We start from the raw sequence: 55,560 nt of genomic DNA, 5'->3' as shown, positions 1-55,560 counted from the left end.
GCAAGCAGGCTGGTGTCGATCTCGTCGGAGCCGTTGTTGTCCTTTGGGATAGCAAACAACCCCCGCTCCTGAGTGCTCTCGCCCTGGATCCAGAACCGTGACTCGGAGTAATACCCTGGCGTTGCTGGGGGCTGGTCATCCTCTTCCTGGATCGGCGTCTCCGGAATCGGGCTGCTATCAGGCAGGGTGACCTGATCGCCGATGCCGGAACCACCACTGCTGCCCCCGGAGCAGCCCGTGAGGATGAAGGACAGAAGACAGAGCGAAAGTACTCCCGGTACCAGGCGTCGTGATGGCATCGTCTGCCCTCCTGAATTGTGCGACTCCGTTCACATTGAGTATACGCCTGAAATTTCAGATATGACCACCGAGCCAGGCCCAGGCAATGCCGAGGTACTCGTGGATCGCGCGTTCGCTCATCTCCAGGGCACCTGCCGAGGGTAACCAGAAAGCGGGATCGGACTTGAGGGCGGTGCCTGCCGCGCGCCGGGCGGTGGGTGCGGGGATGGGGTTCAGGCCCACCTTACGGTTGAGCATCATGGCCCGGGGCATGTGCGAGGCTGAAGTGACCAGCAGGAACGGGGCCTCTCCGACCGCCTCGCGCATGAACTCAGCCTCCTGGCGGGTGTTCAGAGGGTTGGGGTGGATGCGCAGGCGGTCCGGGTCCGCGCCCATCGCGATGGCTGCCCGACTCATGACCGTAGCGCTGGGAGCGTCCCCGAAGACACTGCCACCGGACAGGATCAGGGTGCTTTCCGGCAGGGCATTCTGCAGGCGCAGCCCTTCCGCCAGACGGAGGCTGGCGACACCACTGAGGCGGGTCGTGGGGGGTGCATCCGCATCCTCCGAGGCGCTGGAGCCCAGCACCAGAATCCAGCGGACATTGCTGAAAGCCTGCGGCTGGGTGATGGGCTCGTAGCGGGATTCCAGCGGCAGGATCAGCCAGCGGGCCAGGGGTTCGACGGAGAACACCAGGAACAGTATGCCGGCCATGCAGGCCGCGGTGACGGCCAGCCGGGTCCGTTTGAGGAGTCGCAGGCCCCACGCCACCAGCAGGATGAGACCGACCAGGGGCAGGGGGCTGAGCAGGGCGGCGATGATTTTGGTCAGCAGCATGCAGGAAGGGTACCCGATACGGTCGTGGGCGGGAAATATTTGACAGTGGGTGCGGGCAGATCAGAATTGGGGGCATGTCGCAACGCCCGGAACGCCTGACCAGCCTCGATGTACTGCGTGGATTCGCCATACTGGGCATCCTCGTGATCAACGTCCGGGCCTTTGCTGAAGTATCGACCGCCCAGCTCAACCCCGGGGTCATGGGCAGCTTTGAGGGGGCGGAGTTCTGGGTCTGGTTCGTTTCCCACCTGCTGTTCGAGTACAGCTTCATGCCGCTGCTGGCCGCGCTGTTTGGCGCGGGGGTGGTGATCCAGGGGGAGCGGCTCGCCGCTGAAGGGTTTCAGGTGGACCGAATTCTGCGGCGGCGCATGGGGGCGCTGGCACTCATTGGGCTGGGGCACCTGGTCCTCATCTGGTACGGCGACATTCTGCTGCTTTACGCCGTGGTGGGGCTGGTTGCGGCGCGTTTCCGGAACCTGCCGCCGGCACGGCTTCTGGGCTGGGCGTTGGTGTTCTATCTGGTGCCTTTCGGCTTTGCCCTGCTGATGACCGGCATCCTCAACTGGATGCCTGCCGAAGAGTATGAGGCCTTCAGGCAGCAGTTCTGGAGTGCGGATTCCGCACTGGTCGAGCAGGAGATCGAGGCCTACCGGGGCGGCTGGCCAGCCCAGTTCGAGCATCGGCTCATGGTACTGTTCGAGAGCTGGCCGAGCATGCTGCTGACCGAATCGGGCTGGCGTGTGCTGGCGCTCATGCTGGTGGGGATGGCGCTTTACCGGGGTGGTTTCTTTTCCGGTCACTGGCCGGAGTCGCCCTACCGGCGGCTGGGGCTGCTTGGGTTCGGCATCGGCATTCCACTGTGCCAGTGGGGGGTACTCTACAACATGACCCATGAGTGGGGCATGGCGGAATCGCTCTATGCCGGCCGTCAGTTCAATATCTGGGGCGGTCCCCTGGTGGCGCTGGGTTGGGCCTCCGCAGTGATGCTGGCGCTCCAGCGGGGCCTGTTCAGGGGGCTTCTGGAACGCCTGAGGGCACTCGGCAGGCTGGCGCTCAGTGCCTATCTGCTCTGCTCGGTCCTGGGCACAGCGTTTTTCTACACGGGCGGACGCTTTGAGGCCACGCCGCGTCTGGTCCAGTTGCAGTTCATCCTTGCGGTCTGGCTGATGCTGCTGGTGATCGCGCCATTGTGGCTGCGGCGCTGGCGTGCCGGGCCCGCTGAATGGCTGTGGCGGCGCTTTGCCTACCGCGAGGATCGGGGGTAACCGGCGTTACCCGTGGAAGCTCCAGATCTGTGGAATCAGGGTGATGACAGTGGTGGCTACCAGCAGACTCAGCGGAATGCCCATGCGCATGTAGTCCGTAAAGCGGTAGCGGCCCGGCCCGTAGACCATTAGGTTGGTCTGGTAACCCAGCGGCGTGATGAAGCTGGCGCTGGCGGCGAACATCACCGCGATGGCGAAGGGCAGGAAGTTGACCCCGAGCTGCTCGGAGATCGCCAGGGCGATGGGGAACATGAGCACAGCGGCGGCATTGTTGGTGATGACCTCGGTGAACAGGGCGGTCAGCAGGTAGATGATGGCCAGGGCCATCCAGGGGGACATCTCACTGTTGCCCAGAAGGCTGCCCGCCACCCACTGGGCCGCACCGGTCTGGTCCATGGCGTTGCCCAGGGCGAAGGATGAGGCGATGATCACCAGTACCGGCAGGTCCAGGCTGCGCCGCGCTCGCGAGGCACTGGTGCAGCCGAACAGGATCATGGCGCCGCCGGCCAGGAAAGCGGCCTCCATGATGCTGAGCAGGCCACTGGCACTGAGGGCCACCATGCCCGCAAGGATCCCCAGGGCGGCGGGGGCACGGCTGAAGTCTGGTGGCGTGGAGTCATTGAGAGCGCTCACCAGCAGGAAGTCGCGCCGGAAGCGGTACTGCTCCACGAATTCATGGCTGGCTTCGAGCAGCAGGGTGTCGCCCATGCGCAGGCGGATGTCGCCCAGCTTCCCGGAGACCCGCTTGCCCTCGCGCGAGACCGAGAGGATGGCGGCATTGAAGCGCGAGCGGAAACGGCTTTCGCGCACAGTCTGGCCCAGCCCGGCAAATTCCTGGCCGAGGACGACTTCCACCAGGCAGCGCTGATGGTTCGCCAGCTCCAGTTTCTGGACATTGGCGTTTGCCGGTATCAGCCCCTGTATGCGGCGCAGTTCGCTGGCGCACTCCGGGGCTCCCACGAAATAGAGCCGGTCCCCGCCCTGCAGATCCCGGTCCGGCTCCACCGGTGAGATCAGGTGGCCGTCGCGTTCGATCTCTGTGAGATAGCCGTAGTTCAGCGCGCGCAGGCCAGCCTCGGCTACCGTCCTGCCTGCCAGGGGGCCCTTTTCGTCCACTTCCACTTCCACGCCGTATTCGCGCACGGCGTCCAGGTCCTCGGTGACGCCGCCGCGGTCCGGCAGCATGTGGTTGGCGAAGAGGACCAGAAAGGTACCGCCGATCAGCAGCAGGGGCAGCCCTACCCAGGCGAGTTCAAACAGGCCCAGCTGGATGTCGAGGCGGGACTGGAGAAGGCCGTCCACCACCAGGTTGGTGCTGGTGCCGATCAGCGTGCAGGTGCCGCCCAGAATGGCGGCGTAGCTCAACGGCAGCAGCAGCCGGGAGGCGGGAATGCCCAGCCGTTGGGCCCAGTCCTGCACCGCAGGGATGAACATGGCCACCACAGCGGTGTTGTTCATAAAGGCACTCATCAGGCCGGTTGGCGCCACCAGCCGCGCCTGGGCCCGCCATGTGCCTTTCGGGTGGCCGAGCAGGTGGCGGGCCAGCCACTGGATGGCGCCCGTTTCCTTGAGCCCGGCAGCGACCACGTAGAGGGTGGCAATGGTGATCACGCCCGGGTTGGAGAAGCCGGCCAGCGCTTCTGCCGGGGACAGGATGCCCAGGATCAGCATGACGGCCATCGCCGTCATCAGCACCAGGTCCGCGGAGAGCCGGGTGAAGATCAGGGTCCCCAGAACCGTGACCAGGGTGGCCAGGGTGAACGCCGCTTCCCAGTCCATGGCCGTCAGGCGTCACCCCCGGGTTTGAGCAGGTCGCGCTCCTTCAGGTAGCAGAGCAGATTCTCCACGCAGGCGTCGACGCTCAGGTTGGAGGTGTCCAGCGTGATCTCCGGATGCGCCGGCGCTTCATAGGGGGAGTCGATCCCGGTGAAGTCATGGATCTCGCCACTGCGTGCCTTGCGATAAAGGCCCTTGGGGTCACGTTCTTCGCAGGTGGCCAGCGGGGTATCCATGAAGACCTCGATGAACTCACCCGCCGGGAACATGTTGCGCACCAGCCGCCGGTCGCTGGCGAAGGGCGAGATGAACGCGCTGAGCACGATAAGCCCGGCATCCGCGAACAGTTTGCTGACCTCACCGATGCGGCGGATGTTCTCCACCCGGTCCTCATTGGAGAAACCCAGATCCCGGTTCAGGCCATGGCGGACGTTGTCACCGTCCAGCAGGAAGGTGTGGTAGCCCTCATGGTAGAGCGCTACGTCCAGCGCGTTGGCGATGGTGGACTTGCCGGAACCGGAAAGGCCGGTGAACCACAGCAGGCAGGGGTGCTGGTGCTTGATGCTGGCGCGCTCGGTGCGCGAGATCTTGTGGTCGTGCCAGACAATGTGGTCGCTCACGTTGGATCCTTCCTCAAAAGCTGCCGGAAATCGAAAAGTGTTTATTGTCATCCAGCCTCCATGACCGGTGCAATGCCGCATCAGGGTCGAATCGGCCCGCCATCTGGTAGACTGGCTTCCAAAACAGGCAAACAGGAGCATACAACCATGCGTGATGTTGTCATCGCCGCTGCCCGGCGTACCGCCGTGGGCACTTTCGGGGGCGGCCTCGCCGGCCAGAGCGCGGCCCAGCTCGGCGCCACCGTTATCCGCCAGCTGCTGAGTGAGACCGGTATTTCATCGGAGCAGGTGGATGAGGTGATCCTTGGCCAGGTGCTGACCGCCGGTGTCGGCCAGAACCCGGCGCGCCAGGCGGCGATTGGGGGTGGCCTCACCGAGGCCGTGCCGGCCATGACCATCAACAAGGTCTGTGGTTCCGGCCTCAAGTCCCTGCACCTGGCGACCCAGGCGATCCGCTGCGGCGACGCCGACCTGATCATTGCCGGCGGCCAGGAGAGCATGAGCCAGGCACCGCACGTGCTGCCCAACAGCCGTAATGGCCAGAAGATGGGCCACTGGCAGCTGATCGACTCCATGATCCAGGACGGGCTCTGGGATGCCTTCAACGACTACCACATGGGCGTGACCGCCGAGAACATTGCCCGCGAGTACAGTATTACCCGCCAGGCGCAGGACGAGTTCGCCGCCGCCTCCCAGCAGAAGGCGGAGGCTGCCATCAACGCCGGGCGCTTCAGTGATGAGATCGTCCCCGTGAGCATTCCCCAGCGCAAGGGCGATCCCAAGGTGGTGGACACCGACGAGAACCCGCGCCCGGGCGTGACCGCCGAGGGGCTGTCCGGACTCAAGCCGGCCTTCCAGAAGGACGGCGGCGTTACCCCGGGCAATGCCTCGGCGTTGAACGATGGGGCTGCCGCTGTGGTGGTCTGTTCCGCTGAAAAGGCTCAGGAACTGGGCCTGGAGCCACTGGCCACCATCCGTGGTTACGCCAACGCCGGCGTGGCGCCGGAGGTCATGGGGACCGGGCCCATCCCGGCGACCCGCCGCGCGCTGGACAGCGCGGGCTGGGGCATCGACCAGCTGGAACTGGTGGAGGCCAATGAGGCGTTCGCCGCCCAGGCCATTGCCGTGAACCGGGATCTTGGCTGGGATACAGACAGGGTGAACGTCAACGGCGGCGCCATTGCGCTGGGCCACCCGATCGGAGCCTCCGGCTGCCGGATTCTGGTGACCCTGCTGCACGAGATGCGCCGGCGTGAGGCCCAGCGTGGCCTGGCGACACTGTGCATCGGTGGCGGCATGGGCGTGGCACTGGCCGTTGAGCGCTGAATGCTCAATATTGCGCTCTATGAGCCGGAGATACCGCCCAATACGGGCAACATCATGCGGCTGGCGGCCAGTACCGGCTGCCGTCTCCACCTGATCCAGCCGCTGGGCTTCCAGCTGGATGATCGGCGCATGAAGCGGGCTGGGCTCGATTACCGGGAGTACGCCAGTGTGTCCGTGCACGAGGACTACAGGGCTTTCCTTGAGGCAGAGCCCATCCGGTCGGGCCGGCTTTTCGGGATCTCCACGAAAGGCACCAATGGTCACCATCAGGCAGCCTACCAGCCTGGGGATACCCTGATGTTCGGTCCAGAGACGCGCGGTCTGCCGGAGGACGTTCTGGCCGGGCTGCCTAAGGGGCAGGTGCTGCGCCTGCCGATGGTGCCGGAACGGCGCAGCCTGAACCTCTCCAACGCGGCGGCCGTAGTGGTCTATGAAGCCTGGCGTCAGCTCGGCTTTGAGGGGGGTGCCTGATGGATGTCTACGAGGTGGGCGGCGCGGTGCGCGACTGGCTTCTGGGCCAGCCGGTGAAGGACCGGGACTGGGTGGTGGTCGGCGCCACGCCCGAGCAGATGCTGGCGGCTGGTTACAAGCAGGTGGGGGCGGACTTTCCCGTCTTCCTCCATCCCGAGACCCGGGAGGAATACGCGCTGGCCCGCACCGAGCGCAAAAGCGGCCACGGCTACCATGGCTTCGAGGTGCACAGTGCCCCGGATGTCACGCTTGAGGAAGACCTGAAGCGCCGGGATCTGACGGTCAACGCCATGGCCCGTGATGCGGAGGGGCATCTGGTGGATCCCTTCGGGGGTGAACAGGATCTTGCCGACCGGGTGCTGCGCCATGTCTCTCCGGCCTTTGCCGAGGACCCGCTGCGCATCCTGCGTACTGCCCGGTTCGCGGCGCGTCTCGCCCCCATGGGGTTCGAGGTGGCGGAGGAGACCATGACCCTGATGCGCTCCATGGTGGTCGAAGGTGAGGTCGACCACCTGGTCCCGGAACGGGTCTGGCAGGAAACACGGCGGGCTCTTCACGAAGCGCGCCCCCGGGTCTTCTTTGAGGTCCTGGAAGCCTGCGGCGCCCTGGCTGTGGTGATGCCGGAGATTGCGTCGCCGCTCGAGGTGCGCGAAGGGGGGCTGTCAGCTCTGGCGCGGGCGGTGGCTATCAGTGATGCCACCGAAGTACGTTTCGGCGCCCTTAGCTCGAAACTCGAGGCGGATACCGCCGATGCCTTCAGTGAACGGCTGCGGGTTCCCAACAGCTGCCGGGATATTGCCGTGAGTTCGGCGGCACTGCCGCGCTGGCCGAGACCGCTGAGTGCGGACTGGGTGGAGAAACTCATCGAAAAGGCGGATGCCTGGCGGCGCCCGGAGCGCTTCGAGCAGCTGCTGATGGTGATGGAAGCCTGTGGGCTGGATGCTCAGGCGGCGGCCCGGGTGCGTGAAGCCCGCTCCCGGGCCGCGGGCGTGGAGCCCCGCGCCCTGATGAAAGAGGGTTACCAGGGGAAGGCGCTGGGCGAGGCTATTGCGGCCCGCCGGCGACAGGCGATTGAACAGGTGGTCGAGGGAGAAGCGGACGATGCATGAGCACGGTGGCGTGGCTCTGGTGACCGGGGCGGCAAGACGGCTGGGCGCGGGCACCGCAAGGGCCCTGCATGCGAGGGGATACCGGGTGGTGGTGCATTACCGCAGCCGGAACCGTGATGCGGAAACGCTGGTGGCCGAGCTGAATGCTGCGCGTGCCGGCTCGGCCGTGGCATTGCAGGCGGATCTGCGGGACCCGGAGGCGGTCCAGACGCTGGCCCGTGAGACACGGGAATACTGGTCCCGGCTGGATGTGCTGGTGAATAATGCGTCCGAGTTTTTCCCCACGCCCGTGGGAGAGCTGAGCATGGAGCAGTGGGGCCGCCTGGTCGACACCAACCTGCGCGCCCCTGTGCTGCTGGTTGAGGCGCTCGCTGGGGAGCTGAAGCTGCAGCGTGGCTGCATCATCAACCTGATTGACGTCCATGCCGAGCGCCCGCTGGCGGATCATCCGGTTTACTGCGCCACGAAAGCCGCCCTGGCGTCGCTGACGCGCTCCTGGGCCAGGGATATGGCGCCGCAGGTGCGGGCCAACGGGGTGGCACCGGGGGCAATCCTGTGGCCGGAAGGCGAGGGCGGTGGCGCCATGCCGGAGGAGGAGCAGCAGGCGATCCTGCATCAGGTGCCGCTGCACCGCACCGGCGAGGTGGATGATATTGCCGGTGCCGTGGCCTGGCTGGCCTGCGATGCGCCCTATGTGACCGGGCAGGTGCTGAATGTGGATGGCGGGCGCAGCGTGACCGGCTAGATAACAGCGGTGTCTAGCCGGGGCGGACCTGATCCAGGTTCATGGACACCCGGTGCTGTTTCTGCAGGAAATCGATCAGCACCATCGCCCGGGTTTCCCCGTCGTATTCCTGGAAGACGGCGTTCAGGCCCCGGAAGGGCCCTTCCAGAATCTCGAGCTTGTCCCCTTTGTGGATGCCCCCGGCCTCGGCTGCGGATTCCAGACCCTCCCGGATCCCCTGGATGACCTCATCGGCAATGGGTGCCGGCCGGTTACCGAAGCTCACAACCCGCACCACGCCGCGGGTGGAGCGGAGCTTGTGCCAGACCGGATCGGTCAGCTCCAGGTTGATGAACAGGTACCCCCGGAACAGGGGCTCCCGCCGCATCCGGCGCTTACCCTGCTGGATGGTTTCCACGTCAATCTCTGGGAAGAAACACTCGATCCCCTGGTTCTCCAGGTTCGCCAGCGCGCGAGCCGCCTGGGCCGGTTTATGCTGTAGGGCGTACCATGCCATGCGCAGAAATCCTTTCCTTTACCACTGTGGGGCCATTCTAGTGCGCAATACCCGGCGAGGTTAAGCAGGACGTTGATAAAAGTCCTTTTACAGGTGCTGGGATGGGCTTATGGTGGTTCGTATCCACCGCAAGGGTGCGGTATACGGATAAAAGGAGGTGACCATCATGAGTGTTCTTCTGTTGCTGCTCGCAGGGCTGGTTCTGCTCTATCTCGGGGCGAACTGGTGGCTCGGTACCGCTGGGCTTGTTATTGCTACGGGCATCGGGTTCTGGCTGGACAGCTGGCACTGGCTGAGCGTGTTCATCGGAACTGTGCTGCTTCTGGGCACACTGGTGGTCATCATCCCATCACCACTGCGGCGCAGCCTCATCAGCAGCCCGCTTCTGGGCATGATCCGGGGTATGCTGCCCACGCTATCCGATACAGAACAGCAGGCTCTCAATGCCGGCAGCGTGGACTGGGACGGCCAGCTGTTCTCCGGCCGGCCGGACTGGAACCACCTTCTGGATCTGCCTCACCCCAAGCTCACCGAAGAAGAACGGGCCTTCATCGACGGCCCGGTGGATGAGCTCTGCGCCATGCTGGACGACTGGTCCATCACCAATGAGCGTTACGACCTGCCGGAGGAGGCCTGGAAGTTCATCCGGGAAAAGGGCTTCTTCGGCCTGGTGATCGACAAGGAGCACGGTGGGCTCGGGTTCTCGAATACCGCGCACTCCGAGGTGGTCATGAAGATCGCCTCCCGGGGCGTCTCGGCCGCGGTTACCGTCATGGTCCCCAACTCCCTGGGCCCGGGTGAGCTGATCACCTATTACGGCACGGACGAGCAGAAGCAGTACTACCTGCCGCGCCTGGCAAAGGGCGACGAGGTGCCCTGCTTTGCCCTGACATCACCAGTGGCCGGTTCGGATGCCGGTGCCATTCCGGACCGGGGCGTGATCTGCCGGGGCTACTGGAACGGCCAGGAAGTGCTCGGCATGAAGGTCACCTGGAACAAGCGTTACATTACCCTGGCGCCGGTGGCCACGCTGATCGGTCTGGCGATCAAGGTCTATGATCCGGACCACCTGCTGGGCGAGGAACACGATCTGGGCGTGACCACGGTGATGGTGCCGGCGGACACGGAGGGCGTGAACCACGGAGCCCGCCATCTGCCCATGAATACCGTCTTCATGAACGGGCCGACCTGGGGCGAGGATGTGTTCATCCCGCTGGATCAGGTCATCGGCGGGCGCGGGATGATCGGCCAGGGCTGGCGCATGCTGCTGGAGTGCCTGTCCATCGGGCGTTCCATCTCACTGCCGGCACTGGGCACCAGCGGCGGCAAGATGGCCTGCCTGACCACCGGCTCCTACGCCTCCGTGCGCGCGCAGTTTGGCCGCTCCATCAGCGACTTCGAGGGGGTTCAGGAAGCGCTGGAGCCCATGGCCGGTTACACCTGGATGATGGACAGCGCCAGGGTTTTCACCTCCGGCATGCTGGATCGCGGCGTGAAGCCCTCCGTGCCGTCCGCGCTGCTCAAGTACCGCAACACGGACCTGATGCGCAAGGTCGTGACCAACGCCATGGATGTCGTGGCCGGGCGTGGCGTCATCAAGGGGCCGCGTAACTTCCTGGCCCGGATCTATCAGGCGATTCCCATTGCCATAACCGTAGAGGGTGCCAACATCCTGACCCGCAGCCTGATGGTCTTCGGCCAGGGCGCCATCCGTTGCCACCCCTATATCGTCCAGGAGATCGAGGCAGCCGGCATGGAGGATGCCGGCAAGGCGGTCCAGACGTTCGACGGCGTCTTCTTCGCCCACATCGCCCATACCAGCCGGAACGTGCTGCGTTCCCTGGTTCTGGGACTGACCGGTGGCCTGGTGCAGCCGACGCCCGGCCAAGGGGGGTTGCGGCGTTACTATCAACAGCTGTCGCGGTTCGCATCCGCTTTCTCGGTGCTGACCGACGTGGGCCTGCTGACCCTCGGTGGCAGCCTCAAGGGGCGCCAGCGGTTTACCGGGCGTATGACGGACGCTCTGGTCGGGCTCTATTACGCTTCCGCCTCCATCAAGCAGTGGCATGAGGAAGGCTATAACGAGGAGATGCGTGATGTGGTTGAGTGGAGCCTGCAGCGCTCGCTCTACGATATCCAGACAGCACTCTATGCAGCCGTGACCAACTTCCCGGTCAAACCCCTGCGCTGGCCGCTGAAGGTGCTGGTGTTCCCGCTGGGTGTGCGCCTGCGCCAGCCGGACGATGAGCTGGGCCAGCGTGTGGCGCTGAGCATCGTGAAGGAAGGGGGCGCCAAGGAGCGGATTCCGCGTGGCGTCTATCACACCGAGAACCCGGAAGACCCGGTCGGTCGCATCCTGCATGCCCTGCGCCTGGCCCGTGAAACCGAGCCGGCCCGCAAGCGCATCAACGATGCCATCCGCAAGTCGGACCCGGACGAACTCCAGGACATTGAAATGCTGCTCGGTCACCAGCGAGAGGAACTGCTTGACTGGGCCCAGGAGCGGGATCTGCTGGACGACTCCGAGCGCCAGAAGGTCTCCGAGGCCATGGCCGCGATGTACGACACGATCCGTGTGGATGCGTTCTCCAAGGAGAGCATTGAGGCACTGGCACAGGACTCCATTGGGCGCCTGGAGCTGGTGGAGCGGCCTAAAGCGGAGGATGAACCGACCAACTGATGGTGTCCGGGGCGCCTGCGGGGAGCGTTCCCGCAGGGGCAGCCCCGCGGTGGTCCTGCAATGCGACCATCGTCTAATACTCTCCTGCGTGCGGGATCGTTAGTTTTCCGGCAACAGCTGTATCGCTCACCCGGAAACACCCGAGGAACGCACCATGACATCGATCTTTGATCAATCCCTGCCACAGACCGGAGCCAATCACAGCCCGCTTTCACCCGTCGATTTCATTGCACGCAGTGCGGATGTGTACCCTGACAGCACTGCGGTTATCCACGGCCCCATCCAGCGTGACTGGCAGGAGACCTACAGCCGCTGCCGACGCCTGGCCTCTGCTCTTCAGGGGCGTGGTATTGGTCGTGGTGAGACGGTGGCCGCGATGCTGCCGAATATTCCGGAGATGCTGGAAGCCCACTTCGGGGTGCCCATGATTGGGGCGGTTCTGAACACGCTCAACATCCGCCTCGATGCTGATGCGATTGCCTATATGCTGGAGCATGGTGAGGCGAAGGTGCTCCTGGTGGACAGGGAGTTCACGCCAGTGATCCGGGAGGCGGTTGCTAAGCTTGAAAAACCGCCCCTTCTGGTGGACGTGAATGACCCGGAACTCGGCGGAGGCGATCCGGTTACCGAGCTGAACTATGAGGCGTTGCTCGCCGAGGGCGATCCGGACTTTGAATGGTCACTGCCGGAGGATGAGTGGGATGCGATATCCCTGAACTACACCTCCGGGACCACAGGTAACCCCAAGGGGGTGGTCTACCATCACCGTGGTGCTTTCCAGAATGCGTTGGGTAATCAGGCTGTATGGTCCATGGGCGAGCGCCCGGTCTATCTGTGGACACTGCCGATGTTCCACTGCAACGGCTGGTGTTTTCCATGGACGGTGACCGCATTGGGCGGTACCCATGTGTGCCTGCGCCGTGTGGAGGCTGAAACGATACTGCAGTTGATCAGCGACCACGGGGTAACCCACATGTGCGGGGCGCCGATCATTCTGAACACGCTCCTCAACCTCCCGGAAGAAGCGCGCGAGAGTCTGAGTCACCGGGTTCAGGCCATGACCGCCGGCGCCGCACCCCCGGCCAGTGTGATTGGTGCTGTCGAGGCAATGGGCATCGACATCACGCATGTTTATGGCCTCACGGAAGTGTACGGCCCGGTCACAGTCTGTGCCTGGAACCCGGAGTGGGATGATCTGCCCCTGGAAAAGCGCGCCGCACTGAAAGCCCGGCAGGGGGTTCGTTACCCAACGCTTCAGGGGCTGATGGTTGCTGACACCGAGACCATGGAGCCGGTCGCCCGGGACGGTGAGACGGTGGGGGAGATCTGCCTGCGCGGTAACACCGTGATGAAGGGCTATCTGAAAAACCCGAGTGCAACGGAAGAGGCCTTCCGCGGGGGGTGGTATCACACCGGCGACCTTGCCGTATGGCACGAGGACGGCTATATCGAGATTAAGGACCGCCTCAAGGACATCATCATATCGGGAGGCGAGAACATCTCCACCATCGAAGTCGAGGGTGTCATCTACAGCCACCCGGATGTCCTGGAAGCAGCGGTTGTGGCCCGCCCGGACGAGAAGTGGGGCGAAACACCCTGCGCCTTTGTCACTCTCAAGCCGGAGGCCGGTGAGGTGAGCGAGGAGGCCATCATCAGCTACTGCCGCGAGCACCTGGCCCGATTCAAGGCCCCGAAGAAAGTGATCTTTGAGGAGCTTCCCAAGACCTCCACCGGAAAGGTGCAGAAGTTTGTGCTGCGCCAGCAGGCGAAAGAGGCCTGAAGCGGGTATTCGCGAGGATTCCTCTTCAGTCCTGGATAACGGCGGGGTGTGGTTTTTCCATGGCGATGTAGAGCCCGGAGCCGATAATGATCGCAGCGCCGACAAAGGTTAGCGCGTCGGGCCATTCCTGGAAAAGCCACCACCCGAAGAACACTGCCCCCAGTATCTCCAGGTACTGGACCGGCGCCAGGATACTGGCGCTGGCATGGGTGAATGCCAGGGCAATAAGCACATGGGCAAACGCGGCCAGCGCACCCAGCAGAATAAGCAGGCCCCATTCATGGGCTGTTGGCCACTGCACCCCGGTCAGGGCCGGGGTCAGCGTCTGCCCGATTCCCATCAGCATGAGCATTAGCACCGACGCAGTGAGGCTGATCATCAGCTGCAGCCGGACCGACTTCTGAAGACCGTTGGCGGCCTCTGCCCAGTGGCTGGGATCGGCACTCTCCCGCAGTGCGCGCGTTGATGTCAGGTAGGCCGCGTAGGCGGTGGCCGCGAGCAGTGGCAGAACCGTGGCCCAGCCGTAGGCCTCGATGTTGGGACGGATTACGACCAGTGCGCCGAGCAACCCGACAGTGACCGCAATCCAGCGCCGAGGAGAAACCCTCTCTTTCAGGAACCACTTTGAGAACAGGACCAGAATCAGTGGCTCGACAAAGAAAATGGCGATATTGTTCGCCAGCGGCAGATAGCTTAGCCCCCAGAACAGGAACAGAACAGCGGAAGCAACCAGGCCGCCAAGCCACCAGTCCCTGAGCTTGAGTCCCTGAAGCCGGACATTCCTGTGGCGCCACCACAGCCACAGAGGCAGGAGCAGCAGGCACTGGATCATGAAACGCGTCGTGGTGACCTGACCGATTGAGAGCGTCTGCCCAAGGACTTTGGCGATGGCATCAGAGGCGGGAATGGTCAGGACCGCGACGCTCATCCAGAACAGACCGCGCCATTGGGAAGTATCTGTCGGGTTCATGGATGCGTTCCTATAATCCGCAAGCTCCCTGCTTCATGGAACTAAAAGCGGCGATAGAGGTTCAGATTGGGTATGAATAAATGGTGGGCCTGGCTGGACTCGAACCAGCGACCAAAGAATTATGAGTTCTCTGCTCTGACCAACTGAGCTACAGGCCCGGAAAGGGGAGGTGAGGGCGCCATTCTAGCCGGAGCAGCTGGCGCCCGCCACCCGGGTCAGCCTTCGTCGATGAAGCTGCGCAGGTGATCGGAGCGGGAGGGGTGACGCAGCTTGCGCAGCGCCTTGGCTTCGATCTGGCGGATGCGCTCGCGGGTCACATCGAACTGCTTGCCGACTTCCTCGAGGGTGTGGTCGGTGTTCATCTCGATGCCGAAGCGCATGCGCAGCACCTTGGCCTCGCGCGCGGTCAGCCCGGAGAGCACACCCTTGGTCGCTTCGCTCAGGCCTTCAGCCGTGGCCGAGTCCACCGGCGACAGTGCCAGGATGTCCTCGATGAAGTCGCCCAGGTGTGAGTCCTCATCGTCGCCGATGGGGGTCTCCATGGAGATCGGTTCCTTGGCGATCTTGAGCACCTTGCGGATCTTGTCCTCGGGCATGTCCATGCGCTCACCAAGCTCTTCCGGGGTCGGTTCGCGGCCCATCTCCTGCAGCATCTGGCGGGAAACGCGGTTGAGCTTGTTGATGGTCTCGATCATGTGGACCGGGATACGGATGGTCCGCGCCTGGTCCGCGATGGAGCGGGTGATCGCCTGCCGGATCCACCAGGTGGCGTAAGTCGAGAACTTGTAGCCGCGGCGGTATTCGAACTTGTCCACCGCCTTCATCAGGCCGATGTTACCTTCCTGGATCAGGTCCAGGAACTGCAGGCCGCGGTTGGTGTACTTCTTCGCAATCGAGATCACCAGGCGCAGGTTGGCCTCCACCATTTCCTTCTTGGCACGGCGGGCCTTGGCCTCGCCGATGGAAACGCGGCGGTTGATCTCCTTGATGTCGCTGACATCCAGGCCCACGCCTTCCTCGACGTTGGCGATCTTCTTCTGCAGGCGCACGATGTCGTTGGCGCGCTCACCAATGGCCTTGGCGTACTTGCGATCGCTGCTGCCCAGCTCCTCGGCCCAGTTGAGGTTGGTCTCGTTACCCGGGAACTGCTTGATGAACTCACGGCGCGGCATGCCGCATTCCTGCACGCAGATGGCCATAACGCTGCGTTCGTGCTGGCGCACCATGTCGTTGGTGGAGCGTACGACGTTGACCATCTCGTCAAAATGGCGATTGCTCAGCTTGAAGGGCGCGAAGACCCTGCCGAGCTCTTCCAGTGCCTTCTGGGCTTCCTCGCTGGAGCGGCCGTGTTTGGTCACGGCGTCCATAGCGGTGTTCAGGCGGTCCCGCAGCATATCGAAACGCTGGCGGGTTTCCTCCGGATCCGGGCCGCCGTCGGAGCTTTCCTCGGCCTCGTCCTCTTCGTCTTCCTCTGCCTCTCCTTCGGCGCTTGCCGTGGCTTCCGAGGCGGGCTCCGGAGTCTCGGCCGCAGGGAACTGGGGTTCCTCGCCTTCGGGGTCGAGGTAGCCGGAGACCAGGTCGCTGATGCGGCCTTCGTTCTCGACAATATTGTCGTAGTTGTTGATGACGGCGGCGACGGTGCCCGGGAAGTGGGCAACGGCGGCCATCACATCGCGGATGCCTTCCTCGATGCGCTTGGCGATGACGATCTCGCCCTCACGGGTGAGCAGTTCCACGGAGCCCATCTCGCGCATGTACATGCGGACCGGGTCGGTGGTGCGCCCGGCGTCACTCTCCACGGCTGCCAGTGCGGCGGCGGCTTCGGCGGCGGCGGCTTCGTCCGCGGAGGAATCACCATCGGTGATCAGCAGGTCATCGGCGTCCGGGGCTTCTTCGGTCACCTGGATGCCCATGTCATTGATCATCTGGATGATGTCTTCCACCTGATCCGGATCAGCGATATCCTCCGGCAGGTGGTCATTGACTTCGGCGTAGGTCAGGTATCCCTGCTCCTTGCCACGAGCAATGAGATCCTTGAGTCGCGATTTCTGGGAGTTGGCTGACATAGTCACCCTTTGGGCTCGGTATTGTCTGGGGCAAGATGAATCGAGCATTATAGCCACGAGTCATCCATTCTGCCAGTCAGTGGATTCCGCTATCGGCTGTCACTTCGGCCACCAGCTGCCCGGCTAATCTGGGGACGACACCTCTGGATTTCAATGTTCGGTGTCAGTGTGTATCCCGCAGGCGGTTCTCGCGCAGGCGCTGGAGCTCCTGGCGTTCGTCTTCGGTGAGCTCACTGGGCTTGCGTCCGGCCAGTATCTCGCTGGCCTGTCGGGCCTGTTGGCGTGAGCGTGCCCGCCCGAGCATATGCCGGGCATCCGCAAGCAGTGGTTCGTGTTCCGGGAAATGCTCAATACGGTTGAACAGGCCCGCGAAGCGCTCCCGGGCCGGGGCGGAGAAAGCCATTTCCGCCAGCAGGGTACTGCGCGTCTCGATCCCGCTCTCGAGGATCCATTGCGCGAATGACTGGGCGCAAGGGTAGTGACTGGCTGCCTGCGGTACGGCCGTCACCTCGGTGGCCAGCGGTGGCTCGTAATAGAGCGCCAGAGCCAGGAGGGTATCACGGTCCAGCGCCATGGCCGGCTGGCTGGCGTGTTGCGGCTGGCCATGGTGGGGTTGGTCGGAACTGTTGCCGCGCCTGTCGCCGCGACCACCGGGTGGGCGGCGGGTGAGGCGCTGGAGTTCTTCCCAGAGCGCATCCCGGATGGCGGACCGGGGCATGCGCCGGAGCATGGGCTCCACGCGGCTGCGCAGCTCGCCCCGGTGTTCGGCCTGGCTCAGGTCCAGGCCTTCACCCTGGCGCTCGAACAGCATGCGCGACAGGGGCGTGGCGGCTTCCATGCGCCGCGTAAACGCCTCTCCCCCTTCAGTACGCACCAGTGAATCCGGGTCCTCGCCTTCCGGCAGCATCAGGAACTGGATGTGCATGCCGTCCTCAAGCATGCCCAGAAGGTTTTCCATGGCCCTGTCCGCAGCGCGATGGCCGGCGGTGTCGCCGTCAAAACAGAAGATCAGATGGTGTGAGGCGCGGAGCAGGGTCTGGAGGCTCTCTTCGTTGGTGGCGGTGCCGGAGGCGGCCACGGCATTGTTGATGCCCATCTGCGCCAGGGCGATGACGTCCATGTAGCCTTCCACAACCAGCAGTGAATCCAGCTGGCGCGAGGCCTGGCGGGCCTCGTAGAGCCCGTAGATCTCACGGCTCTTGTGGTAGACCTCGGATTCCGGCGAATTGATGTACTTGGCCTTGTCATCGCCCAGAGTGCGCCCGCCGAAGGCAACCGTGCGGCCCCTCGTGTTGCGGATGGGGAACATCAGCCGGTTGCGGAATAGATCCCGGACCTGGCCGTTACGCTCGTTCAGGGCCTTGACCGTGAGCAGGGCGCTGCGGGTTTCACCATTCACGCGTTTGGCGAGGGCGTCGCCTTCCGGTGGCGCGAACCCCAGGGCGAAGCGCTCAATCATGTCTTCGCTGACACCGCGATTGGCCAGGTAGTCCCGGGCCAGGCTGCTCCATGGATGCTCCCGGAGTGCATTGCGGTAGAAACGGGTGGCTTCCTCAAGGGCACCGGTCAGGCTCTGGCTGCGCTTCATGGTTTCACGGGTCGCCTGGTCATAGGGCACTTCAAGACCCAGGTGGGCGGCCAGTGCCTCGACGGCTTCAGTGAAACTCTGGTTCTCGTATTCCTGCAGGAACGCGATGGCGTCGCCATGGGCACCACAGCCGAAACAGTGGTAGAAACCCTTGTCCGGGCGGACGTTGAACGAGGGAGTGCGTTCGTCGTGGAACGGGCAACAGGCTTTGTAGTTGCCGCCGGATTTCTTCAGCGGGATGCGCTGGCCAATGATTTCAGCCAGATCGACCCGGTCGCGCAGGGTCTCAATGAAGGTCTGGGGGATCATGCCGGCCATGCTTCCGGGCCCCAAAGCAGGAACGCCCGCGCGAGGCGGGCGTCCGGGTGATCAGTAATAGCGTTCGAAACGCTTCTGTTCACGCTGCAGTTTCTTGAGATGACGCTTCACCGCTGCGGCTCGCTTGCGCTTGCGCACCTCGGTGGGCTTCTCATAGTGCTCACGACGACGCACTTCCGAAAGAACCCCCGCTTTTTCACAGGAGCGCTTGAAGCGGCGAAGCGCCACGTCAAACGGTTCGTTATCTCTCACTTTCACAGCGGGCATGCGAAATCACCTACCTTAAAATCCGTTGTCAGATTGATGCTCTAAAGGCACTGCCTTTTCAGGATCCGCAAGTCTACGCATTCGATCCGCTACTGTAAAGAGAGGGTGTGGCTTTCCGCTCTGGTACACTATGCCCCGTTCTTCAGGAAGCGGTGATCATGCGCGTACTCGGTATAGAAACCTCCTGCGACGAAACCGGCATTGCCCTCTACGACGGCGACGATGGCCTGATTGCCCACGCCCTGCACAGCCAGGTGGCGGCGCATGCCGCCTACGGTGGCGTGGTGCCGGAATTGGCGTCCCGCGATCACATCCGTCGGTTGCTGCCGCTGTGTGAGCGCGTCCTTGATGAGGCCGGCTGTGGCCGGGAGGGCATTGATGCCATTGCCTACACGGCGGGCCCGGGGCTGATCGGTGCGCTGCTGGTGGGCAGCACTTTTGCGCATGGCCTGGCTCGCGGGCTGGATGTGCCGGTGCTTGGCGTCCATCACATGGAGGGGCACCTGCTGGCCCCCATGCTGGAGGAGCGGGCGCCGGCGTTCCCCTTTATAGCCCTGCTGGTCTCCGGTGGGCATACCCAGCTTGTGAAGGTCGAGGCGCTCGGGCGTTACGAGCTTCTGGGCGAGTCAGTGGACGATGCAGCCGGCGAGGCGTTCGACAAGGCGGCGCGCATGCTGGGGCTGGGCTACCCGGGTGGGCCGGCAGTGGCAAAGATGGCGCTTTCGGGGACGCCGGGGCGCTTCCGCTTTCCGCGGCCGATGACCAGCAAGCCCGGCCTGGATTTCAGTTTCAGTGGCCTCAAGACCTACACCCGCAACACGCTGCGTGACGAAGCGGGCCCGGACGGTGCGGATGAGACCCTGCGTGCGGATATAGCCCTGGCTTTCGAGCAGGCCGTGGTGGATACGCTGGCGATCAAATGTCGCCGGGCTATGGAGCAGACTGGAGTGCGGCGTCTGGTGGTGGCGGGTGGTGTCGGTGCCAACCGGGCGCTGCGGGAGCGGCTGACAGCGCTTGAGAAAAGCCATCAGGCGGAACTGTTCTTCCCGCGCCTGGACTTCTGCACGGACAACGGTGCGATGATCGCCTACGCCGGCCATGAGCGGCTGGTTGCGGGGCAGCGGGATGGCACTGAGATGCTGGCCGTTCCGCGTTGGCCCCTGACCGAACTGCCCGGGCTGGAGGAAGTCCGCCTCGAGGGGCTGCGCCAGACGGCATGATCCTCAGAGGTGGTGTTCGCTGCCCTGTGCCAGGCGGACCAGGTTGTCCCGGTGACGGACGAACAACACCAGGGCAATGATGAGGAAGAGCCCGGTATGGGGAGGGTTGAGCAGGAACGCGATAATCGGACCGCTGCCGGCGGCGATGATGGACGCCAGTGAGGCGATGCGCCACTGCCGGAAGACAAGCAGCCAGATGAGCGCCATGGCGAGAATGGTGCCGGCGGCCAGCGCCAGCCCTGTCCCAAGGGTGGTGGCAACGCCCTTGCCGCCCCGGAAGCGCGAAAACGCCGGCAGCATGTGCCCGGCTATAGCGGCCAGGGCAACCGCCGCCTGGGTAGCGGGGCTGACGTCCAGGTACTGGGCCAGGGTAACCGGGGCCCAGCCCTTGAGGGCGTCGCCCAGCAGCGTGAGCCCGGCCGGCCCCGGGCCGGCAATCCGGTACACATTGGTGGCGCCGGGATTTCGGGAGCCATAGAGGTGGGGCGGCGGTGCATTGAGCAGCTGGCAGACCAGGGGCGCGAACAGGATCGAGCCACTGAGGTAGCCCAGTGCACAAAGCAAGAGTGCGAACAGCAGTTCCATCGAAGGCCCTGAACCGTAATCGGGCCTTCAGGATAATGGATCAACCCGGGAGTTGGAATGGATAGCGTTTTCATTGAGCGGCTGGCCGTTGACGCTGTGATCGGCGTCCTGGACTGGGAGCGGGCGGTGACCCAGCGTCTGCTTGTGGATCTGGAGCTCCGCTGGGATAATCGCGCGCCGGCCGCCGGGGACGACCTGACACTGGCACTGGACTACGCAGCGGTGTCTGAAGCCGTGGCGCAGTGCCTCAGGGAAGGGCGGTTCCGCCTGCTCGAAACGGCGGCGGAGCGGCTCGCGGCCATGCTTGCGGATGATTTCGGCGTCGGCTATCGGCGTATTGTGCTGCGCAAGCCCGGCGCCGTTCCCGGGGCTGAGGCCGTGGGCGTGGTGGTGGAACGGGGAGAAGGTGAATGAATCGGGTCTACATCAGTATCGGCTCCAACCAGAACACCGTGGTGAACGTCCGCGCCGCGCTGGATGCCCTTTCAGCCCGCTTCGGCGAGCTGGCCATCTCCTCTGTCTATGAGAGCGAGGCAGTGGGCTTTGAGGGTGAGAACTTCCTGAACCTCGTGGTTGCCCTGAACACCGACGAACCCGTGGGGCCGCTGGCGGAATGGCTCAAGCAGGTCGAGGATGACAATGGCCGGGAGCGCAACCGGCCCCGCTTCAGCTCCCGGACCCTGGATCTGGATGTGCTTACCTATGGCGCTCTGGTGGGTACCATTGATGGCGTGGAGCTTCCCCGCTCCGAAATCCTGAGTAACGCCTTTGTGCTGCAGCCCCTGGCCGAGATTGCGCCGGATGAACGGCATCCGGTCAGCGGGGAGCGCTACGCGGACCTGTGGCAGTCCTACGAGCGAGACCAGCGCCTCTGGCCCATCGATTTCCACTGGCAGGGCCGGCGGATCTCACCGCGAACCTGAAGCGCTGCCCTGTGCCGCCCGGAAACGGGCAATCTGGCCGGCAGTAGCGCTGTCGAACGTCATGTCGGTCTCTGGCTCACCGTTCAGGGCGGGCAGGATCTGCCCACCGATTTCCTTCCCCAGTTCAACCCCCCACTGATCAAACGGATTGATACGCCAGATGGCTGCCTGGACAAAGGTCCGGTGTTCGTACAGTGCAATCAGTGCGCCCAGCGTGGCCGGTTCCAGCCGCTCCATGGTGAGCAGGTTACTGGGGCGGTTGCCGGGGATGGCCCGATGGGGTGCCAGGCGCTGGGCCTCGTCTTCCGCCATACCTTCCGCGATCATCGCTGCGCGCACTTCCTGTTCCGTGCGCCCGAGCATGAGGGCGCGGGCCTGGGCGAGGCAGTTGGCCGCCAGCATGGCGTGATGGCCATCCACGGGGTTGTGGCTGGTCAGTGGCAGGATGAAATCCACCGGCACCAGCCGCGTGCCCTGGTGCAGCAGCTGGTGGTAGGCATGCTGGCCGTTGACCCCGGGGCCGCCCCAGATGACGGGGCCGGTGTGGTGGCTGACCGGGCTGCCGTCCAGGCATACGCTCTTGCCGTTGCTCTCCATGTCCAGCTGCTGGAGGTGCTCCGGAAGGTGGCGCAGGTAGTGGTCGTAGGGGATAACGGCCTGGGATTCCGCGCCGAAGCCGTGCATATACCACAGCCCCATCAGTCCCATGAGCATGGGCATGTTCTGTTCCGGTGGCGCCTGCTGGAAGTGTTGATCCATGGCATGGGCGCCGGCCAGAAGCTCCCGGAATCGCGGCATGCCCACGGCCAGGGCAACCGGCAGGCCAATGGCCGACCACAGGGAATAGCGCCCGCCGACCCAGTCCCACATGGGGAAGATGCTGTCCCCGGCGATGCCGAAATCCCGGGCACGGTCCGCATTGGCGGTAACGGCGGCGAAATGGTGCTGGACGGTGGTTTCGGTGCCGCCGCCGTCCAGGAACCATTGGCGTGCCACGCGGGCGTTGGCTAGGGTTTCCTGGGTGGTGAAAGACTTGGACTGGACCAGGAACAGGGTGGTCGCGGGGTTGAGTCCGGCCAGGGCCTCCCGGATGTCGCTGCCGTCCACATTGGCGACGTAGTGGCAGCGTGGATGTTCGGACTGGAAGGGCGTCAGGGCTTCTGTTGCCGTCAGCGGCCCCAGATAGGAGCCGCCGATGCCGATGCTGACCACGTCCGTGATGGTGTCGCCGTTCATGCCTCGCCACTCGCCGCTGCGGACGGCGTTGGTGAAGACCTCCATGCGCTCCAGGGTCGCCTGGATGGCGGGCATGATGTTCTCTCCGTCCACCTGGACCGGCTGGTCCTGTGGTTGACGCAGTGCGGTGTGAAGGGCGGGCCGCTTTTCCGTGGTGTTGAGTTGTTCGCCACGGAACAGCGCGTTCACCCGTTCCGGCAGACCACGCCCCCGGGCCAGGTCTGCCAGCAGACCGAGGGTCTGGTCGGTTACGCGGTTGCGGGAGTAATCCAGGATGAGGCCGGCGGCCTCGAGCGTCATGCGTGGGTAGCGCTGAGCGTCCTGTTGGAAGAGATCCTTCAGGGGCAGGCCTTCCAGCTGTGCCCGGTGATTCATCAGCGCGGACCACTCGGGCGTTTCCGTGAGTGGTGGCAGGGATTGTTGCTCGGTCACTGGCTCGTCTCCCTGAGCGATTCAGTTGTTATCGAGGGTCAGGCTGAGGTTGTCGATCAGCCGTGTCTGCCCCAGCCAGGCGGCAGCGAGAATGGTGATCCGGGTGTCCTCGTGGTTTGCCGGCTCCAGAGTGTCGGTGTTGACGATGTTGAAGTAGTCCGGATGAAAGCCTTCGCTGTCGAGCGTCCGGATGGCCTCATCCGAGAGGGTGCTGTAATCGCGGCGACCCTCCTGGATGGCGTTCCGCGCCCAGCACAGCATCTGGTACAGGCGCACTGCCCGCTCACGATCACGTTCACTGAGGTAGTTGTTGCGTGAACTCATGGCCAGCCCGTCCGATTCACGGTAGGTGGGCGCGCCCATAATCTCCATGGGCAGGCACAGGTCGCGCGTGAGCTTGCGGATGACGGCCAGCTGCTGGAAGTCCTTCTCACCGAAAACCGCCAGATCCGGCTGGACCATGTTGAACAGCAGTGTGACCACGGTCGCGACGCCGGTGAAGTGCCCGGGGCGACTGGCCCCGCAGTGCAGCTCCGTGATCACCGGCACGGTGATGTGGGTGTGGTACTCGATGCCGTTGGGGTAGACCTCGCGTACGCTGGGGGCGAACACCAGGTCGTTGCCCCGGGACTCAAGCTTTTCCTGGTCCTCCGCGAGCGTGCGCGGGTAGCTGTCGAGATCCTCGTTGGGCCCGAACTGCAGCGGGTTCACGAAGATGCTGGTGACCACAATGTCCGCCTGCTGGCGGGCTTCCTCGACCAGGGCCAGATGGCCGGGGTGCAGGTTGCCCATGGTGGGCACCAGCGCGATGCGTGCCCCGGCGTCCCGGTGGGCTCTGAGTTCGGATCTGAGATCGGAGACGGTATGGACGGTTTTCATCCGCTGAAACTGTGTTTGCTGTCGGGGAATTCGCCGTTCTTGACGGCCTGATCGTAGGCGCGTACGGCGCCCTCCACGGAGCCGCCCTCCTGCAGGAAGTCTTTCACGAACCGGGGCTTATGGCCACGGCTGATGCCGAGAATGTCCTGCAGGACCAGTACCTGGCCATCGGTATCGGGGCCGGCGCCAATGCCGATCACCGGCACGCCCACCTCGCGGGTGATGCGGGTTCCCAGTGAGGACGTGACGCACTCAAGCAGAATCACGTCCGCCCCGGCCTCGACCAGGCGGCGGGCATGGGCGACCATGCGTTCAGCCGCTTCAGCCCCTTTGCCCTGGACGCGGTAACCGCCCAGCTTGTTGATGAACTGGGGCGTCAGGCCGAGGTGGGCACAGACGGGCACGCCGCGCTCGGTCAGCTGGCGCACGCTTTCGGCCATCCAGTCCGTGCCCTCGATCTTCACCATCTGGGCCCCGGCCTGCATAAGGCGGGCGGCGTTGTGCAGGCATTGCCCGGTGGTGGCGTAGCTCATGAAGGGCAGGTCCGTCATGACCAGCGATTCGGGCTGGGCCCTGGCAACGCATTCGGTGTGGTAGACCATGTCCTCCATGCTCACGGGCACAGTACTCTCGCGGCCCTGGAGCACCATGCCCAGCGAATCGCCCACCAGCTGCACGTCAATGCCGCAGTCGCTGAGCAGGCCCGCAAAGGTGGCGTCATAGGCGGTCAGGCAGCTGAACTTCTGCCCTTTCTCGCGGTAGTCCCGCAGCGACTGGATGGTGGTGCTCATGAGCGGCTCCCGATTCCGTTTGGATCCTGCCAAGGGTAAAGCGGGCTCTGTGTTCAGGCAAGCGTGACGGGCGTCAGGCCGTTATCCGGGCATTCGCGGAGCAGGTCGTCGATGCGTCGCCCATCGGGCAGGCTCAGGTCCGGGTCCAGGTCCAGCAGTGGGCGCAGCACGAAATCCCGGTTGGGAATTTCCGGGTGGGGGACGGTGAGCTCGGGCTGCGTGATGGTCTCGCGGCCATAGAGCAGCAGGTCGAGGTCCAGCACCCTGGGGCCCCATACGCGGGTGCGGGTCCGGCCCTGCGCGTCCTCGATGCGCAGCAGCTGCTTCAGCAGTGTGGTGGCGTCCAGGTCGGTGTCGAGCCTGGCCGCCATGTTGAGGAAGTCCGGCTGGTCTGATGGGCCAACGGGGCTGCTGCGGTAGATGGGCGACGCATCCGCCAGGGTGGTCTCCGGCAGCTGGTGAAGTGCTTCCAGAGCCAGGTGCAGCTGCTGCAGGGGACTGTCCAGGTTGCTGCCAAGGCCGATCCAGGCGGTCACGCTCATGAGTTGTTCCGTGCGGGCTTGCGGCGCTTACGGCCGCTGCGTTTCTTGCCCCCGCCTCCCAGGGCGCGGAGCATTTCACGGCGCCGGTCGGCATCGGCATCCTGGTATTCCGTCCACCAGGCGCCCAGGCCCTGGGTGTCCTCGCCGGCGGCCTCGCGTACCAGCAGGAAGTCATAGGCAGCCCGGAAGCGGGGGTGCTCCAGCAGTCGGTCCGCGCGCTTGCCGCTGCGCTTGTCCAGCCGCAGCTGCAGCTCCCAGATCTCGCGCATCGGGGTACTGAAGCGCTTGGGGATGGCGGTGGCCTGGGTCTGGTTCTGGATGGTCTCGCCGGCCGCCTGCTGCAGTGCCTGGTAGGGCGGCTGGTCGGTTTCCGCCTCCTCCTGGCGCCAGGCCTGCTGCAGAGCCGGCCAGAGCAGTGCCGCATACAGGAAATAGGGGGTTATGGGTTTGTTCTGGCGGACCCGGCGATCGGTGCTGGCCAGTGCTTCCCGGATCACGCCGTCCGGCTCGCCCTCGGCGATGGCCCTGGCGGATTCCGGGAACAGGGGTGCGAACAGGTCAAAGCGCTTCAGCATGCCGTAGGTGGTCTCACCCTGGCCGGCGGTGAAGAGCTTGAGCACTTCCTCGAACAGCCGGGCCGGCGGGATGTCCTCCAGCAGGTAACTCATCTCACGGATCGGCTGGGCGGTATCCTCGGCGATGGTGAAGTCCAGCTTGGCGGCGAAACGCACCGCCCGGAGCATGCGCACGGGGTCTTCCTGGTAGCGTGTGACCGGGTCACCGATCAGCCGCAGCTGGCGGTTGTGCAGGTCCTTCACGCCGCCGGCGTAGTCGTGGACGGTGAAATCCCGGATGTCGTAATAGAGCGCGTTGACCGTGAAGTCGCGCCGGAGCGCGTCCTCTTCGCGGGTGCCGTAGACGTTGTCGCGCAGCAGCCGGCCCTGGTCGTTCACATCCATGTGTGGGTCGTTATCCGCGTCCTTGGGCGAGCCGCGGAAGGTGGTCACTTCAATGACCTCGCGCCCGAAAAGCACATGGACCAGCTTGAAGCGCCGGCCGATCAGGCGCGAGTTGCGGAACAGCTCGTGCACCTGCTCGGGGGTGGCGCTGGTCGCGATGTCGAAGTCCTTGGGGTGACCGTCAAGGAGCAGGTCACGCACACCGCCACCGACCAGATAGGCTTCGTGCCCGGAGCGATTCAGCCGGTGCAGCACCTTCTTCGCGGACTCGCTGATGTTCTGGCGTGAGATGTTGTGTTCGTCGCGCGAAATGATGCGGGGTTCATGGGGAGCGGTCCCGTTCTGCCCGCCGAGCTGGCTCAGCCAGTTCTGTACCCGTTCCAGAAAACGTCTCGCCATGGAGTCTCTTGCTGATTCTGTCTGACCCGAAAGCGCGAGTGTAACGATTCAAGCGGGCTGGCGCGAGTCCGGAGGGCGGAATCAAAACGGGGCCGCCCGAAGGCAGCCCCGAAACAGGATTCAGTCTGACAGTGTTTTTATTGTTATTCGGCGTGCATTGTTGTTCTTGTTATCGGCGCTCGACTGTTTTCGACGAACGGAACGTTTTTGCAACAGAGAGCGGAATGGCCGCTAAAAAGCTCGGCTGCCAAAACACTCAGTTCGAAGGGCATTCATTATTGTTTTTGAGCCCTTGGGGCAGCTTGTTCTTGTTGTTGGGCTGCTGCCTTGTGAGTGCGCGTTCTTGTTTTTGTTGGGCGCTTTTTCTTGTTTGGGCTGAAGTAAGCAGATGCCGTGCCAGAATTTTTACCCCTTTTTAAGACAAGGAGTTACGAAGGGGTAAGGTCTGAACAGGGATTAATGTGAAGGCGTGAACTGTTACTCACATTTTGTGTTCTACGGAGCAGCGTTTCGGACGGTAACAGTGGGTAACAGTGGCGCGCAGTCCGTCAGTGGCTGGCACTGGAACCCGGTGCGCCGGATTTCTTGCGGGGAATGCCCAGGCGCTGACGCCGTTCCCAGAGGGATTTACGGCTGATTCCCAGTTTCTGGGCCAGTTCGGTTTCGCTCATCCGGTCCTGGTTCTCCAGCACGAAGTGCTGGAAGTAGTCTTCGAGGGACAGGTCCGAGGGCGCGTCCTCCTCACGGCCATGGGGCTCGGCGGGCTGGTCGGCGCCCACCAGCCCGGTGGAGATGGCGGGTTCCTCGTCTTCCGCATCCAGGTCCAGAAGCTCCGGGGTGATGACTTCGCCATCCGCCAGGATCACGGCGCGCTCGATGGCGTTCTCCATCTCGCGGACGTTTCCGGGCCAGCGGTAACGCTTGATCAGCTGCATGGCTTCCGGCGAGAAGGTGTAACCGCGGTGGGTCATGCGGCCGCCGATCTGCTCCAGGAAGCGTTTCGCCAGCCCCAGGATGTCGTCTTCCCGGTCGCGCAGTGGCGGCAACCGGATCTGCATGACGTTAAGGCGGTAGAACAGGTCTTCCCGGAATTCACCGGTACGCGTCATGGCCTTGAGGTTGCGGTGGGTGGCGGCCACCATCCGGACGTCCACCTTCCGGCTCTGGGTTGAGCCAACGCGCCGGATCTCGCCCTCCTGAAGCACTCTTAGAAGCCTGGCCTGGGCCTCGGCGGGCAATTCACCGATTTCATCGAGGAAGAGGGTGCCGCCGTCCGCGGCCTCGATCAGGCCCGTACGGGCGGAGACGGCACCGGTGAAGGCGCCTTTCTCGTGGCCGAAGAGCTCGGATTCGATCAGGGCCTCGGGAATGGCGGCGCAGTTGACCGAGATGAGCTTCCAGGGCGCGCGGCGGTTAAGGTTGTGCAGGGCCTGGGCGGCGAGCTCCTTGCCGGTGCCGGATTCGCCGATGATCAGCACGGTGGTGTCCGTGGGCGCGACCTTGCGGAGCAGGTGGAAAACACGCTGCATGGCCGGGCAGTCGCCATACATGAAGTGCGAGGGATCGGTGTTCGAGCCATTGCCCCTCTCTGGGCCGGGCGTGTTCTCCGGTTCGGAATGCTGTGCCAGGATCCGCCCCACGCATTCGAGCATTTCACCATGATCGAAGGGTTTGGCGATGTAATCCACAGCGCCGAGTTTCATGGCATCCACGGCTGAGCGCAGGCTGGCATAGCTGGTCATGATGAGCACGGGCACGTCCGGTGCCCGGTGGATCAGGTCGGTGCCCGGCTCGCCCGGCAGACGCAGGTCCGTGATGATCAGCTGGAAGTGGTTCAGGTCGAACCGCGCCGTTGCGTCGGCAATGGAGTCCGCCCCCTCGGCCTCATAGCCGTTGTGGGTCAGCAGTTTTTCCAGGGCCGAGCGGATGACCGCTTCGTCCTCAACAATGAGTATGCGACTCATGATGGCTGATCCGTTGTCTCGTTCGTCGGGTGGGCTTCGGGAAAACGCAGCACGAACCGGGTTCCACGTCCCGTCTCCGCACTGGCCGGGCTCTCGACACTGATGGTGCCATGATGTTCCTCCACGATGCTGTAGACAAGGGAAAGCCCGAGTCCGGTGCCGCGATCCGGCCCCTTGGTGGTGTAGAAGGGGTCGAAGATGTGATCCAGGTCGCTGCTGGCTATGCCGTCGCCTTCATCGGTGACGCTCACCTCCACGCTGGCTGCCACCCGGCGGGCGTCTATCGGGATCTCCGTGCCTTCGGGCGCCGCGTCCCGGGCGTTGGAGAGCAGATTGACGAAGACCTGGACCAGACGCTGTTCGTCACCGTCGATCATCAGCCCGGTGTCGCAGTGGTTGCGGTAGGGGCTCGGGGATTCGCGGTCCGCCAGTGACAGCAGGTGGATGGCTTCATCCACGCAGCGCCGTATGCGTACCGGTGCATGGGGGTTGCTTACGCCGTCCTGGCCGGCGCGTGCGAAGTTCATCAGCGACTGCTGGATGCTGGATATCCGGTTGGTCTGGCTCAGGATCTCATCGGCGGTCTCCAGTACGCCGGGCGCCTCGGTTTCCAGCTTCAGGTTCTGGGCCAGGCAGGCGATCCCTGTTACCGGATTACCCACTTCATGGGCCACGCCTGCGGCCAGTCGCCCAACGGAGGCCAGTCGTTCGCTGTGGATCAGCTCCTCTTCCAGCCGCCGTGTCTCGGTCTGGTCCTCCACCAGGATCACGGTACCGCCCTCGGGGTGGCCGGGACCGGCAATGTCACTCTGGTGCAGGTTGAACCAGTGCGGCTGGCCACCCAGCTCGACCTGCCGGCGGTTCTGGTGCTGGGCCTCGCTGTGATGGAAGCTGCCGAGCAGTTCCCGCCAGGGGTCCGGCAACGCTCCCAGGGTGGCGCCTACGGTGCGGTCCGCCGCAATACCGGTGAGTGTCTCCATGGCATGGTTCCACATCAGGATCTCATGGTCGCTGCCCAGTGAGCAGGCAGCAATGGGGAGGTTCTGCAGGATCTGGCGGTAATGGCGGCGCAGGCTGTCCAGCTCGGCGGCGAGGCCGGTCAGCCGGCTCTTGTAGTCCTCCAGGGCCACTTCCACGAACTGGATGTCGTGCTGCGGTTCCTGGGAACCGCTCTGGGGCTTGAAGCCGAGATGGCGCTGAACAATGTCCTGGGCGATGGCCGGCCCGAGCAGCCCTGAGAGGTTGACTTCGAGCTGGTCGCGCAGCCGGCGCAGCGGGTAGGGCCTGCTCTCTGAGGCCGGCAGGTCGAGCTGATCCAGGGCCCGCTCCACTTCCCGGGTAGCCACCTCGTTGCCCAGTGGCACCGTGAGCTGGGACTTGAACTCGTCGGAGGAGGTGGCTTCCAGCTCCCGCCGTGGCGGGCGTGCCATGGCCCCGATGCTGCAGGATTCCGCGGCGCGGGCCTCGCCGTTGCTGGTGCCGGTGAGCATGGAGGTCAGCGCGAACACCAGGACATTGATGCTCAACGCCATGAAGGTGGGCACGTGCCAGCTGTCGATGTCCGAGGGCTGCATCAGGTGGAGACCCAGCCAGTCACTGGGGGCAATGCCGGTGGTGAACGGCAGTACCAGCCCCGCGAACCAGACCAGCATGCCCGCGATGATGCCGCTGATCACGCCCTTGCGGTTGCCCTCGGGCCAGTAGATGACGGCCAGCACCCCCGGCAGGAGCTGGAGCACCCCGGTCAGGGCGATCAGGCCCAGGCTGTCCAGCGCGAGATGGCGGCCTATCAGGGCGTGGAAGAGCAGGGCCGCCAGGATGATCGCCAGGATCAGGAGGCGGCGCACGCTCTGGAGCCAGGTGTAGATGCTGCGGTTTTCCGGTGGTGAGCGCAGCGGAAGCACCAGGTGGTTGAGAAGCATGCCGGACAGCGCCAGGGTCAGGACGATCGTCAGCGCGCTGGCGGCGGACAGGCCGGCCAGGTAGGCGAGTGTGGCCAGCAGCGGTGACTCCAGCACCACGCCCAGGCTGACGGCGAACAGGTCCGGGCTGCCAGCGACCCCGAGGGCGCGGGCGCTCCAGAGGACGATGGGAACCGGCAGGGCCAGGAGCAGCAGGTAGAGGGGCAGCCCCCAGCTGGCGCGCGCCAGGGCACGGGGGCTCGGGTTCTGGGTGAAGGTCATGTGGAACATGTGCGGCATGACCAGGGCGGCCGCAAAGGAAATCAGCAGCAGGGCGCGCCAGTTGCCGTCACTGAGGCGGCGCTCCAGGGCGCTGACCTGGTGGCTCTGGCCCTGGAGCCAGGTCTCCAGTCCCGCCGGACCGTTGAAAACGCTGAACAGCAGGATGACCGCGATGCTGCCCAGGGCAAGCAGTTTGACCAGTGCCTCGAAGGCCATGGCCATGACCAGCCCTTCATTGCGCTCCACGCCCTGGCTGCGGCGGGCACCGAAGAGTGCGGTGAACACGGCTGCCAGAACCGCGAAGAGGGTGGCGCTGAACCAGCGGCTGGCATCGGGGGCCAGGGTCTGGATGGCGCCGGCCATGGCCTGCATCTGCAGGCTGAGCAGTGAGAGGATGGCGATGCCGGAGCACAGTGTTACCAGCGTACCCGCCCACTGGGAGCGGTACCGGAAGGTGAACAGGTCCGCCATCGAGCTGAGCTGGTAGCCGCGCGCCAGCCTGAGGATCGGGTGCAGCAGCACTGGCCCCAACAGAAAGGCGCCGCAGAGCCCCAGGTAGTAGGCCAGGTACCCGTATCCGAAGCTGTAGGCCATGCCCACAGCCCCGAAGACCGCCCAGGCTCCGGCATAAACGCCCAGGCTCAGCACGTACACCAGTGGGTGATGGGTCCAGTGCCGGGGCAGCCAGTTGCGGTCCGTGGCGTGTGCTATGGCGAACAGAATCGCCAGGTAGAGGGCACTGATCAGCAGCAGCGTTGGCACACTAAAGCTCATCGCCGTCCCTCCGGTGATCGAGCCAGAAGGCGAGGGCGATCAGGGCGAGCCAGACCCCGAACGGCTGGTACCACGCGCTGCCGGGATCGACCCACCAGTCCATGATGTCGGGCGAGAAAATGTAGATGGCCAGTACCAGCAGGAAGACCAGACGATAGATGTACATGGTCATGCCCTCCGGAGCCTGTCCGGGTCCCAGTGGCTGATGGCCCACGCCAGCTGGTCTTCCACGGGCCTCTCATTGAGGTTCCCGGGTGGGCGGTGCGCCAGGGCGGTGAGTGCCTGGCTGATGTTCCGCGGTGCCATGGTGTCATCGATGGCGGATGCGCCCGCCTGTTTGCTCAGCTTCTGACCCCGCTCGTTACAGACCACCGGAAAGTGCAGGTAGGTTGGCGGTGTCTCTTCCAGAGCTTCGTAAAGGCAGAGGTGGGCTGGGGTGAGCTCGGCCAGGTCCTGCCCCCGGACCACCTGGTTGATGCCCTGGGCAATGTCATCCACCACCACGGCAAGGTGATAGGCGTAGAAGCCTTCCTTGCGCCGCAGTACCGCATCGTCCTTTTCCCGCACCAGCCTCAGGGGCTGGTCGCCCAGCACACGGTCATACCAGTGCCCGTCATGCGCCTCTACCGGAAAGCGCAGAGCAAAGGGCTCCGGCTGGTTCCAGTCCAGCCGCTCGCGGCACCGCCTGGGGTGCTGGCCCCCATGGGCATTGAGTTCACTGCGGGAGCAGGGGCAGGGGTAGAGTTTGCCGGCCTCCCGGAGCCGGATCAGGGCAGCGTCATAGGCCTCGCTGCGCTGGGACTGGTACCAGGGGGACTCATCAGGGACCAGCTGGTGGGCCGTGAGGGTATCCAGAATGCGCTGTGCGGCGCCGGGGGCCTCGCGCAGCGGGTCAATGTCCTCAATGCGGACCAGCCAGGTGCCATCATGCGCACGCGCGTCCAGCCAGCTCGCCAGTGCCGCGACCAGCGAGCCGAAGTGGAGTGGCCCTGTGGGCGATGGGGCAAAACGGCCGCGGTAGGCCATGACAGCGCCTGGGATGGATCAGACGCCAGTCTGTTTTTCCCGGATCTCGGCCAGGGTCTTGCAGTCGATGCACAGGGTTGCGGTCGGGCGCGCCTCCAGCCGCCGGATGCCGATCTCCACGCCACACTGGTCGCAGAAGCCGTAATCGTCCTTGTCGATCCGGTCGATGGTCTTGTCGATCTTGCGGATCAGCTTGCGTTCGCGGTCACGGGTGCGCAGCTCCAGGCTGAATTCTTCTTCCTGGGTGGCACGGTCGCTCGGGTCCGCGTAGTTCTCGGCGTCCTCCTGGAGGTGGTGTACCGTGCGGTCCACTTCCTCCATCAGCTCCTGTTTCCAGCCGAGCAGGATCTTCCGGAAATGCTCCAGCTGCTCCTGGTTCATGTACTCTTCATCATCGCCCGGCTGGTAGGGCTTGAAGTCGGCAAAGTCGTTCTGAACAGCGGGTTCATTCTTCGACATAATGGTTACCCCTTTCGAGTCGCAGCCGGCCTGGCGCCGGCGACTGACCTTCGGCATCATTGCCGCAATTCCGGATTGGCCACGCCATCCGCTCTTTATAGAAGATGCGGGGCATGGCAGGCAAGATTGCGAAACGTAGCAGATAACATCTGGGGGAGCTACCCATGGAATTCGATCCACCACTGACGCCCGGAATCCTGGTGCGTCGCTATAAGCGCTTTCTGGCGGATGTGACGCTGGATTCCGGTGAAACGGTGGTGGCGCACTGCCCGAACACAGGGTCCATGATGGGCTGCGATGCGCCGGGAAGCCGGGTCTGGCTGAGTCATTCCGATAACCCGAAGCGCAAGCTGTCCTGGACCTGGGAGCTGGTGGAGACAGGCTCTGGCGGTGAGGTTGCCTGTATCAATACCGCACGCGCCAATACCGTGATGGGGGAGCTGTTGAATGGGGCGCGACCCGGGGTGTTGACCGGCTATGACCGTGTGCGCCCGGAAGTCCGCTATGGCAGTGAGAAGAGCCGGATCGACTGGCTTCTGGAGGACAGCACCGGACAGCGTAGACCGGTCTGGATCGAGGTGAAGAACGTGACCCTGGCGGAGGGGAGTGTTGCGTACTTTCCGGATGCGGTTACGGCGCGGGGGCAGAAGCATCTCCGCGAGTTGCAGGGGCGGGTGGAAGCCGGGGACCGGGCCATGCTGCTGTTCTGTGTCAGCCATTCCGGTGCCCGGGAAGTGCGGCTGGCCGAGGGTATCGATCCGGTGTATGCGCAGCTGTTGCGCGAGGTGGTTGATAAGGGCGTGGCGTGTCGGGCCTGGCGGATGACCATGACCCCCGAGGCCCTGGAGCCGGGCGGGGAGGTGAGTGTTGTTCTATAGGGGTTGCCGCGCGCAGGAGCCACTCCTGCGCGCGGCTGGGCCTGTCAGGAAACACTTTCCGGTTCCGGGGCGTTCTGCTGGGCCTGCTGTGCGTAAGTGAGGTAGTCGGTGTAGCCGTGGGCGCTGCCTCCGTACATCGTTGCCGGATCCACTTTATTCCAGGGCAGTTCATGCCAGATGCGATGGGGCAGGTCCGGGTTGGCGATAAAGGGCTTGCCGAACGCGAACAGATCACCATAGCCCGCCTCAAACATGCGCAGGGCCTTTTCCGGCGTATAGCGCCCGGCAAAAATCAGAGCGCCGCTGAACGCATCCCTCAGAGCCTGGCAGAAGCTGTCTGGCAGTTCGGGGGCATTATCCCAGTCCGCCTCGGCAATCGAGATGTAGGCGATGCCCTGACGGTCCAGCATCCGTGCCGCTTCCACATAGGTTTCCTGGGGGTCGGATTCAACCAGCCCGAGATAGACGCGCTCTTCGTCCGTGCTTTCGAACAGCGGTGAGAACCGGACGCCGAGGCGGTTGGCGCCCACTTCCTTGGAGACGGCACTGACCACTTCTTCCAGGAAGCGCAACCGGTTGCGCAGGCTGCCGCCATACTGGTCGCTGCGCTGGTTGCTGTGTTCCGAGATGAACTGGTTGACCAGGTAGCCATTGGCACTGTGGATCTCCACGCCGTCAAAGCCGGCTTCCATGGCATTGCGCGCCGCCCGGGCGTATAACTCAACCATTTCGCCAACCTCATCCGTGCTCAGGGCACGGGGGTCGTCGGAATCAGTGATCTTGCCTTCACCGGGCCCTGTTTCAACAAACACCTTAACGGTTTCGTTGCGGATGGCGGACGGCGCCACCGGAGCTGCCCTTTCCGGTTGCAGCGAACGGTGCGATATCCGGCCCACATGCCAGAGCTGGCAGAAGATCGTACCTCCTTCGGCGTGAACGGCCTCGGTGACCTTTTTCCAGCCCTCAACCTGCTCCGGGGTGGAGATACCAGGCGTCCAGGCATACCCCTGGCCACGCGGCTCGACCTGGGTGCCTTCCGAGACCATAAAGCCGGCGGAAGCCCGCTGAGCGTAGTAGGTTGCCATCATGTCATTGGGGATGTTGCCCGGCTGGGTGCTTCTGGAGCGCGTCAGCGGTGGCAGCACGATGCGGCTTTTCAGTGTCAGATCACCGAGGCGCACTGATTCAAAAAGCGATTCAGTATTCATGGTTCTGGGCCTTTTCAGTGGAAGGTACATTGACGCAGCAGCATCTCGACCCTGCCGATGTCCTGTTTGTTCAGGACCTGGCGCGGAACGCCGAGTCGTCGTTGGATGGCTGCGATGACGGGCACAAGACTAAGGGCGTATGATCACAAACAGAAACAGTAATTTTTGGTGAGAAATACAAACATGAGTGGTATTGGCAATATCGACCTGAAGCAGTTGCGTGTGCTGAGGGCGTTGCTTAAAGAGAGAAGCCTGACGCGGGCCGCCAGTCAGATGGGGATGACGCAGCAGGCGGTGAGTGCGCAATTGAACAAGTTGCGGGAGGTTTTCCAGGATCGCCTTTTCCTGCGCTCACGCCAGGGTGTTGTACCAACGCCATTGGCGCAGGAGCTCGAACCGAGGGTGAAGGCTGTCTTTGACAGTATTGAGCAGTTGATTCCCCCAGAGCGGTTTGATCCGGCAAGTGTGCAGGGGACCTATGTCATATCCGCGACTGACTATGCGGTGGAGGTGGTGTTGCCTGAGCTGGTCGCCAGGGTCAGGCAGCAGGCGCCGGGCCTGAAGCTGATCGTTCGTCAGTTCGAGAGCGACCGTCTGCACGCCATGCTGGCCTCCGGTGAGCTGGACCTGGCCCTGACGTTCCCCGCCTTCGCGCCGGAAAGCTGCCAGAGCAAGCTGCTCTTCTCGGAGTATCACATCTGCGTGGCAGGGAATGACTCGCCATTGCATGAGCGCAAGCTGACCATCGGAGATGTGGCTGAGTTGCCACAGCTCATTGTCTCGCCGACGCGGGCCAACCTGATTGGTTCCGCTGACAGCTGGTTTGCCAGCAAAGGGTACGGACGGAATATCGTTATGTCCGTCCCGAGTTTCTCTGCGGCCCCAACCTGCGTTGCATCCAGCGACTGTGTCGCCTTCCTGCCCTCAAGGATTCTTCCCCATCCGCTGGTAACCCCCATCGATCTGGAGGAATCACCGCCCTGTTTCGATGTTATTGCCGCCTGGCATCCGCGTACCGACCAGGATCCCCTGCAGCAGTGGGTGCTCTCCCTTCTGCAGGAGGCGTTTCCAGGCCAGGCTTGAAGGTAATGGCCGCCTCCGGGCTAGCCCCTGGTGTTGTAGCGCATGCGGGTGCCGTGGTTGAGCGACATCACGATCTCATCGGCGGCTATGGCTCGGGGGAAGAAGCAGCCTGAGATCTTGGTGTGGGCAATGCTGGCCCCTTCCATGGCGGTCTCGCTGAAATCAATGCCGCGCAGATCCGCTCCCCGGAAATAGGCGTGGCGGAGATCCAGGTCCTTCGCATTGAGGCCGCGCAGGTCGAGACCGCGGAAATCGCCATAGGCGAAGCTCGGAAGCTTTTCCAGCTTGTCCCGGGCCTCATTGAAGGCCTGGATGTTTTCGTCGCGCAGCGCCTGATAGAGCGGGTCGTCGATACTGCGGGCCAGATCTTCTTCCATTGTTGTCCGTCCAGTGTTATCCGGGCTTCTGGCCCCAGTATAGTTGTTTGCCCGCTGGCTGCCACGTGCGTGGTGATCAGTGGCCGCGTGGTCCGGGGTCCAGGGCACGGATCAGTGCCTCCAGGGCACCCGGGGTGTGGGTGTGGACATGGATGGTGTGGCTGCGTTCGCTTTCACCGATGGGGTCCGCACTGCCCAGCTGCTGATCGAGGACCGCTTCGTCCGCCTCGGAAACCTCACCGCTGCGGCGGGCCCGTTCGCGGATGCGTTCACGCAGAACGGATTCCGGTGCCTCGCAGGCGATCAGTACGAAGGGAACACCCAGCGATTCCGCTATCTCCGACAGGCCATCCCGCTCTTTCTGGTGCAGCGCCGCGGAGTCCACGATGACCGGGTAGCCGGTCGCCAGCGCGCGATGGGCCAGCGCCTGGAGCCGCTGGTAGGTCTGGCGTGTGGCGTCCTGGGTGTAGATGCCGGCATCCTGCGCGGAGTTGCTGGATTCGGTTGGCCCGAGCCCGAAAAGGCGTTTGCGCTCCACATCGGAGCGCAGCCGGATCATGCTGAACTGTTCCGCCAGCGCGGAACTGAAACGCGACTTGCCGCTGGCGGAAAAGCCGGTGGTGGCTGCCAGCCAGGGCTGGGGGATCATGGAGTAGCGCTCGGCCAGCTCCGCGTAACGCCGGTACCGGTCCAGGTTCTGCTGTTCGGCCTCGCTGGAATCCGCGGGGCTGAGCAGTGCGATCTTGGCACGCACCATGGCCCGGTAGGCGCTGAACAGGCGCAGCAGTGGCAGGGCCTCATAGTCGTCGCTGTGTTCCAGGTAATGGTTGAGCACCCGGGCCGACCATGCGGGATGGCCGCGGCTTTCCAGGTCCATGAGCAGGAAGGCGAGATCGTTGGCGGTGTCAATCCAGCGGAATTCGGGATTGAACTCAATGCAGTCGAAAACAGTGATCCGGCCCTGGAAGAGGGCGATGTTGCCCAGGTGCAGGTCGCCATGGCACTCACGGATCCGTCCGTCGGCCAGCCGCTGCTGCAGGCGTTCGCGCTGTTGCTCAAAGGTGTCACGGATCCATTCCAGCAGGGCCTGTGCCTGCTGGCGGTCGCCGGCCTCCTGCAGGTGCTCCAGGGCGGTGGTGACGTTGTCCACCATCGCGTCCCTGAGGTCATCGGTGTTGGCCATGGGGCTGTCCGGTGGCAGCGACGGGACTGAGTCGTGGAAGCTGGCGACGCGTTCGGCGAGTTCATCCAGCTGCTCCGGTGTCAGCTCGTTCCGCTCGCTCAGCCGGTCCAGGGTCTGTTCCGGGTCGAACTGGCGCATGCGCACCGCATAGTCGATGGGCGTGCCATCACCATTGATCGCCGGTGACTCCGGGCTGCCCGTGATGGGGACGACCGCCTCGTAGACCGGTTCCGCCAGCCGCCGGTTGAGGCGCAGTTCCTCCTCGCAGTAATGCCGGCGGGCGCTGAGCTCGCGGAAGTCCAGGAACCCCAGATCAAGAGGCTTCTTGATCTTGTACACATAATCGCCGGTCAGCAGCACCCAGGAGATGTGCGTTTCGATCAGGCGGATATCACTGACCGGGTGGGGGTAGCATTCCGGGGTCTGTAAGGCACTGATCAGCCCTGATTCCATTCCACAGCTCCTGCAGAGGTATTCAGTAACATCATAACGGGGACGTCATGTTTTGAACATGAAACCGCCCATGACGTGGCGTGTGAGAGCGCTATAATCGGCAGCCATGAGTAGAAAAGCAGGAAGAAAGCAGGAAAAGCGCCGCAGCATAGGTTTTATCGGGCTGATCTGGCGACTGGGGCTGGTTGGGATTCTGATGCTGGTGGCCTGGACCATCTATCTGGATGTCCAGGTGACCTCCCGGTTCGAGGATCATCGCTGGGAAATTCCCTCTCGGGTCTATGCGCAGCCTCTTGAGCTCTACGCAGGGGCGCCGGTGGGGGCTGAAGCGCTGGCACAGGAGCTGGAGGCCCTGGGGTATCAGCCGGTTTCAGGTGCACCGCGGGATGCCGGGCAGTTCCAGCGTCAGGGCGGACGCTTCCGGATCCGGACGCGCGGGTTCCACTTTCCGGATGGCAGGGAACCCGCCCGCAATCTGCGGGTGACGGCGGACAGCGGCACGATTACCGGGTTCGAGGCTCCCGGGGAGACGGCGCTTGCACGGCTGGAACCCCGCCGTATTGCCAGCATCTACCCCGGCCATGGTGAGGATCGTGTCCTGGTGCAGCTCGACGACCAGCCGGAGCTCTTCCGCGAGACCCTGCTGACGGTTGAGGATCGGGGCTTCCCGTCCCATTACGGGGTGGAGCCCTCGGCCATCGCCCGTGCCTTCATCGCCAATCTGCAGGCCGGGCGGGTGGTGCAGGGTGGCAGTACCCTGACCCAGCAGCTGGTCAAGAACTTCTGGCTCTCCAGTGAGCAGACCTACTGGCGCAAGTTCAACGAAGCCATCATGGCGATTCTGCTGGAAGCCCGTTACTCCAAGGAGGCGATCCTGGAGGCCTACATGAATGAGGCCTACCTGGGGCAGTCCGGAACACGCGCCATTCACGGGTTTGGGTTGGCCAGCCGCTTTTACTTCGCGAAACCATTCAGTGAGCTGGAACTCCATGAGACGGCGCTGCTGGTGGGTATGGTGCGCGGTCCCGGCTACTACAATCCACGGACCCGGCCCGAGCAGGCCCGGGCCAGGCGTGACCTGGTGCTGGAGCTGCTGGCTGATCGGGGGCTGATCACCGAATCACGCGCGACCTCCCTCAAGAGGCGGACTCTGGATGTGGCGGCAGCGCCGGACGAGGATACCCACCGCTACCCCGCCTTCATGGACCTGGTGCGTGAACACCTTTCACGGGATTACCGGGACGAGGATCTGGAAACCGCTGGCCTGCGCATTTTCACCACGCTGGATCCGCGGTTGCAGGCAACAGCTGAATCGAGAGCCAGCGGCATGATGGCTGCCCTGGAACAGGGGCAGGAAGCAGGGACCCTGGAGGGGGCCGTTGTGATCACCGGGCGTGAAAGCGGTGAAGTAGAGGCGCTGGTGGGCGGGCGCGACACGCGGTTCCCAGGCTTCAATCGGGCCATGAACGCCAGCCGGCCGATCGGCTCCCTGGTCAAGCCGGCAACCTATCTTACTGCCCTGGAAAAGCCGGCCCGCTATACTCTGATCTCGCCCCTGAAGGATGAGCGCTTCCGCCTGGAGTTTGATAACGGTGATACCTGGTCGCCAGCCAATTTCAGTGGTGAATCCCACGGTCAGGTACCACTGCACAGGGCCCTTTCCCACTCCTACAACCAGGCCAGTGTCCGGCTCGGGCTGAATCTCGGGGTGCCGGCCGTGACCGAAACCCTCCAGCGGCTGGGCATGGAGGATGAGCCGCCACAGTACCCCTCCCTGCTCCTGGGCAGCGTTGAGATGACACCGCTGGAAGTGGCGCGGATGTACCAGACCATCGCCTCCGGCGGGTTCCGGGTGCCACTGCGTAGCATCCGCAGTGTCACCACGCCGGAGGGCGAGGTGCTGTCCCGTTACGACCTGCGGATGGAGCAGGTGGTTGAACCAGGGCCGATGCACCTTCTGCACTACGCCATGCAGGAGGTGATGCGCGAGGGTACGGGCAGCTCGGTGTACAATCTCATCCCGGAACGGCTGCACACGGCCGGTAAAACGGGGACCACCAATGAAGGCCGGGACAGCTGGTTTGCTGGGTTCACCGGGGATCATCTCGGGGTGGTCTGGGTGGGTGGTGACGATTACGATGCCACCACGCTCACGGGCGGCTCGGGCGCGTTGCAGATCTGGGGCCGGATTATGGCCGACAGCTCCACCAGGGCGTTTTCGCCGGTGGTGCCCGGCTCCGTGGACTACCACTGGGTGGACTCAAAGACCGGGGGGATTACGGCGAAGGGCTGTGACGGCGCAAGGCGGATTCCCTTCATACAGGGCTCGGAACCCCAGGAAGAGGTGCCCTGCAGCGACGGTATGGGCAATCGGATCCAGCGGTGGTTCCAGCAGATTTTCTGACGGAGGTAGACAGGATGACCATTCAACCCTGGATCCGGTGGGGCAGCATGGCTCTTGCGGTCCTGCTTCTGGCGGGCTGCAGCGTGCGGTTCCAGCCGCCGGAAGAAGACACCGGAACCGAGGTCGAGCCCATCGGTAAGCGGACGGAGGAGTCTGCTGAGGTGGAGGAACCGTCCGAGGATGAGCCGCCCAGTGTTGACCGCCAGCGTGAAAGTGGAGGCAGGGTTCCGGATGCGGCGCGCGGGCTGCTGGCCTCAGCGGATTCGGCTCTGGAGGCCGGTAATGATGGGCGGGCTCTGGACCTGATCCAGCGGGCGCAGCGTATCGCGCCGGATGCGGCGGCGGTCTATTACGCGCTGGGTCGGGTCTACCGGGAAAAAGGAAACCCGGCGCGTGCCGAACAGTTCGTGCTCAAGGGCATCAGCAAGGCGGGCAATGACCGGGCGCTCCGGCAGGAGGGCTGGTTGGAACTGGCAGCCATCCGCGCCCGCATGGGCGACCAGGCGGGCGCGGCGGATGCCAGGGAACGGGCCGGGCAGATGTAGCCCGGTCCGGTGCGGGTTACTGGCTGCCGACGAAGTCTTCGGTCTGAGTTTCGTTGGTTGAGACCGTCACGTTGCGGGTGCCGGTGAAGGTCAGGTCGTTATCGGCATCTGGGTCGTCGGCGTCACAGGTGTAGCCGATGGTGTAATCGCCTTCGGTCAGGAACGCTGCCCGATAGCTCAGTTCGCCGCCACTTTCCGGTTGTTCCACGGCTGCCGTCATCAGCGGTTCTTTGTCGGTTTTGCTGTTGTAGTCGATGGGCTCCGCGTTCTGGCCTTCATAGACATAAACAGCCCCATTGAAGCTTGTGTTCTCGTTACATTGGTTGCTGATGACATTGCTGAATACAGTGCCTTCGATGGCGCCGACCTCGCTGTTGTCCACCAGCCGCAATGAGGGCCTCAGGAAGTATCCGTCCTGCCCCTGCGGGTCTGTAATGGCGGAACGCAGGTCAAAGTCGACTGTAAAATCCGCCGAGCCGCCCTGAGGGACAGTGAAACCGCTGGACAGCTGAAGCCCTCTTGCTGATTGCACGGCCAGGTCAGCGGTGCCTCCGTTGTCTTCTTTGACCACATACATGTCTGGAAATGTCTGGTTGTCCACAACATTGAGTCGGATCCACTCATACTCACCCGCAGGCACTTCCTCGTCGGCAATAAGGCTTGCCGCGTTGCCCCGCTGGAGGGTTAGCAGATCAATTGGTTGCTCGGCCAGCTGCTCCTCATTCAGTTCGATCTCGATCCGTTCGCCATTGCTGTGATTGAGGGTGATGCTGGTAAAGGAAATGTTCACTTCTTCCAGTGAGTCTACCGGCGCATCTGTAATGCCGAGTGAGAGAGAGCCGCTGTCGCCCCCCGAGGAAGAACTGCTGAAACAGCCGGTGAGCCCTGTCGTGGAGGCTGCGAGAACGGCAATTGCCAGTGGTTTGAGTGCATTGGATGTCATGTTCTTCTCCCTTGTCGTGTGTGGCTGATCGCCAATGCCGTTATCGGCACCTGTACTCACCACGAATGGCATCCAGGGAAGGTTCCGGATATTGCGATTACAGAATGTTCAGAGGACGGGCGTCGTTTTCCATGGAGTCTGCTATAACTGACGTCACCGCTATCCAGGCAGGTTGTATCCGTTGTTTTTCAGTCGTTCCCAGGCACGAACCTTTGATCAGCTTGTAAAGCCACATCTGCGGGGTCTTTACCGGTTTGCCCATCGTCTTACCGGGAATCCTGCGGACGCCGAGGACCTGGTTCAGGATGTGATGCTCAAGCTGTATCCCCGGACGCGGGAGCTGGAAGCGGTCCAGGATCTGAGGCCCTGGCTCAACCGGGTACTCTATCGTCAGTTCGTGGATCGGGACCGCAAGGGTAAGCGCCGCCAGGAACAGTCAGTGACGGATACCGGGGATATCGAGAACCATCAGGCCTTTCTGGACCGCTATCCCGGTGAGGGCCTGGGGCCACTGGCCGACATGGAGCGTGGGCGGGCGGGCCGTATGGTGCAGGAGGCACTGGCGGAACTGCCGCCGGACCAGCGCGCCCTTCTGATCATGTACGATGTCGAGGGGTGGGAGCAGCAGGCGATCGCGGAGGTTCTGGAGGTGGCTCCCGGTACCATCAAGTCACGGCTGCACCGGTGTCGCCAGAAACTGCGTGAACAACTGGCACGACGGATGGAACCTTAGGAGCACGCCCAGCGTGGTACTCCGTGGAGGATAGGATGATGGACTGTGAACAGTTGATTCCGCACATTGAGGATTACTGCGACGGTCGTCTCGACGAGGCCGACCGGCGTGCTGTTGCCGCGCATCTTGCGGAGTGCAGGGACTGTGCGCGGAAAGTGAAGGCGGAACAGCGCTGGCGTGAGCTTCTGCGGGAGTCCCCGGTAAGTGAGCCGGGATCAGGGTTTGAAACCCGCATTCTGGAAGCCGTGCACGGAGGGGGTGACGCCCGGCGGCGCTGGAGCACACCGGTGGCGGGTGCGGCCATGGCGGCCTGCCTGGTGGTCGGACTTTTCCTGGGGACGTGGTTCATTCCCCGGGGTGGGGACTCCGGGCCGGAAACCGTCGTGGGGCCGGTTTCGGAGAATAATGTCCAGACCATGCGTCTGGCGTTTGACTCCGGTGAGGCGCTTGAGAACGTCAATCTGACCATAGAACTGCCACCCCACGCTGAGCTGGCCTCGTTCCCCGGTGAGCGCCGTATCAGCTGGGAGGTGGACCTGGACAAGGGCGAGAACCTGCTGGCGCTGCCGGTCAGGACCCTGTTTCCGGGGGAAGGCGAACTGGTGGCACGGATCCGTCATGGCGACCGTGAACGGGTCTTCCGCGCGCCGGTTACGAGTGGTGGTGAGGGTGGATGAGGTGATGGTATGAGAATCTGGCTGAGCCCATTGTTGCTGGTGGCACTGCTTGCGGCGTCCCAGGCCTGGGGGGAGACAGATCTGGACGTGACCATACGGATGGTACCCGAGGACGAACCGGTCTCCGAGAGCGTGGTGCGCCGGATCGAGTTGCCCGAGGGGGCAGCGGAGCGTGCGAAGGAACGGGCGCGTCAGGGGCGTGAACGCGCCGGGGAGGCCGCCAGTAAGGGCCGTGACGCGCTGGAGCGTGCGCGTGAGCGGGCTCGCCAGGGACTGGAGCGGCGCCCCGGCGGGGGCGACCTCCCGGTTCCTGGGGGGGTGAAGGGCCCCGAAGTGAGTGGCCCGGGTGGGGGGGGTGCGCCCTCGTCTCCGGACCGGCCCGGTTCCGCCCCCTCTGAACGGGGTGGTCAACGCTGAAGAATCCCGCCGCAGCTGCTAGAGTTCCGGGGTCACTGGAGGAAGCCCGACCCCATGCAGCGCAAACTCGCCCATAATCCATCCGCCCTGTCGGTCCGACCCAGCGCTGTGTTGGCACTGGTGGTGCTGTTGGCTCTGATTCCCCTGCCGGTGGCGGCACAGGACACAGCCGCCCTGGTGGAGCAGGGGAAGACCGCGTTTGAAGACGGGGATTATGCCGGTGCGGCTTCCCTGTTCGAGCGGGCGCTGGCTGCGGGCGAGACCACCGAATCCCGGCTCTACAACCTCGCTGTGGCCCTGTTCCGGGCCGGCCGGCTGGATGAGGCCCGGGCGCGTTTTGAGCAGCTCCTGCCCATGACGGACAGCCCCGCACTGGTGCACTACAACCTGGGGCTTGTCGCCCTGGAGCAGGGTAGACCCGCTGGAGCCCGGGGCCACTTCTCGGACGCTCTGGTTCTGGATCGTGACGGGCGCATTGCCGCCCTGGCGGTGCAGCAGCTGGACCGCTTGGGCGTCGCCCCGCGGGCGGGCTCACGTGATGCGTGGCGCGCGCTCGTCCAGGCCGGGGGCGGCTATGAGGACAACCTCAATCTCGCCGGTGACCAACTCGTGGCATCCACCTCGGTATTCCAGGAGGCGTTTGCCTGGGGGCGGGCGCCACTCTGGCGCCGGGGCGCGCTCAGCCTGGCGGCGTCCGGTGTGGCCAGCGCCCGGCACTATTCCGGCTATGATGGGGCCGATCAGACGCTTGCAAGACCTGGGCTGGTGCTGGACTACCGTGGAACACCGGCTCTCAGTGTGGGTGCCGAGGCCGCCTCGGAATGGCAGTGGCTGGAGGCGGAGCGGGTCAGCCGGCGTGCGGACATTGCCCTTTATCTGGACTGGTCGCCCGGGCGTGGCCTGATGCAGCTGGAGGTGGGCGCCGCCTCGGTCGATGCAGGGGAAGACTTCCCGGAGCTGTCAGGCTCGGATCGCTTTTTCGAACTGGCGTACCGTCATCCGGTGGCGGACGGACTGGTTGCGGCAGCTGGCTATAGTTGGACGGAGGAAAACCGTGACGGGCTGGTTGCAGGTGACGATTTCTTCAGCGCCTCGCCCGTGCGGCACCGCCTCCGTGGCTCGATGGATTATGCGCTGTCGGCCCGCTGGTCGGTGTCAGCGGAGGCCGTTTGGCGCCTGTCCCGTTACCAGGAGGATGAGGTCCGTGGCGGCACCCGGACACTCCGGCGCCGGGAAGAGCGCTGGCGCCTGAGGCTGGGCTCCGAGTGGGAGGTCAGTGACAACTGGCACCTGACCCTGTCCGGCGAATGGGAGAGCAACCATGCGCGCCTGGAATCCCGGGATTACCGACGGACCGAGGTCCGGGTCGGGATCCGGCGCGCGTTCGGGCGCTGAAGCTCAGAGCTGCGCCATGGCGTTATCCGCCGCCTGCAGCGTGGCCTCAATGTCCGCCTCGGTGTGGGCGCCGGATACAAAGCCGGCTTCGAATGCCGCCGGGGCCAGGTAGACGCCCTGTTCCAGCATGGCGTGGAAGAAGCGGCCGAAGCGCTCGGTGTCGCAGTTGACCACGTGTTCGAAGCGGGTTACTTCCGGCTGGTCCGTGAAGAAGAGCCCGAACATGCCCCCGGCGCCCTGAACCTTCAGCGGAATGCCGTGCTTATCGGCAATTGCGGCAAAACCGTCCATCAGCTTCCGGGTACGCTGTTCCAGCTGATCGTGGAAGCCTGGCTGGGAGAGCCCTTCCAGGGTTGCGAGGCCCGCGCGCATGGCCAGCGGGTTACCGGAAAGCGTGCCTGCCTGGTAGACCGGCCCCAGCGGTGCCAGGTGACTCATGATGTCACGGCGCCCGCCGAGTGCGCCCACCGGCAGGCCACCGCCGATGATCTTGCCCAGCGCGGTCAGATCCGGAGTCACGCCGTAACGCTCCTGGGCACCGCCTGGCGCGACCCGGAAGCCGGACATCACCTCGTCGAAGATCAGCACGCTGCCGTGACGGTCGCAGATCTCGCGCAACCCTTCCAGGAAGCCAGCGACCGGCGGCACGCAGTTCATATTGCCGGCCACGGGTTCGACGATGATGCCTGCGATCTCGCTGCCGTACTCCTGGAAGATGGTCTCGACGCTTTCCAGATCGTTGAAGGTGGCAGTGAGGGTCTGTTCCGCGAGGGCCTTGGGGATGCCCGGCGAGTTGGGCTGGCCCAGAGTCAGCGCGCCTGAGCCGGCCTTCACCAGCAGCGAGTCCACATGGCCGTGGTAGTTGCCCTCGAATTTCAGGATGCGGTCACGGCCGGTATAGCCGCGCGCCAGCCGCACGGCGCTCATGGTGGCTTCGGTGCCGGAATTGGTCATGCGCACCATGTCCACTGAAGGCACCATCTCGCAGATCTTGCGGGCCATGGCAGTTTCCGTTGAGCTGGGTGCGCCATAGCCGGTGCCGTGGGTCAGCTGGTCCCGGATCGCCTCGATCACGGCGGGGGCGGCATGGCCCAGGATCATGGGACCCCAGCTGCCCACATAGTCGATGTAGCGCTTGTCATCCTCATCCCAGAGGTAGGCACCTTCTGCCTGTTTGAAGAAGATGGGCGTGCCGCCCACGCCCTTGAAGGCGCGCACCGGCGAGTTGACGCCGCCGGGGATGTATTGGCTCGCCTGCTCGAAAAGCGTATCCGACTGGCTCATGAAGAGGCTCCTGTTGCAAAAAGTTGGGTGAACTCACGGGCCGTTGCTTCGATGTCCTGCGTCGAGAACAGCCCGTGGATGACCGCGATCAGGTCCGCGCCTGCCCGGATCAGGCTGGGCGCATTATCCGTGGTTATGCCGCCGATGGCGACCCTGGGCAAGCCGAGGGCGCCTGCCTGACCGAGTACATCGGCGGAGGCGGACGGTGCCGAGCCCTTGGTGGCGGATGGGAAGAAACGCCCGAACGCGAGGTAGTCCGCGGATCCGGACGCCTGCTCCCGGGCCCGCTCCAGGTCGTCGTGACAGGTGACGCCGATGATGGCGCCAGGGCCCAGCTGCTCACGGGCTTCTTCCGGCGTTGAGTCCTCAAGGCCGAGATGGACGCCGTCGGCACCGATCTGCCGGGCCAGGGCGACGTCATCGTTCACGATCAGGGGACGCCCCCAACGCTGACAGGCCGCCAGAAGCTGCTCCGCGATGCTCCGGCGCAGCTCATCATCGGGGCGTTTGTCCCGGTACTGGACCATGACGGCGCCACCGGCCAGGGCCTGTTCAACAGCATCCACGATGCGGTCGTCCGGCAGCAGCTGGCTGTCGGTGATGGCGTAGAGTCCCTGCCCTGGCATCCGTTCAGTCATTGATCAGGCTCCTGTCCGGGACCGGCTGGCCCCGGCCGACACGCAGCGCACCCCGTATGGCACGCTCGGTGAAAATCTGGGCATGCTCAATGGCCTCGGGTAACGGCAATCCCTCGGCCAGGCCCGCGCTGATGGCCGCGGCGAGTGTGCAGCCGCTGCCATGGTATTCACCGCCCACCCGTTCCAGTTGCCATGACGAGGCGACCTGCTCCCTGCGGAAAAGCCGGTTCTCGATGGTTGGCCCGGTGCCGTGCCCGCCAGTGGCGAGAACGGCGCCGGCACCCTCATCAAGCAGTGCCTGGGCACTGGTGGTGACGTCGTCGCTGCCGCCCAGCTCCGCCAGTTCCGGGCCATTCGGGGTGATGACGGACGCCATGGGGAAGAGCTCCGAGCGCATGGCTGCCACCAGCTTCCCATCCGCCAGCTCACCGCCACCGGCGGCTTTGATCACCGGGTCCACCACCAGAGGTAATGGCCCGAGCTCGTCCAGGACCGTACGCAGCATGCTGACGATGCGGTGATCTCCCATGGCACCGGTCTTGATGGCGTGGATGGGGGAGTCAGCGGCCACTGAGCGGATCTGGCGTGCAATCAGTTCAGGGTCAACCGCTTCCGCACCGTGCACATTACAGGTGTCCTGCACGGTCAGGCAGCTCAGCACCGGCAGCGGGTGCGCTCCCATGGCGGTGATGGCCTGGATGTCGGCCTGGATGCCGGCTCCGCCGGACGGGTCCAGGCCCGAGATAACGAGTACCTGGGGGCGTGTATTGGGCATCAGAAGGGCCTCAGAACGGCGAGCAGAATAATGGCGACCAGAAGCAGGACCGGCGCCTCGTTGATCCAGCGGAAGAAGATGTGGCCCCTGGTGTTGCGGTCATCCCGGAAGAGCCGGACGAAATGCCCGCACCACAGGTGGTAGGCCACCAGCACCGCGATCAGCAGCAGCTTGATGTGCAGCCACCCCTGCTGCAGGTAGTACTCCGGGTTCAGGGCGATAAGCCAGGTGCCGAAGATCAGTGTGGCGATCATGGACGGGTTCATGATGCCGCGGTACAGCTTGCGCTCCATGGTCCGGAACCGTTCCCGGCCGGGTTCATCCTCGGTCATGGCGTGGTAAACGAAAAGGCGGGGCAGGTAGAAGATACCCGCGAACCAGGTGACCATGGCCATGAGATGGAACGCTTTGATCCAGAGCACAGGAACTCCTTAACCGACTGAATGATTCAGGCATGGTACAATGCTCTGTTACGGGCGCCAACGAGCGGAACCAGTACAGAGGAGGCAGAACGTGATCACAGTGGGCATTGTCGGGGGTACCGGCTATACAGGCGTGGAGCTGCTGAGGCTGCTGGCGCTGCATCCGGGTGTGGAGGTGGCGCTGATCACCTCGCGCTCGGAGGCCGGGCGTCCGGTGGCGGAACTCTTTCCGAGCCTGCGTGGCCACTGTGATCTGGCCTTTGAGGATCCGGATGATGAGCGTCTGGCTGAGTGCGACCTGGTGTTCTTCGCCACGCCCAATGCGGTAGCGATGGACAGTGTGGGGCACCTGCTGGAGCAGGGCGTGAAGGTTGTGGACCTGTCCGCCGATTTCCGGCTGCAGGAGCGCGAGGTCTGGGAACACTGGTATGGCACTACCCATACCGCGCCGGATCTCATCCGCGAAGCGGTGTATGGCCTGCCGGAGATCAACCGGGAGCAGATTCGGGGGGCGCGCCTCGTGGCCAATCCCGGCTGTTATGCCACGACCATCCAGCTGGGCTTCCTGCCGATGATCGAGGCGGGCGTGGTGGATCCGTCACGGCTGATCGCGGATGGCAAGTCCGGTGCCAGCGGTGGTGGCCGGCAGGCCCGCATGGGCATGCTGCTCGGCGAGGCCGGGGAGAGCTTCCGGGCCTATGCGGCCTCCGGCCACCGGCACGGACCGGAGATTGAGCAGGGGCTGCGGATGATGCAGGCGCGCTCGGCGCCTCAGGTTACCTTTGTACCCCATCTGGTGCCCATGGTCCGTGGCATTGAGGCTACGCTCTATGCGGAGATCTCAGATGAGGCTGCGGACTTTCAGGCCATCTACGAGAACCGCTTCCGCGATGAGCCCTTTGTGGACGTGATGCCCTGGGGTTCGTTGCCCGAGACGCGCTCAGTGCGTGGTGAGAATACCTGCCGGATGGCTTTGCACCGCCAACCGGGCCAGAACCGGATCATTGTCAGCTCGGTCACGGACAACCTGGTCAAGGGTGCTGCCGGGCAGGCGATCCAGAACATGAACCTGATGTGTGGTTTTGATGAACGCGAAGGGCTGAAGGCGCCCGCGCTTCTGCCCTGAGGACCAATCCCATGGCACGCTCCGATTCTTCGGAAGAACTGGTACTGGTTCGCCAGCGGCGCGGTGAGCGCCTGCGGCGGCTGACGATTCTGCTGGTGTTTTCGGTCACCTCAGGGGGCGCGGGCTTTATGCTTGGGAGTCACCAGTACAGGGCTCGCTTCCAGGCAGCGGAGGAGGGCTTTGAAACGGTGCGCGAGGAGCGTGACCGGCTTCAGGAAAAGGTTACCGAGTACCGTCGGGAGCTGTTGCGGGTGGAGCGAGATCAGGAAGTGGACCGCCACAGTCTGCGTGAAGCCCAGGACACGATCCGCGAACTGGAGCAGGCTCTTCAGGAGCACAAGTCCGAGATCAGTTTCTATAAGAGCATCATGGCGCCTGAGGATCTTGAAACCGGACTCCAGGTGTTCCGCATGGATCTGGATCCCACCAGCAATCCAGACCGTTGGCGCTACAATCTTGTGCTCAGCCAGATCGGCGACAATAACCGGTTTGTGTCAGGCCATGTGAAAGTCCATCTTGTGGGCTATGTTGGAGAGGAACGGCAGCGGCTTCCGCTGCACAGGATTTCGGACTCACGCGAGGATAACGACATCGAGTTCCGGTTCCGCTATTTCCAGTCAGTGGATGGGGATATGACGATTCCCGAAGGGTTTGAACCCCATTCCATCCAGGTTGCAGCGGTTACGGACAACGGTCGTGAAACATCCGAGCGTGAATTTTTCTGGCAGGACAAAACAGGGGGCGAGGCGGATGTTTCGCAAGTCCAGGACGATCAATAAAGGTTCGGGTCAGTACGACACACTGGTTTCGAACAAGATGTCCATAACCGGGGATGTGCATTTCTCCGGCGGTCTGCATATCGATGGGCGTGTTGAGGGTACGGTCTACGCCGAGGAAGGTTCGGATGCAGTGCTTCGCATCAGTGACGTTGGCGAGGTGGTCGGCGATGTCTATGCACCGCACATCATCATCAACGGTACGGTGCATGGCAATGTCTATTCCTCGGAGGATCTTGAACTGGCTTCCAAGGCCTCCATCCATGGCAACGTGTATTACCATCTGATTGAGATGGCCATGGGGGCGGCGGTTAATGGCAGCCTGCTGCATCAGCGTGAGGGTGGCCTTCCGGGTGGCTCCAGGACGCTGCCCTCGGGGCATCGCGAGCAGCAGCAGGAGAGCGGTGCCAGGGCGGCGAGCCCCGCTGCGGGAGATGATGAGGCCCGGAATGAAGAGCCGGGGGAAGGCAGCTCAACGAGCTCCCTGGAGAGGGCGTCGAGCGTCTGACCCGGGGTGGCGCAATCAGGCTTGTCAGGCCGGTACTCTGGTTCACATAATGGTCTGACTTGAATGGAACAGCAGTTGGGAGTGATCGCATGGGCGTGGTTCAGGAACAGGCGGCAATACCGGTGTTTTTCACCGAATCAGCCGTTGCACGTGTGCGTGAGCTGATTACCGAGGAAGGTAATCCCGATCTCAAGCTGCGCGTGTTCATTACGGGCGGTGGTTGCTCCGGCTTCCAGTACGGCTTCACCTTCGATGAGAATCAGGCGGACGATGATGCGGCAGTTGAGCGCGATGGCGTGACCCTGCTTGTGGATCCGTTGAGCTACCAGTATCTGGTGGGTGCTACCGTTGATTATGAAGAGGATCTGATGGGCGCCCAGTTCCGGGTTCAGAACCCGAATGCCACCAGTACCTGCGGCTGCGGGTCTTCATTCAGCATCTGAGGTTCCGGCCCCGCCGGGCCAAACCCCACCAAGTACTCTTGGCCCCGACGCACCGGTAACCGAAGGCAGGTTGCCGGGGGCGTTATTGAGTCTCTGGCGTGCCAGCCACGCGAAAGCCGCTCCCTCCACACTCTGTGGATCCAGCCCCAGGGCGGTCGTGGAACCCACCGACGCCTCCGGAAGCAGGCTGGCAACACGCTCCGCCAGAAGCGGGTTGAAAGCGCCGCCTCCCGCCAGGAAGACCTCTTCCGCGCCCATGGCGTTGATGTCCCGGGTGACCGTCACAGCGGTCAGTTCCAAAAGCGTTCTCTGAACATCCTTTGGCTTTGGTGTATCGGGCAGAGCTCTCAGGTGAGCCTCCAGCCAGTCTTCATTGAAATGTTCCCGGCCGGTGCTTTTGGGCGGTTGTCTGGAGAAATAGGTGTCGCTCAGGAATGTTCTAAGAAGCGGCTCGCAGACGGTTCCGGAGGCCGCCCATTCGCCGTTGTGATCGAAAGAGTGCCCCTGGTGGCGTTTGCACCACAGGTCCATCAAGCGGTTGGCCGGGCCTGTATCGTGGCCCCGGGGCGGCCTGTGGTCGCCCGGGATCAGGGTGATATTGGCGATTCCTCCCAGGTTGATCAGGCAGCGCATCCGACCGGGGGCGCTGAACAGCCAGGTGTGGAATGCGGGTGCAAGCGGGGCTCCCTGGCCGCCAGCGGCAATGTCGCGCCTGCGGAAGTCGCCTACGGTGGTGATGCCGGTGCCTTCGGCAATGCGGTTGGGATCCGCGATCTGCAGGCTGAAGGGAGAGGGCGGTTCTGCGCAGTGCTGGACTGTCTGGCCATGGCTGCCGATGGCCGTGACGTGTTCCGGCCTCAGGCCGGCTTTTTCAGTGACGGCAAGGGCCGCGTGGGCAAAAGCATCCCCCAGCCGGGTATCCGCTTCACCCAGAAGTGATGGCGTCCCCTGATTGGCGGCGAGTTCTTCCAGCTGGGCCTGAAGATTGTCCGGATAGCTGTGGCTGGTGTGCCAGCTGGTTTCAATGCCCTCGGGGCCAAACCCGACCAGAACCGCATCGATCCCGTCCATGCTGGTGCCGGACATGAGACCGATGTACCAGTCAGGCTGGCCTGCCATTCACTCCTCGGCCAGGGCGATCTGGAAGGAGTTGTCCTCCTCGGAGAGGCGGGCAAGGCGCGGGTTGGTCTGGGCCCGGAACTGGGCCATCTGGTCCTCCGGAATAGGCTCTGCGTCCGGCAGGCTGACATGCAGCGGGTTCCGGGGGCGGCCACTGACCCTGTATTCATAGTGCAGGTGCGGCCCGGTCGCCAGTCCGCTCATGCCGACGTAGGCGATCACGTCGCCCTGCTGGACGGTTTCACCCCGACGAAGTCCTCTCCTGTAGCTGCGCAGGTGGCTGTAGACGGTGGAAACCTCATTGCCGTGATCAATACGGACGGTTTTGCCATAGCCGCCATCCCGCCCCACATAGGTGATCCGACCGTCGCCGGAGGCTTTAACGGGGGTGCCCGGTGAGGCCGCGAAATCCGTGCCTTCGTGAGGCCGGACCCGGTTGAGGATGGGGTGGCGGCGGTTCATGTCGAAGTGGGAGGAGACCCGCTGGTATTGGAGCGGGGTGCGCAGGAAAGCCTTGCGCAGGCTTTCACCTTCCGGTGTGTAGTAGTCGCTGTTGCCGTTCGCATCCGTGTAGAGGGCTGCGGAATAGGTCTTTCCCTTGTTGGTGAAAGTGGCGGCCAGAATTCGCCCGTGGCCGATCATTTCTCCATCGAGATACTGTTTTTCATACAGAACTCCAAAGCGATCACCCTTGCGAAGGTCCCGGGAGAAATCGATGCGCCACCCGAAGATGCGCGAGAGCTTGTTACGGACCTTGGTGCCCAGCCCGGCGCGATTCGCAGCAAGGATATAGGAAGTCTGGATATCGCCGGTGGCATAGGCCAGCTCCACTCTGGGTTCACGCATTTCCTCGTGAGTGTGGAAGCTCTCGTCCTGGCGCACCGCCTTGAGCTTGGTGGTGCGGCTGTTGTGCAGGACCACCATGGAGAGTTTGCCGTCATCATCAAAGCCGAATTCGATTTCCCGGCCGGCACGCAGGCGCGACAGTTCATCCGGCTTCCCTTCACCATTCAGGATGCGGTACATCTCCTGGTGACTCACGCCAGCATCGGTGAAAAGGGATGACAGAGAGTCGCCTCTCTCGATGGTGAAGCGCCGCCACTCCAGCTCGTTCTCCTGGATGTTCTCGTCGCGGGGTTCTGGTTGGGTGGCGGACGTCTGGGCTTGAGGGACGGCTGCCAGATTGATGCCGAGAAGGCTCTGGAGATCCGGTGCGTCGGCGTATGCCAGTGTCCGCGCGGGCGATACCATGCCGGCCTGTGAATACTGTTGTGTTGAGGTCTGGCTGTCCTGTGGAACGGGAGAGACAGGCGCCACGTTAAAAGCCTTTGTGGTCTGGCTCTGGTTGCTGCCCGGACTGACCAGCAGGGTGACACCAACCAGTGCGGTAATACCGGCAAGCGCGGCGATATGGGTTCCCGGGAATTGTCTGAGCACGGTTATACCCTGTTGTTTCAGTGTTGGAGCAAACTTTTCGGGCAAGTTCGCAGAATTACTCGAAGTATAATGAAAACAGCAGTGGGCGCAAAAAAACGATTGCCTTTATTGTGCGGTGCAACGCGCTCTGTGGTTTCCTGTTACAATTGCTTCCTTTGCAAGTGCCTGCGACACAAAGTGAATTTGGCGGGATTACCGCCGTGTTAATGGCTTATGAAAATTGTCAGTGTGTGTAGCGGGTAGCCCTGCTGGAACAGATCGGAGTAGACAAGTATCCATGACGAACATTGATGACGCCATCGCCCAGATCCACCGGGGTGTGGATGAGCTGATCCCCGAGGAAGACCTGGCTGCCAAGCTGCGCAGTGGCCGTAGACTGCGGATCAAGGCCGGGTTTGATCCCACGGCGCCTGATCTGCACCTGGGCCACACTGTGCTCCTGAACAAGCTGCGCCAGTTCCAGGAGCTGGGCCATGAGGTCATCTTTCTGATCGGGGACTTCACCGGCATGATCGGCGATCCCAGCGGGAAAAGTGCCACGCGCCCGCCTCTGTCAGAAGAGGAGGTGGCTGCAAACGCGGAGACCTATAAGGAGCAGGTTTTCCGGGTACTTGACCCAGAAAAGACGCGGGTTGTGTTCAACTCCACCTGGATGAATGAGATGGGCGCGGCGGACATGATCCGGCTGGCAAGTCAGTACACAGTGGCCCGCATGCTTGAGCGTGATGATTTCCACAAGCGCTACCAGGCCAATGAGTCCATTGCCATCCATGAGTTCCTCTATCCGCTGGTCCAGGGGTATGACTCCGTGGCGCTGGAGGCGGACGTGGAGCTTGGCGGCACCGACCAGAAGTTCAACCTGCTCATGGGGCGGCATCTACAGCGCCACTACGACCAGGAGCCCCAGGTGGTGCTGACCATGCCGATCCTTGAAGGGCTGGACGGGGTTCAGAAGATGTCCAAGTCCCTGGGGAACTACGTGGGGATCACGGATGCCCCGGGGCAGATGTACAGCCGGCTGCTTTCGGTTCCTGATGAGCTTGTATGGCGCTACTTCGAACTGCTGACGCTCAAGCCCATGGATGAGGTTGAGGCACTGCGCCGACAGGTGGAAGAGGAAGGGGTCAATCCACAGGAGGCCAAGAAGGCGCTGGCGCACTGGCTGATCAGTCGCTATCACGGCGAAGAGGCGGCTGAGAATGCCCATCGCTCCGCGGGGAACAGAGTGGAGCTCGGTGAGATTCCCGAAAATGTTCCCGAGGTGACCGTGGATGCAGGTGGGGAGGCTGAACTCTTTGTGGTCAGTCTGCTTAAGCAGGCGGGGCTGGCCCAGGGAGGTGCTGCCAAGGATGTGGTGAAGCATGGGGCTGTCTATGTGGACGGCGAGCCCCTTGGCGATCGACAGTCGCTGCCGGCGGGGCAGTCATACGTGATCCAGGCGGGTCGGAAGAAGATTGCGCGGGTCCATGTCCAGTGAGTGGGTGCCCGCTGACATCATTCTGAAATCTCCTGTTGACGACACCCTGTGCGGGTGTAGAATACGCATCTCTTTCGGGGCAACGGCCCACAGCGGCGGCGCTTTCGGGCGCACATGAGTTGTTCCGGGGATTGACAAAGTTCTGAAATGCTTTAGAATTTTGTTTTTCCAATCAGGGGCTTAACGCCTTCTGAGGTTCTTTAACAATGGGGTCAGGTTATTTGTGTGGGCGCTGGCTGTGGTGGTCGGTGCGATCATCAAAGTCAGTGCTCGTTGATTCGAGTGCGGTCTTTG

The 55,560-nt window shown here is 63.6% G+C and carries 53 protein-coding genes and 1 tRNA gene (1 of these 54 only partly in view); 23 read left to right on the top strand and 31 right to left on the bottom strand.

Annotated elements, in window-relative coordinates; translation table 11 throughout:
• A protein-coding gene (locus GLW01_RS14870) for a hypothetical protein (protein WP_160899588.1) crosses the window boundary here: on the bottom strand, positions 1-299 show its start. The gene continues 1,504 nt to the left of window position 1, outside the view; only the first 299 of its 1,803 coding nucleotides appear in the window; the start codon lies at positions 297-299; the stop codon falls past the left edge of the window.
• 55 nt (positions 300-354) lie between these two features.
• Complete coding sequence (locus tag GLW01_RS14865; protein ID WP_151441477.1) at positions 355-1,116, bottom strand: ElyC/SanA/YdcF family protein; 762 nt, start codon at positions 1,114-1,116, stop codon at positions 355-357.
• Between the two features lie 74 nt (positions 1,117-1,190).
• Between GLW01_RS14865 and GLW01_RS14860 the strand changes: the two genes are divergently transcribed.
• On the top strand, positions 1,191-2,381 hold the full coding sequence (locus GLW01_RS14860; protein WP_160899587.1) for a DUF418 domain-containing protein: 1,191 nt from the start codon (positions 1,191-1,193) through the stop codon (positions 2,379-2,381).
• A gap of 6 nt (positions 2,382-2,387) precedes the next feature.
• Here GLW01_RS14860 and GLW01_RS14855 read toward each other — a convergent pair whose 3' ends face one another.
• Positions 2,388-4,160 carry an SLC13 family permease gene (locus GLW01_RS14855; RefSeq protein WP_160899586.1) on the bottom strand — a complete coding sequence of 591 codons (1,773 nt, stop codon included), beginning with the start codon at positions 4,158-4,160 and terminating at the stop codon, positions 2,388-2,390.
• A gap of 5 nt (positions 4,161-4,165) precedes the next feature.
• A complete protein-coding gene (gene cysC / locus GLW01_RS14850) occupies positions 4,166-4,828 on the bottom strand; it encodes an adenylyl-sulfate kinase (protein ID WP_237416616.1) in 663 nt (220 codons plus the stop codon).
• Between the two features lie 96 nt (positions 4,829-4,924).
• Here cysC and GLW01_RS14845 point away from each other — a divergent pair, with 96 nt between their 5' ends.
• Genes GLW01_RS14845 through GLW01_RS14830 form a run of 4 tightly spaced genes read left to right on the top strand, consistent with a single transcriptional unit; the run spans position 4,925 to position 8,428 of the window.
• A complete protein-coding gene (locus GLW01_RS14845; RefSeq protein ID WP_160899585.1) occupies positions 4,925-6,103 on the top strand; it encodes an acetyl-CoA C-acetyltransferase in 1,179 nt (392 codons plus the stop codon).
• A complete protein-coding gene (gene trmL / locus GLW01_RS14840) occupies positions 6,104-6,574 on the top strand; it encodes a tRNA (uridine(34)/cytosine(34)/5-carboxymethylaminomethyluridine(34)-2'-O)-methyltransferase TrmL (protein WP_160899584.1) in 471 nt (156 codons plus the stop codon).
• Positions 6,574-7,683 (top strand): multifunctional CCA tRNA nucleotidyl transferase/2'3'-cyclic phosphodiesterase/2'nucleotidase/phosphatase, encoded by a 1,110-nt coding sequence (locus GLW01_RS14835; RefSeq protein WP_160899583.1) that lies wholly within the window; start codon positions 6,574-6,576, stop codon positions 7,681-7,683. The genes trmL and GLW01_RS14835 overlap by 1 nt, the downstream gene beginning before the upstream one ends.
• Positions 7,676-8,428, top strand: coding sequence for a pteridine reductase (locus tag GLW01_RS14830; RefSeq protein ID WP_151441470.1), 753 nt, complete (start codon positions 7,676-7,678; stop codon positions 8,426-8,428). The genes GLW01_RS14835 and GLW01_RS14830 overlap by 8 nt, the downstream gene beginning before the upstream one ends.
• Before the next feature lie 13 nt (positions 8,429-8,441).
• On the opposite strand, the gene rfaH is transcribed toward GLW01_RS14830, so the two are convergent.
• The gene (gene rfaH, locus GLW01_RS14825; protein ID WP_151441469.1) at positions 8,442-8,924 is read right to left on the bottom strand and encodes a transcription/translation regulatory transformer protein RfaH; all 483 of its coding nucleotides are present in this window, start codon (positions 8,922-8,924) and stop codon (positions 8,442-8,444) included.
• A 166-nt stretch (positions 8,925-9,090) separates the two neighbouring features.
• Here rfaH and GLW01_RS14820 point away from each other — a divergent pair, with 166 nt between their 5' ends.
• A complete protein-coding gene (locus GLW01_RS14820; protein ID WP_160899582.1) occupies positions 9,091-11,604 on the top strand; it encodes an acyl-CoA dehydrogenase in 2,514 nt (837 codons plus the stop codon).
• Positions 11,605-11,758: 154 nt separating this feature from the next.
• On the top strand, positions 11,759-13,384 hold the full coding sequence (locus GLW01_RS14815) for an acyl-CoA synthetase (RefSeq protein WP_160899581.1): 1,626 nt from the start codon (positions 11,759-11,761) through the stop codon (positions 13,382-13,384).
• A gap of 25 nt (positions 13,385-13,409) precedes the next feature.
• Here the strand turns inward: GLW01_RS14815 and GLW01_RS14810 are convergent, their stop codons facing one another.
• The 5 genes from GLW01_RS14810 to rpsU form a co-directional block, all read right to left on the bottom strand.
• Positions 13,410-14,354 (bottom strand): DMT family transporter, encoded by a 945-nt coding sequence (locus GLW01_RS14810; protein ID WP_160899580.1) that lies wholly within the window; start codon positions 14,352-14,354, stop codon positions 13,410-13,412.
• An 81-nt stretch (positions 14,355-14,435) separates the two neighbouring features.
• Positions 14,436-14,512 (bottom strand) — tRNA-Ile (locus GLW01_RS14805).
• 57 nt (positions 14,513-14,569) lie between these two features.
• The gene (rpoD, locus tag GLW01_RS14800; protein ID WP_151441465.1) at positions 14,570-16,420 is read right to left on the bottom strand and encodes an RNA polymerase sigma factor RpoD; all 1,851 of its coding nucleotides are present in this window, start codon (positions 16,418-16,420) and stop codon (positions 14,570-14,572) included.
• Between the two features lie 163 nt (positions 16,421-16,583).
• Complete coding sequence (gene dnaG, locus GLW01_RS14795; RefSeq protein ID WP_151441464.1) at positions 16,584-18,326, bottom strand: DNA primase; 1,743 nt, start codon at positions 18,324-18,326, stop codon at positions 16,584-16,586.
• Between the two features lie 51 nt (positions 18,327-18,377).
• The gene (gene rpsU, locus GLW01_RS14790) at positions 18,378-18,593 is read right to left on the bottom strand and encodes a 30S ribosomal protein S21 (RefSeq protein ID WP_077529332.1); all 216 of its coding nucleotides are present in this window, start codon (positions 18,591-18,593) and stop codon (positions 18,378-18,380) included.
• Between the two features lie 158 nt (positions 18,594-18,751).
• Here rpsU and tsaD point away from each other — a divergent pair, with 158 nt between their 5' ends.
• Positions 18,752-19,813 carry a tRNA (adenosine(37)-N6)-threonylcarbamoyltransferase complex transferase subunit TsaD gene (gene tsaD, locus GLW01_RS14785; protein WP_160899579.1) on the top strand — a complete coding sequence of 354 codons (1,062 nt, stop codon included), beginning with the start codon at positions 18,752-18,754 and terminating at the stop codon, positions 19,811-19,813.
• 3 nt (positions 19,814-19,816) lie between these two features.
• Here the strand turns inward: tsaD and plsY are convergent, their stop codons facing one another.
• A complete protein-coding gene (gene plsY / locus GLW01_RS14780; RefSeq protein ID WP_151441462.1) occupies positions 19,817-20,398 on the bottom strand; it encodes a glycerol-3-phosphate 1-O-acyltransferase PlsY in 582 nt (193 codons plus the stop codon).
• A 57-nt stretch (positions 20,399-20,455) separates the two neighbouring features.
• On the opposite strand from plsY, the gene folB reads away from it, so the two are divergent.
• Entirely contained in the window at positions 20,456-20,812 is a 357-nt protein-coding gene (gene folB, locus GLW01_RS14775) for a dihydroneopterin aldolase (protein ID WP_160899578.1), read from the top strand.
• Positions 20,809-21,321: a 2-amino-4-hydroxy-6-hydroxymethyldihydropteridine diphosphokinase gene (gene folK, locus GLW01_RS14770; protein ID WP_160899577.1), complete on the top strand. Its 513-nt coding sequence runs from the start codon at positions 20,809-20,811 to the stop codon at positions 21,319-21,321. Before folB ends, folK (GLW01_RS14770) begins: the two co-directional genes overlap by 4 nt.
• Here the strand turns inward: folK (GLW01_RS14770) and pgi are convergent.
• From pgi to dksA, 10 genes are all read right to left on the bottom strand, one after another.
• Positions 21,307-22,989 (bottom strand): glucose-6-phosphate isomerase, encoded by a 1,683-nt coding sequence (gene pgi, locus GLW01_RS14765; RefSeq protein ID WP_340162466.1) that lies wholly within the window; start codon positions 22,987-22,989, stop codon positions 21,307-21,309. The genes folK (GLW01_RS14770) and pgi overlap by 15 nt on opposite strands.
• Before the next feature lie 21 nt (positions 22,990-23,010).
• A complete protein-coding gene (gene panC / locus GLW01_RS14760) occupies positions 23,011-23,868 on the bottom strand; it encodes a pantoate--beta-alanine ligase (protein ID WP_160899576.1) in 858 nt (285 codons plus the stop codon).
• Positions 23,865-24,659, bottom strand: a complete 795-nt coding sequence (panB, locus tag GLW01_RS14755) for a 3-methyl-2-oxobutanoate hydroxymethyltransferase (RefSeq protein WP_160899575.1) — start codon at positions 24,657-24,659, stop codon at positions 23,865-23,867. Before panB ends, panC begins: the two co-directional genes overlap by 4 nt.
• Before the next feature lie 53 nt (positions 24,660-24,712).
• Positions 24,713-25,201 carry a 2-amino-4-hydroxy-6-hydroxymethyldihydropteridine diphosphokinase gene (folK, locus tag GLW01_RS14750; RefSeq protein WP_160899574.1) on the bottom strand — a complete coding sequence of 163 codons (489 nt, stop codon included), beginning with the start codon at positions 25,199-25,201 and terminating at the stop codon, positions 24,713-24,715.
• Complete coding sequence (gene pcnB, locus GLW01_RS14745) at positions 25,198-26,559, bottom strand: polynucleotide adenylyltransferase PcnB (protein ID WP_160899573.1); 1,362 nt, start codon at positions 26,557-26,559, stop codon at positions 25,198-25,200. Before pcnB ends, folK (GLW01_RS14750) begins: the two co-directional genes overlap by 4 nt.
• Positions 26,560-27,107: 548 nt before the next feature.
• A complete protein-coding gene (locus GLW01_RS14740) occupies positions 27,108-28,523 on the bottom strand; it encodes a sigma-54-dependent transcriptional regulator (RefSeq protein WP_160899572.1) in 1,416 nt (471 codons plus the stop codon).
• Positions 28,520-31,480 carry an ATP-binding protein gene (locus tag GLW01_RS14735; protein WP_160899571.1) on the bottom strand — a complete coding sequence of 987 codons (2,961 nt, stop codon included), beginning with the start codon at positions 31,478-31,480 and terminating at the stop codon, positions 28,520-28,522. The genes GLW01_RS14740 and GLW01_RS14735 overlap by 4 nt, the downstream gene beginning before the upstream one ends.
• Positions 31,470-31,646 (bottom strand): hypothetical protein, encoded by a 177-nt coding sequence (locus tag GLW01_RS15550; RefSeq protein WP_192497396.1) that lies wholly within the window; start codon positions 31,644-31,646, stop codon positions 31,470-31,472. Before GLW01_RS15550 ends, GLW01_RS14735 begins: the two co-directional genes overlap by 11 nt.
• Before the next feature lie 2 nt (positions 31,647-31,648).
• Entirely contained in the window at positions 31,649-32,506 is an 858-nt protein-coding gene (gene gluQRS, locus GLW01_RS14730; protein ID WP_160899570.1) for a tRNA glutamyl-Q(34) synthetase GluQRS, read from the bottom strand.
• A gap of 18 nt (positions 32,507-32,524) precedes the next feature.
• Positions 32,525-32,965, bottom strand: a complete 441-nt coding sequence (gene dksA / locus GLW01_RS14725) for an RNA polymerase-binding protein DksA (protein WP_077529412.1) — start codon at positions 32,963-32,965, stop codon at positions 32,525-32,527.
• A gap of 164 nt (positions 32,966-33,129) precedes the next feature.
• On the opposite strand from dksA, the gene sfsA reads away from it, so the two are divergent.
• Positions 33,130-33,843: a DNA/RNA nuclease SfsA gene (sfsA, locus tag GLW01_RS14720; protein WP_160899569.1), complete on the top strand. Its 714-nt coding sequence runs from the start codon at positions 33,130-33,132 to the stop codon at positions 33,841-33,843.
• A 44-nt stretch (positions 33,844-33,887) separates the two neighbouring features.
• Here the strand turns inward: sfsA and GLW01_RS14715 are convergent, their stop codons facing one another.
• Positions 33,888-35,051 (bottom strand): alkene reductase, encoded by a 1,164-nt coding sequence (locus GLW01_RS14715; protein WP_160899568.1) that lies wholly within the window; start codon positions 35,049-35,051, stop codon positions 33,888-33,890.
• 183 nt (positions 35,052-35,234) lie between these two features.
• On the opposite strand from GLW01_RS14715, the gene GLW01_RS14710 reads away from it, so the two are divergent.
• A complete protein-coding gene (locus tag GLW01_RS14710; RefSeq protein WP_151441450.1) occupies positions 35,235-36,134 on the top strand; it encodes a LysR family transcriptional regulator in 900 nt (299 codons plus the stop codon).
• A gap of 20 nt (positions 36,135-36,154) precedes the next feature.
• Here the strand turns inward: GLW01_RS14710 and GLW01_RS14705 are convergent, their stop codons facing one another.
• The gene (locus tag GLW01_RS14705; protein ID WP_151441449.1) at positions 36,155-36,511 is read right to left on the bottom strand and encodes a pentapeptide repeat-containing protein; all 357 of its coding nucleotides are present in this window, start codon (positions 36,509-36,511) and stop codon (positions 36,155-36,157) included.
• Between the two features lie 76 nt (positions 36,512-36,587).
• On the bottom strand, positions 36,588-38,147 hold the full coding sequence (locus GLW01_RS14700; RefSeq protein ID WP_160899567.1) for an AAA family ATPase: 1,560 nt from the start codon (positions 38,145-38,147) through the stop codon (positions 36,588-36,590).
• A 106-nt stretch (positions 38,148-38,253) separates the two neighbouring features.
• On the opposite strand from GLW01_RS14700, the gene mrcB reads away from it, so the two are divergent.
• Both mrcB and GLW01_RS14690 read left to right on the top strand, forming a co-directional pair.
• A complete protein-coding gene (mrcB, locus tag GLW01_RS14695; protein ID WP_160899566.1) occupies positions 38,254-40,551 on the top strand; it encodes a penicillin-binding protein 1B in 2,298 nt (765 codons plus the stop codon).
• A 14-nt stretch (positions 40,552-40,565) separates the two neighbouring features.
• Entirely contained in the window at positions 40,566-41,096 is a 531-nt protein-coding gene (locus GLW01_RS14690) for a tetratricopeptide repeat protein (protein WP_160899565.1), read from the top strand.
• A 16-nt stretch (positions 41,097-41,112) separates the two neighbouring features.
• Here GLW01_RS14690 and GLW01_RS14685 read toward each other — a convergent pair whose 3' ends face one another.
• Positions 41,113-42,039, bottom strand: a complete 927-nt coding sequence (locus tag GLW01_RS14685) for a DUF4382 domain-containing protein (protein ID WP_160899564.1) — start codon at positions 42,037-42,039, stop codon at positions 41,113-41,115.
• Positions 42,040-42,220: 181 nt separating this feature from the next.
• Here GLW01_RS14685 and GLW01_RS14680 point away from each other — a divergent pair, with 181 nt between their 5' ends.
• Genes GLW01_RS14680 through GLW01_RS14665 form a run of 4 tightly spaced genes read left to right on the top strand, consistent with a single transcriptional unit; the run spans position 42,221 to position 45,261 of the window.
• Positions 42,221-42,772 (top strand): RNA polymerase sigma factor, encoded by a 552-nt coding sequence (locus GLW01_RS14680; RefSeq protein WP_198949555.1) that lies wholly within the window; start codon positions 42,221-42,223, stop codon positions 42,770-42,772.
• A gap of 35 nt (positions 42,773-42,807) precedes the next feature.
• A complete protein-coding gene (locus GLW01_RS14675; RefSeq protein ID WP_160899563.1) occupies positions 42,808-43,449 on the top strand; it encodes an anti-sigma factor family protein in 642 nt (213 codons plus the stop codon).
• A gap of 9 nt (positions 43,450-43,458) precedes the next feature.
• A complete protein-coding gene (locus GLW01_RS14670) occupies positions 43,459-43,866 on the top strand; it encodes a DUF1631 domain-containing protein (RefSeq protein ID WP_160899562.1) in 408 nt (135 codons plus the stop codon).
• A gap of 54 nt (positions 43,867-43,920) precedes the next feature.
• Positions 43,921-45,261, top strand: coding sequence for a tetratricopeptide repeat protein (locus tag GLW01_RS14665; protein WP_160899561.1), 1,341 nt, complete (start codon positions 43,921-43,923; stop codon positions 45,259-45,261).
• A 3-nt stretch (positions 45,262-45,264) separates the two neighbouring features.
• Here the strand turns inward: GLW01_RS14665 and hemL are convergent, their stop codons facing one another.
• The 4 genes from hemL to hemJ are packed head-to-tail and all read right to left on the bottom strand — an operon-like array spanning position 45,265 to position 48,380.
• A complete protein-coding gene (gene hemL / locus GLW01_RS14660) occupies positions 45,265-46,545 on the bottom strand; it encodes a glutamate-1-semialdehyde 2,1-aminomutase (RefSeq protein ID WP_151441441.1) in 1,281 nt (426 codons plus the stop codon).
• Positions 46,542-47,183: a thiamine phosphate synthase gene (thiE, locus tag GLW01_RS14655; RefSeq protein ID WP_151441440.1), complete on the bottom strand. Its 642-nt coding sequence runs from the start codon at positions 47,181-47,183 to the stop codon at positions 46,542-46,544. Before thiE ends, hemL begins: the two co-directional genes overlap by 4 nt.
• The gene (gene thiD, locus GLW01_RS14650; protein ID WP_095618625.1) at positions 47,176-47,958 is read right to left on the bottom strand and encodes a bifunctional hydroxymethylpyrimidine kinase/phosphomethylpyrimidine kinase; all 783 of its coding nucleotides are present in this window, start codon (positions 47,956-47,958) and stop codon (positions 47,176-47,178) included. Before thiD ends, thiE begins: the two co-directional genes overlap by 8 nt.
• On the bottom strand, positions 47,958-48,380 hold the full coding sequence (gene hemJ / locus GLW01_RS14645) for a protoporphyrinogen oxidase HemJ (RefSeq protein ID WP_151441438.1): 423 nt from the start codon (positions 48,378-48,380) through the stop codon (positions 47,958-47,960). Before hemJ ends, thiD begins: the two co-directional genes overlap by 1 nt.
• 91 nt (positions 48,381-48,471) lie before the next feature.
• On the opposite strand from hemJ, the gene argC reads away from it, so the two are divergent.
• The 4 genes from argC (at position 48,472) to erpA (ending at position 51,233) form a co-directional block, all read left to right on the top strand.
• Entirely contained in the window at positions 48,472-49,506 is a 1,035-nt protein-coding gene (gene argC / locus GLW01_RS14640) for an N-acetyl-gamma-glutamyl-phosphate reductase (RefSeq protein WP_160899560.1), read from the top strand.
• Positions 49,507-49,517: 11 nt separating this feature from the next.
• A complete protein-coding gene (locus GLW01_RS14635; RefSeq protein ID WP_160899559.1) occupies positions 49,518-50,285 on the top strand; it encodes a DUF6776 family protein in 768 nt (255 codons plus the stop codon).
• Complete coding sequence (locus GLW01_RS14630; protein ID WP_151441435.1) at positions 50,257-50,790, top strand: bactofilin family protein; 534 nt, start codon at positions 50,257-50,259, stop codon at positions 50,788-50,790. The genes GLW01_RS14635 and GLW01_RS14630 overlap by 29 nt, the downstream gene beginning before the upstream one ends.
• An 89-nt stretch (positions 50,791-50,879) precedes the next feature.
• Positions 50,880-51,233: an iron-sulfur cluster insertion protein ErpA gene (gene erpA, locus GLW01_RS14625; RefSeq protein ID WP_095618630.1), complete on the top strand. Its 354-nt coding sequence runs from the start codon at positions 50,880-50,882 to the stop codon at positions 51,231-51,233.
• On the opposite strand, the gene GLW01_RS14620 is transcribed toward erpA, so the two are convergent.
• Both GLW01_RS14620 and GLW01_RS14615 read right to left on the bottom strand, forming a co-directional pair.
• Entirely contained in the window at positions 51,219-52,352 is a 1,134-nt protein-coding gene (locus tag GLW01_RS14620) for an anhydro-N-acetylmuramic acid kinase (protein ID WP_160899558.1), read from the bottom strand. The two genes, erpA and GLW01_RS14620, sit on opposite strands and share 15 nt — an antisense overlap.
• The gene (locus GLW01_RS14615; protein ID WP_160899557.1) at positions 52,353-53,789 is read right to left on the bottom strand and encodes a peptidoglycan DD-metalloendopeptidase family protein; all 1,437 of its coding nucleotides are present in this window, start codon (positions 53,787-53,789) and stop codon (positions 52,353-52,355) included. It abuts the gene before it with no gap.
• Between the two features lie 277 nt (positions 53,790-54,066).
• On the opposite strand from GLW01_RS14615, the gene tyrS reads away from it, so the two are divergent.
• On the top strand, positions 54,067-55,266 hold the full coding sequence (gene tyrS, locus GLW01_RS14610) for a tyrosine--tRNA ligase (RefSeq protein ID WP_160899556.1): 1,200 nt from the start codon (positions 54,067-54,069) through the stop codon (positions 55,264-55,266).
• The last annotated feature ends 294 nt before the right edge of the window (positions 55,267-55,560 follow it).

Source organism: Vreelandella halophila (genome assembly GCF_009856365.1).
Lineage (GTDB): Bacteria > Pseudomonadota > Gammaproteobacteria > Pseudomonadales > Oleiphilaceae > Halospina > Halospina utahensis_B.
The sequence above is the reverse complement of the archived record's forward strand: the minus strand, read 5'-3'. Positions and strand labels throughout refer to the sequence as shown.

Excerpts from the sequence above, each read along its gene's own strand:
- folK (WP_160899574.1), bottom strand. The coding sequence starts at position 25,201 with ATGAGCGTGACCGCCTGGATCGGCCTTGGCAGCAACCTGGACAGTCCC.
- hemL (WP_151441441.1), bottom strand. The coding sequence starts at position 46,545 with ATGAGCCAGTCGGATACGCTTTTCGAGCAGGCGAGCCAATACATCCCC.
- GLW01_RS14835 (WP_160899583.1), top strand. The coding sequence starts at position 6,574 with ATGGATGTCTACGAGGTGGGCGGCGCGGTGCGCGACTGGCTTCTGGGC.
- rfaH (WP_151441469.1), bottom strand. The coding sequence starts at position 8,924 with ATGGCATGGTACGCCCTACAGCATAAACCGGCCCAGGCGGCTCGCGCG.
- panC (WP_160899576.1), bottom strand. The coding sequence starts at position 23,868 with ATGAAAACCGTCCATACCGTCTCCGATCTCAGATCCGAACTCAGAGCC.
- GLW01_RS14860 (WP_160899587.1), top strand. The coding sequence starts at position 1,191 with ATGTCGCAACGCCCGGAACGCCTGACCAGCCTCGATGTACTGCGTGGA.
- GLW01_RS14820 (WP_160899582.1), top strand. The coding sequence starts at position 9,091 with ATGAGTGTTCTTCTGTTGCTGCTCGCAGGGCTGGTTCTGCTCTATCTC.
- GLW01_RS14685 (WP_160899564.1), bottom strand. The coding sequence starts at position 42,039 with ATGACATCCAATGCACTCAAACCACTGGCAATTGCCGTTCTCGCAGCC.
- GLW01_RS14855 (WP_160899586.1), bottom strand. The coding sequence starts at position 4,160 with ATGGACTGGGAAGCGGCGTTCACCCTGGCCACCCTGGTCACGGTTCTG.
- GLW01_RS14735 (WP_160899571.1), bottom strand. The coding sequence starts at position 31,480 with ATGAGCTTTAGTGTGCCAACGCTGCTGCTGATCAGTGCCCTCTACCTG.
- GLW01_RS14705 (WP_151441449.1), bottom strand. The coding sequence starts at position 36,511 with ATGGAAGAAGATCTGGCCCGCAGTATCGACGACCCGCTCTATCAGGCG.
- plsY (WP_151441462.1), bottom strand. The coding sequence starts at position 20,398 with ATGGAACTGCTGTTCGCACTCTTGCTTTGTGCACTGGGCTACCTCAGT.
- GLW01_RS14715 (WP_160899568.1), bottom strand. The coding sequence starts at position 35,051 with ATGAATACTGAATCGCTTTTTGAATCAGTGCGCCTCGGTGATCTGACA.
- GLW01_RS15550 (WP_192497396.1), bottom strand. The coding sequence starts at position 31,646 with ATGTACATCTATCGTCTGGTCTTCCTGCTGGTACTGGCCATCTACATT.
- mrcB (WP_160899566.1), top strand. The coding sequence starts at position 38,254 with ATGAGTAGAAAAGCAGGAAGAAAGCAGGAAAAGCGCCGCAGCATAGGT.
- dnaG (WP_151441464.1), bottom strand. The coding sequence starts at position 18,326 with ATGGCCGGCATGATCCCCCAGACCTTCATTGAGACCCTGCGCGACCGG.
- gluQRS (WP_160899570.1), bottom strand. The coding sequence starts at position 32,506 with ATGGCCTACCGCGGCCGTTTTGCCCCATCGCCCACAGGGCCACTCCAC.
- folB (WP_160899578.1), top strand. The coding sequence starts at position 20,456 with ATGGATAGCGTTTTCATTGAGCGGCTGGCCGTTGACGCTGTGATCGGC.
- rpsU (WP_077529332.1), bottom strand. The coding sequence starts at position 18,593 with ATGCCCGCTGTGAAAGTGAGAGATAACGAACCGTTTGACGTGGCGCTT.
- GLW01_RS14700 (WP_160899567.1), bottom strand. The coding sequence starts at position 38,147 with ATGGAATCAGGGCTGATCAGTGCCTTACAGACCCCGGAATGCTACCCC.
- erpA (WP_095618630.1), top strand. The coding sequence starts at position 50,880 with ATGGGCGTGGTTCAGGAACAGGCGGCAATACCGGTGTTTTTCACCGAA.
- rpoD (WP_151441465.1), bottom strand. The coding sequence starts at position 16,420 with ATGTCAGCCAACTCCCAGAAATCGCGACTCAAGGATCTCATTGCTCGT.
- GLW01_RS14815 (WP_160899581.1), top strand. The coding sequence starts at position 11,759 with ATGACATCGATCTTTGATCAATCCCTGCCACAGACCGGAGCCAATCAC.
- cysC (WP_237416616.1), bottom strand. The coding sequence starts at position 4,828 with ATGACAATAAACACTTTTCGATTTCCGGCAGCTTTTGAGGAAGGATCC.
- dksA (WP_077529412.1), bottom strand. The coding sequence starts at position 32,965 with ATGTCGAAGAATGAACCCGCTGTTCAGAACGACTTTGCCGACTTCAAG.
- GLW01_RS14670 (WP_160899562.1), top strand. The coding sequence starts at position 43,459 with ATGAGAATCTGGCTGAGCCCATTGTTGCTGGTGGCACTGCTTGCGGCG.
- GLW01_RS14630 (WP_151441435.1), top strand. The coding sequence starts at position 50,257 with ATGTTTCGCAAGTCCAGGACGATCAATAAAGGTTCGGGTCAGTACGAC.
- GLW01_RS14830 (WP_151441470.1), top strand. The coding sequence starts at position 7,676 with ATGCATGAGCACGGTGGCGTGGCTCTGGTGACCGGGGCGGCAAGACGG.
- trmL (WP_160899584.1), top strand. The coding sequence starts at position 6,104 with ATGCTCAATATTGCGCTCTATGAGCCGGAGATACCGCCCAATACGGGC.
- tyrS (WP_160899556.1), top strand. The coding sequence starts at position 54,067 with ATGACGAACATTGATGACGCCATCGCCCAGATCCACCGGGGTGTGGAT.
- folK (WP_160899577.1), top strand. The coding sequence starts at position 20,809 with ATGAATCGGGTCTACATCAGTATCGGCTCCAACCAGAACACCGTGGTG.
- GLW01_RS14665 (WP_160899561.1), top strand. The coding sequence starts at position 43,921 with ATGCAGCGCAAACTCGCCCATAATCCATCCGCCCTGTCGGTCCGACCC.
- tsaD (WP_160899579.1), top strand. The coding sequence starts at position 18,752 with ATGCGCGTACTCGGTATAGAAACCTCCTGCGACGAAACCGGCATTGCC.
- panB (WP_160899575.1), bottom strand. The coding sequence starts at position 24,659 with ATGAGCACCACCATCCAGTCGCTGCGGGACTACCGCGAGAAAGGGCAG.
- thiE (WP_151441440.1), bottom strand. The coding sequence starts at position 47,183 with ATGACTGAACGGATGCCAGGGCAGGGACTCTACGCCATCACCGACAGC.
- GLW01_RS14810 (WP_160899580.1), bottom strand. The coding sequence starts at position 14,354 with ATGAACCCGACAGATACTTCCCAATGGCGCGGTCTGTTCTGGATGAGC.
- GLW01_RS14710 (WP_151441450.1), top strand. The coding sequence starts at position 35,235 with ATGAGTGGTATTGGCAATATCGACCTGAAGCAGTTGCGTGTGCTGAGG.
- sfsA (WP_160899569.1), top strand. The coding sequence starts at position 33,130 with ATGGAATTCGATCCACCACTGACGCCCGGAATCCTGGTGCGTCGCTAT.
- GLW01_RS14635 (WP_160899559.1), top strand. The coding sequence starts at position 49,518 with ATGGCACGCTCCGATTCTTCGGAAGAACTGGTACTGGTTCGCCAGCGG.
- GLW01_RS14690 (WP_160899565.1), top strand. The coding sequence starts at position 40,566 with ATGACCATTCAACCCTGGATCCGGTGGGGCAGCATGGCTCTTGCGGTC.
- GLW01_RS14865 (WP_151441477.1), bottom strand. The coding sequence starts at position 1,116 with ATGCTGCTGACCAAAATCATCGCCGCCCTGCTCAGCCCCCTGCCCCTG.
- thiD (WP_095618625.1), bottom strand. The coding sequence starts at position 47,958 with ATGCCCAATACACGCCCCCAGGTACTCGTTATCTCGGGCCTGGACCCG.
- GLW01_RS14845 (WP_160899585.1), top strand. The coding sequence starts at position 4,925 with ATGCGTGATGTTGTCATCGCCGCTGCCCGGCGTACCGCCGTGGGCACT.
- GLW01_RS14740 (WP_160899572.1), bottom strand. The coding sequence starts at position 28,523 with ATGAGTCGCATACTCATTGTTGAGGACGAAGCGGTCATCCGCTCGGCC.
- GLW01_RS14675 (WP_160899563.1), top strand. The coding sequence starts at position 42,808 with ATGATGGACTGTGAACAGTTGATTCCGCACATTGAGGATTACTGCGAC.
- GLW01_RS14620 (WP_160899558.1), bottom strand. The coding sequence starts at position 52,352 with ATGGCAGGCCAGCCTGACTGGTACATCGGTCTCATGTCCGGCACCAGC.
- pcnB (WP_160899573.1), bottom strand. The coding sequence starts at position 26,559 with ATGGCGAGACGTTTTCTGGAACGGGTACAGAACTGGCTGAGCCAGCTC.